Source organism: Fulvivirga sediminis (assembly GCF_016757215.1).
GTDB classification, from domain to species: domain Bacteria; phylum Bacteroidota; class Bacteroidia; order Cytophagales; family Cyclobacteriaceae; genus Fulvivirga; species Fulvivirga sediminis.
This window is the reverse complement of the sequence record NZ_JAESIY010000007.1, coordinates 173,015-230,685: the sequence shown is the minus strand read 5'-3', so window position 1 is coordinate 230,685 and position 57,671 is coordinate 173,015. Positions and strand designations below refer to the sequence as shown.

47 protein-coding genes, 1 tRNA gene and 1 pseudogene (2 of these 49 running past the window's edge) are annotated in these 57,671 nt (G+C 38.6%); 15 read left to right on the top strand and 34 right to left on the bottom strand.

Translation table 11 applies throughout. The features are described from left to right. From JL102_RS14110 to JL102_RS14095, 3 genes are all read right to left on the bottom strand, one after another. Positions 1-276 carry the 5' portion of a restriction endonuclease subunit S gene (locus JL102_RS14110; RefSeq protein ID WP_202245058.1) on the bottom strand. 1,161 nt of this gene lie to the left of the window's left edge, so the window shows 276 of its 1,437 coding nt (coding positions 1-276); it begins with the start codon at positions 274-276; the stop codon falls past the left edge of the window. Then, complete coding sequence (locus JL102_RS24225; RefSeq protein WP_237390593.1) at positions 266-2,509, bottom strand: N-6 DNA methylase; 2,244 nt, start codon at positions 2,507-2,509, stop codon at positions 266-268. Before JL102_RS24225 ends, JL102_RS14110 begins: the two co-directional genes overlap by 11 nt. A gap of 234 nt (positions 2,510-2,743) precedes the next feature. Continuing rightward, on the bottom strand, positions 2,744-3,742 hold the full coding sequence (locus JL102_RS14095; RefSeq protein WP_202245057.1) for a LamG-like jellyroll fold domain-containing protein: 999 nt from the start codon (positions 3,740-3,742) through the stop codon (positions 2,744-2,746). Between the two features lie 233 nt (positions 3,743-3,975). On the opposite strand from JL102_RS14095, the gene JL102_RS14090 reads away from it, so the two are divergent. From JL102_RS14090 to JL102_RS14070, 5 genes are all read left to right on the top strand, one after another. After that, positions 3,976-5,559, top strand: coding sequence for a class I SAM-dependent methyltransferase (locus JL102_RS14090; RefSeq protein ID WP_202245056.1), 1,584 nt, complete (start codon positions 3,976-3,978; stop codon positions 5,557-5,559). Positions 5,560-5,681: 122 nt separating this feature from the next. After that, complete coding sequence (locus tag JL102_RS14085) at positions 5,682-6,998, top strand: LA_2272 family surface repeat-containing protein (RefSeq protein ID WP_202245055.1); 1,317 nt, start codon at positions 5,682-5,684, stop codon at positions 6,996-6,998. A 166-nt stretch (positions 6,999-7,164) separates the two neighbouring features. Continuing rightward, positions 7,165-7,704, top strand: a complete 540-nt coding sequence (locus JL102_RS14080; protein WP_202245054.1) for a hypothetical protein — start codon at positions 7,165-7,167, stop codon at positions 7,702-7,704. A gap of 25 nt (positions 7,705-7,729) precedes the next feature. Next, positions 7,730-10,318, top strand: a complete 2,589-nt coding sequence (locus tag JL102_RS14075; protein ID WP_202245053.1) for a DUF3160 domain-containing protein — start codon at positions 7,730-7,732, stop codon at positions 10,316-10,318. Positions 10,319-10,374: 56 nt separating this feature from the next. Beyond that, a complete protein-coding gene (locus JL102_RS14070) occupies positions 10,375-11,256 on the top strand; it encodes a CapA family protein (RefSeq protein ID WP_202245052.1) in 882 nt (293 codons plus the stop codon). Between the two features lie 277 nt (positions 11,257-11,533). On the opposite strand, the gene JL102_RS14065 is transcribed toward JL102_RS14070, so the two are convergent. After that, positions 11,534-12,637: an NAD(P)-dependent alcohol dehydrogenase gene (locus JL102_RS14065; protein WP_202245051.1), complete on the bottom strand. Its 1,104-nt coding sequence runs from the start codon at positions 12,635-12,637 to the stop codon at positions 11,534-11,536. A gap of 129 nt (positions 12,638-12,766) precedes the next feature. Further along, positions 12,767-13,921, bottom strand: a complete 1,155-nt coding sequence (locus tag JL102_RS14060; protein ID WP_202245050.1) for a DUF1624 domain-containing protein — start codon at positions 13,919-13,921, stop codon at positions 12,767-12,769. 281 nt (positions 13,922-14,202) lie between these two features. Between JL102_RS14060 and JL102_RS14055 the strand changes: the two genes are divergently transcribed. Then, positions 14,203-14,874, top strand: a complete 672-nt coding sequence (locus JL102_RS14055) for a DUF2293 domain-containing protein (protein ID WP_202245049.1) — start codon at positions 14,203-14,205, stop codon at positions 14,872-14,874. A gap of 88 nt (positions 14,875-14,962) precedes the next feature. Here the strand turns inward: JL102_RS14055 and JL102_RS14050 are convergent, their stop codons facing one another. The 4 genes from JL102_RS14050 to JL102_RS14035 form a co-directional block, all read right to left on the bottom strand. Beyond that, the gene (locus JL102_RS14050) at positions 14,963-15,247 is read right to left on the bottom strand and encodes a DUF1456 family protein (RefSeq protein ID WP_202245048.1); all 285 of its coding nucleotides are present in this window, start codon (positions 15,245-15,247) and stop codon (positions 14,963-14,965) included. Positions 15,248-15,318: 71 nt separating this feature from the next. Further along, positions 15,319-15,981, bottom strand: coding sequence for a hypothetical protein (locus JL102_RS14045; protein WP_202245047.1), 663 nt, complete (start codon positions 15,979-15,981; stop codon positions 15,319-15,321). A 132-nt stretch (positions 15,982-16,113) separates the two neighbouring features. Continuing rightward, entirely contained in the window at positions 16,114-17,454 is a 1,341-nt protein-coding gene (locus JL102_RS14040) for a DEAD/DEAH box helicase (protein ID WP_202245046.1), read from the bottom strand. A gap of 224 nt (positions 17,455-17,678) precedes the next feature. Then, the gene (locus JL102_RS14035) at positions 17,679-19,457 is read right to left on the bottom strand and encodes an alpha/beta fold hydrolase (protein ID WP_202245045.1); all 1,779 of its coding nucleotides are present in this window, start codon (positions 19,455-19,457) and stop codon (positions 17,679-17,681) included. Positions 19,458-19,711: 254 nt separating this feature from the next. Between JL102_RS14035 and JL102_RS14030 the strand changes: the two genes are divergently transcribed. Both JL102_RS14030 and JL102_RS14025 read left to right on the top strand, forming a co-directional pair. Further along, positions 19,712-22,219 (top strand): tetratricopeptide repeat protein, encoded by a 2,508-nt coding sequence (locus JL102_RS14030; protein WP_202245044.1) that lies wholly within the window; start codon positions 19,712-19,714, stop codon positions 22,217-22,219. Between the two features lie 5 nt (positions 22,220-22,224). After that, positions 22,225-22,995, top strand: coding sequence for a LytR/AlgR family response regulator transcription factor (locus JL102_RS14025; protein WP_202245043.1), 771 nt, complete (start codon positions 22,225-22,227; stop codon positions 22,993-22,995). Positions 22,996-23,099: 104 nt separating this feature from the next. Here the strand turns inward: JL102_RS14025 and katG are convergent, their stop codons facing one another. Further along, the gene (gene katG, locus JL102_RS14020; RefSeq protein ID WP_262896866.1) at positions 23,100-25,352 is read right to left on the bottom strand and encodes a catalase/peroxidase HPI; all 2,253 of its coding nucleotides are present in this window, start codon (positions 25,350-25,352) and stop codon (positions 23,100-23,102) included. Positions 25,353-25,584: 232 nt separating this feature from the next. On the opposite strand from katG, the gene JL102_RS14015 reads away from it, so the two are divergent. From JL102_RS14015 to JL102_RS13995, 5 genes are all read left to right on the top strand, one after another. Continuing rightward, a complete protein-coding gene (locus JL102_RS14015) occupies positions 25,585-26,739 on the top strand; it encodes a glycosyltransferase family 4 protein (RefSeq protein WP_202245042.1) in 1,155 nt (384 codons plus the stop codon). 224 nt (positions 26,740-26,963) lie between these two features. After that, positions 26,964-28,046 (top strand): hypothetical protein, encoded by a 1,083-nt coding sequence (locus JL102_RS14010; protein WP_202245041.1) that lies wholly within the window; start codon positions 26,964-26,966, stop codon positions 28,044-28,046. 13 nt (positions 28,047-28,059) lie between these two features. Next, positions 28,060-29,166: a glycosyltransferase family 4 protein gene (locus tag JL102_RS14005; protein ID WP_202245040.1), complete on the top strand. Its 1,107-nt coding sequence runs from the start codon at positions 28,060-28,062 to the stop codon at positions 29,164-29,166. Continuing rightward, positions 29,132-29,785 (top strand): hypothetical protein, encoded by a 654-nt coding sequence (locus JL102_RS14000; RefSeq protein ID WP_202245039.1) that lies wholly within the window; start codon positions 29,132-29,134, stop codon positions 29,783-29,785. The genes JL102_RS14005 and JL102_RS14000 overlap by 35 nt, the downstream gene beginning before the upstream one ends. Beyond that, complete coding sequence (locus JL102_RS13995) at positions 29,782-30,600, top strand: hypothetical protein (protein WP_202245038.1); 819 nt, start codon at positions 29,782-29,784, stop codon at positions 30,598-30,600. The genes JL102_RS14000 and JL102_RS13995 overlap by 4 nt, the downstream gene beginning before the upstream one ends. Positions 30,601-30,655: 55 nt before the next feature. On the opposite strand, the gene JL102_RS13990 is transcribed toward JL102_RS13995, so the two are convergent. From JL102_RS13990 to JL102_RS13945, 10 genes are all read right to left on the bottom strand, one after another. After that, positions 30,656-31,342, bottom strand: coding sequence for a type 1 glutamine amidotransferase domain-containing protein (locus JL102_RS13990; protein ID WP_202245037.1), 687 nt, complete (start codon positions 31,340-31,342; stop codon positions 30,656-30,658). Between the two features lie 100 nt (positions 31,343-31,442). Continuing rightward, positions 31,443-32,027 (bottom strand): Crp/Fnr family transcriptional regulator, encoded by a 585-nt coding sequence (locus JL102_RS13985; protein WP_202245036.1) that lies wholly within the window; start codon positions 32,025-32,027, stop codon positions 31,443-31,445. A gap of 290 nt (positions 32,028-32,317) precedes the next feature. Next, the gene (locus JL102_RS13980; RefSeq protein WP_202245035.1) at positions 32,318-33,055 is read right to left on the bottom strand and encodes an NYN domain-containing protein; all 738 of its coding nucleotides are present in this window, start codon (positions 33,053-33,055) and stop codon (positions 32,318-32,320) included. A gap of 147 nt (positions 33,056-33,202) precedes the next feature. Then, positions 33,203-34,222: a transglutaminase domain-containing protein gene (locus JL102_RS13975; RefSeq protein ID WP_202245034.1), complete on the bottom strand. Its 1,020-nt coding sequence runs from the start codon at positions 34,220-34,222 to the stop codon at positions 33,203-33,205. A 3-nt stretch (positions 34,223-34,225) separates the two neighbouring features. Continuing rightward, complete coding sequence (locus JL102_RS13970) at positions 34,226-34,957, bottom strand: carboxypeptidase-like regulatory domain-containing protein (RefSeq protein ID WP_202245033.1); 732 nt, start codon at positions 34,955-34,957, stop codon at positions 34,226-34,228. A gap of 175 nt (positions 34,958-35,132) precedes the next feature. Next, positions 35,133-35,765: a porin family protein gene (locus tag JL102_RS13965; RefSeq protein ID WP_202245032.1), complete on the bottom strand. Its 633-nt coding sequence runs from the start codon at positions 35,763-35,765 to the stop codon at positions 35,133-35,135. A 94-nt stretch (positions 35,766-35,859) separates the two neighbouring features. Continuing rightward, on the bottom strand, positions 35,860-37,836 hold the full coding sequence (locus JL102_RS13960) for a urocanate hydratase (protein ID WP_202245031.1): 1,977 nt from the start codon (positions 37,834-37,836) through the stop codon (positions 35,860-35,862). Continuing rightward, positions 37,833-38,591: a patatin-like phospholipase family protein gene (locus JL102_RS13955; protein WP_202245030.1), complete on the bottom strand. Its 759-nt coding sequence runs from the start codon at positions 38,589-38,591 to the stop codon at positions 37,833-37,835. Before JL102_RS13955 ends, JL102_RS13960 begins: the two co-directional genes overlap by 4 nt. 4 nt (positions 38,592-38,595) lie before the next feature. After that, positions 38,596-39,438: an MBL fold metallo-hydrolase gene (locus tag JL102_RS13950; RefSeq protein WP_202245029.1), complete on the bottom strand. Its 843-nt coding sequence runs from the start codon at positions 39,436-39,438 to the stop codon at positions 38,596-38,598. 78 nt (positions 39,439-39,516) lie between these two features. Beyond that, positions 39,517-40,464 carry an acetyl-CoA carboxylase carboxyltransferase subunit alpha gene (locus JL102_RS13945; RefSeq protein WP_202245028.1) on the bottom strand — a complete coding sequence of 316 codons (948 nt, stop codon included), beginning with the start codon at positions 40,462-40,464 and terminating at the stop codon, positions 39,517-39,519. Between the two features lie 301 nt (positions 40,465-40,765). Between JL102_RS13945 and JL102_RS13940 the strand changes: the two genes are divergently transcribed. Further along, a tRNA-Asp gene (locus JL102_RS13940) sits at positions 40,766-40,839 on the top strand. Between the two features lie 338 nt (positions 40,840-41,177). Continuing rightward, a pseudogene (locus JL102_RS24120) lies at positions 41,178-41,378 on the top strand (phage integrase SAM-like domain-containing protein); the annotation flags it as partial. A 1-nt stretch (position 41,379) separates the two neighbouring features. Here JL102_RS24120 and JL102_RS13930 read toward each other — a convergent pair. From JL102_RS13930 to JL102_RS13865, 14 genes are all read right to left on the bottom strand, one after another. Further along, on the bottom strand, positions 41,380-41,733 hold the full coding sequence (locus JL102_RS13930) for a hypothetical protein (protein ID WP_202245027.1): 354 nt from the start codon (positions 41,731-41,733) through the stop codon (positions 41,380-41,382). Between the two features lie 267 nt (positions 41,734-42,000). Beyond that, positions 42,001-42,207, bottom strand: a complete 207-nt coding sequence (locus JL102_RS23835; RefSeq protein ID WP_202245026.1) for an ATP-grasp domain-containing protein — start codon at positions 42,205-42,207, stop codon at positions 42,001-42,003. Then, a complete protein-coding gene (locus JL102_RS23605) occupies positions 42,192-42,923 on the bottom strand; it encodes an ATP-grasp domain-containing protein (RefSeq protein WP_202245025.1) in 732 nt (243 codons plus the stop codon). Before JL102_RS23605 ends, JL102_RS23835 begins: the two co-directional genes overlap by 16 nt. A 508-nt stretch (positions 42,924-43,431) precedes the next feature. Then, a complete protein-coding gene (locus JL102_RS13915; protein ID WP_202245024.1) occupies positions 43,432-44,352 on the bottom strand; it encodes a helix-turn-helix domain-containing protein in 921 nt (306 codons plus the stop codon). Positions 44,353-44,395: 43 nt separating this feature from the next. Beyond that, positions 44,396-44,596 (bottom strand): tautomerase family protein, encoded by a 201-nt coding sequence (locus tag JL102_RS13910; protein ID WP_202245023.1) that lies wholly within the window; start codon positions 44,594-44,596, stop codon positions 44,396-44,398. 13 nt (positions 44,597-44,609) lie between these two features. Continuing rightward, complete coding sequence (locus JL102_RS13905; protein ID WP_202245022.1) at positions 44,610-45,368, bottom strand: SDR family NAD(P)-dependent oxidoreductase; 759 nt, start codon at positions 45,366-45,368, stop codon at positions 44,610-44,612. A gap of 138 nt (positions 45,369-45,506) precedes the next feature. Continuing rightward, positions 45,507-45,761: a hypothetical protein gene (locus JL102_RS13900; protein ID WP_202245021.1), complete on the bottom strand. Its 255-nt coding sequence runs from the start codon at positions 45,759-45,761 to the stop codon at positions 45,507-45,509. Between the two features lie 291 nt (positions 45,762-46,052). After that, the gene (locus JL102_RS13895) at positions 46,053-48,353 is read right to left on the bottom strand and encodes an amidohydrolase family protein (protein ID WP_202245020.1); all 2,301 of its coding nucleotides are present in this window, start codon (positions 48,351-48,353) and stop codon (positions 46,053-46,055) included. A gap of 739 nt (positions 48,354-49,092) precedes the next feature. Continuing rightward, complete coding sequence (locus JL102_RS13890; RefSeq protein ID WP_202245019.1) at positions 49,093-49,701, bottom strand: DUF4253 domain-containing protein; 609 nt, start codon at positions 49,699-49,701, stop codon at positions 49,093-49,095. Positions 49,702-49,769: 68 nt separating this feature from the next. Then, on the bottom strand, positions 49,770-50,084 hold the full coding sequence (locus tag JL102_RS13885) for a tyrosine-type recombinase/integrase (protein WP_202245018.1): 315 nt from the start codon (positions 50,082-50,084) through the stop codon (positions 49,770-49,772). 438 nt (positions 50,085-50,522) lie between these two features. Continuing rightward, positions 50,523-52,670, bottom strand: coding sequence for an endo-1,4-beta-xylanase (locus JL102_RS13880; RefSeq protein WP_202245017.1), 2,148 nt, complete (start codon positions 52,668-52,670; stop codon positions 50,523-50,525). A 22-nt stretch (positions 52,671-52,692) separates the two neighbouring features. After that, positions 52,693-53,721: a DUF5627 domain-containing protein gene (locus JL102_RS13875; RefSeq protein ID WP_317191641.1), complete on the bottom strand. Its 1,029-nt coding sequence runs from the start codon at positions 53,719-53,721 to the stop codon at positions 52,693-52,695. 30 nt (positions 53,722-53,751) lie between these two features. Then, positions 53,752-55,497: a RagB/SusD family nutrient uptake outer membrane protein gene (locus JL102_RS13870; protein ID WP_202245016.1), complete on the bottom strand. Its 1,746-nt coding sequence runs from the start codon at positions 55,495-55,497 to the stop codon at positions 53,752-53,754. 12 nt (positions 55,498-55,509) lie between these two features. Then, on the bottom strand, positions 55,510-57,671 hold the 3' portion of the coding sequence (locus JL102_RS13865; RefSeq protein ID WP_202245015.1) for a SusC/RagA family TonB-linked outer membrane protein. 862 nt of this gene lie beyond the right edge of the window; only the last 2,162 of its 3,024 coding nucleotides appear in the window; the start codon falls outside the window, past its right edge — the gene reads right to left on this strand; it ends in the stop codon at positions 55,510-55,512.

The following is a 57,671-nucleotide window of genomic DNA, read 5'->3' as shown; positions in this document are numbered from 1 at the left end:
AGTTCTACCGATTGTAGCCTTATGAGTTAGAAGAACATCACCAGATTTAGCAAATCCCTTTCTTAGTGTTTCTGCTTGTAGTTGACTAATGAACTTACAATTGGAATAGTCGACTCTTCTATTTATTAAATCAGATGCCATAATAAAAGGAACTCCTTTTTCAGTGAAGTCCCCACTTTTAGGGTGTATACCTCCATGATTTCCATCTAAAGGTTTTTCTATGATTCCATCTTTTATCAGCTCATCAACTGTAAATTCCTTCCAATCACTCCTCATACCCCAACAACTTTAAATTCTCCTTAATCGCCTGATCCAGTGCTCCAGACTGGTTCATTTGCTTATATAATTGCTGAGTCAGTGCTCCCATCTTTTCTTCGAACGGCACTCCGTCATCTTCCACATCCGCCATACCCACATAGCGTCCGGGAGTCAGCACATAGTCGTTCGCTGCTATTTCTTTGAGGGTGGCGGATTTGCAGTAGCCGGGGATGTCTTTGTAACCACCTCCCCCTTCGGGTACTCCTCCTTTCAAGGAGGAGTATTTTTGGGTGTTGTTCCCTTCAGATCCTTCTCCTTCCAAGGAGGAAAGCTTTGTAGAGTCGTCGGTATTATTTCCCCTCCTTTCCAAGGAGGGGTGGCCGTAGGCCGGGGTGGTTGTTTTATACCAACCAAATTCTTTTTTGACCGCTTCCAAAACATTCTCAGCATGATCAAAAACTTCCTTGTTCTCGAAACGAAGCACTTTGATCCCAACATGCTTTAAAAACAAGTCTCGCTCATGGTCATATTCAGCCTGAATCACATCATTGTGAACTTCACCATCTAGCTCAATAGCCAATCGCTCCGAGGGACAATAAAAATCCAGAATATAATTTTCCACACTATGCTGTCGTCTGAACTTACGACCCTCCAGTTGTTTTTTACTTAGCATAGTCCAAAGAGTAGCCTCTGCAGCAGTGCTATTATTCCTTAGATTTTTTCGGAAGGTTTTGAGGTATGGAAGGTTCATACTTCCTCTTATCTCCCCCTCGTTTTCAAGTAGAGGTGGTTGTAGGTCGGCGTGATTGATTTGGTAACCACTTTCCGCTTCGGGAGTTTGTTTAGAATCACCTCCCCCTTCGGGTACTCCTCCTTCCAAGGAGGAGAGCTTTTTGGGCTTGTTCCCTTCGGATATTTCTTCCGAGGAGGAGAGCTTTTGAGGAGCATTGCGCCAGCTGTGATAAGTCTGGGCTATTTTGGCTAGATCTTCTTCGGTCAGTTCTTTGTGCACCCGGTCTATCATGGTGCCCATTTCCCGGGCATCTATGAATAGCGTTTCTCCTTCTCGGTTACGGTAGCCGTGTTCCTTGTCTTCTTTTTTGGTTTTGGTCATAAACCAAAGGCACACTGGTATCTGTGTAGTATAGAAAAGCTGTCCCGGTAAGGCAATCATACAGTCCACCAGGTCATTTTCGATCATGCTGCGTCTGAGCTCTCCTTCTCCACTAGTATTGGAGCTCATGGAGCCATTGGCCAGCACAAAGCCTGCCGTACCATTTTCAGAAAGCTTAGAAAGCATGTGTATGATCCAGGCATAGTTCGCATTGCCTACAGGAGGCACGTCATAGCCTTTCCATCGCGGATCATCTACCAGTTCATTCTTGCCCCTCCACTCACTTTGGTTAAACGGAGGATTCGCCATAATGTAGTCCGCCTTAAGATCCGGGTGCTGGTCTTTGAAAAACGTATCCGCTGGTACTTCACCCAGATTCGCAGATATGCCACGAATGGCCAGGTTCATTTTGGCTAGCTTATAAGTGGTAGCCGTGTACTCTTGTCCATATACAGAGATGTCTTTCTTGTTTCCGTTGTGGCTCTCCACAAACTTGATGGACTGCACAAACATACCTCCAGATCCACAGCACGGATCATAGATCTTTCCCTTGAAGGGTTCCAGCATTTCGGCAATGAGATTCACCACGCACTTAGGGGTATAGAATTCACCACCGCCTTTACCCTCTACGGCAGCAAAGCGTCCAAGAAAGAACTCATACACCCGACCAACGATATCTTCTTTTTCATCGGCAATGGTATTAATGTTATTGATGGTATCCAGCAAGGCAGAGAGTTTGCTTCCATCCATTCCCAAACGGGAAAAGTAGTTATCAGGAAGTGCTCCTTTCAGTGAAGGATTGTGCTTTTCGACCGTATGCAATGCTGTGTCTATCTTCAGAGAAATATCCTCCTGCTTAGCATGTTGCATGATATATGACCAGCGCGCTTCTTCAGGCAGAAAGAAGATGTTCTTCATGTTATAGAACTCCTTCATGTCCAGGTATTTCTCCTTTCCCTCTTGGATGAGTTCTTCTCTGCGAGCTTCAAACTTATCAGAAGCGAATTTTAAGAAGATCAGTCCCAGTACTACGTGCTTGTACTCTGAAGACTCTACCTTTCCTCTTAGCTTATTTGCGGTATTCCATAGAGACTCCTCAATGGATTGTTCTTTCTTACTACTTGTTTTCTTAGCCATTTATAGTTTATCCTTTCCCTCAAGTATATGAATAAATGCATTTTTAATATTGCACTATACATTATTAATCAGGATCGAATATAAGTAAATCCTTAAAAACAGCCTTGAGGAATGTTAAGAAAATGAAAGCTGCTGGTGGTAAAGAATTGGGATTCAGGGGGCTCTATTGGATAATTAATGTTTGAGTATAGGTTCAGGCCTTACAGACGGCTGCACAAGTTTTGTGAGGTGCTCCTATTTTGAATTATATAATGAATCCACTTCATACTGATTGATAGCACGGTTAAATATTCTTAAATCATCTAATATACCATCAAAATTTCTATCGGAATAACCTATGGTAACCCTTGGGTTGGTGGAATATAAAGCCAAACTACCGTAACTCAATTCTCTTGAATTAGCCAAATTACCGTTAATGTATATAGAGGCTATAGCTCCCTCATTTCGGTATGTACAGACTAAGTGTACCCATTCATTGAAGATAAAAGTGGTGCCAAATGAATTAAACTGATGCCCTATTGACATGTAAACCCCTGTATTGCTAAGGCCTATTACGAAGCCATTATCGTAAAGACGTCTATCATCATTATAAACTTGTGAACTTATTATGTGCCTATTAAATCTATATTTATCAATGAGAGAATCAATCTTTAACCAGCAGGAAAAAGATAGAGATTCAAGATTATTCATTTCTTCACATTTTTCGAAAAAGACACTTGTGTACTTTTTACTAAAGTCAACGGCAGAGTATCGATTGCCAAACCGATTATCGACGAGCTTAGGATAATACCAGTCTGCGTTAACTAATAAGCCATGATTTCCGGTTTCATCTCGAAAGCTATTATCAATTTTGTAATGGGCAATCATGCCACTAAGCGGTTGAAGAACATTTATATAACGTTTTTTAATTATTACATCACTTAACTCGCCTCTGGCGGCAACCAATTTTACTGTATACCTATCTGTTTTAGTGTATGTTACTTTCGGGTTTTCTTCTTTAGATGAAGATGGTGAGCCTCCCTCGAAAATCCACTTCAATAGCTGTGGTACCCCTCTACTGTTGTTTGTAAACTGTATAGTATCATTGGTAACTGTAATGGAATCGCTTACTAAAAAACTGGCAGTAACAGGTAATGGAACAGGAGAGTCTTTTTTTTTGCAACCGCTAATAAGAAAAAAGATAATAATTGCGAGAAACTGATTGGGTGAAATTAACTTATTGCCACTAAACATTTTGAGAATTTATTGAAATAATGATCCTTATAGTTTATAAACTGCTGATTGGCTATTTTTTGTCATCTAAAGTTTAATTCATATCATAATACGAAAGAACTTAATTTGTTTCAATACCCAACCTTAGGCATTTCCCTCCTACCCATCTCAATTGCCCATAATCAAACATTAAACCCTCCCCAACCACACAAAATCCCGAGGAATTCAATTACTTAGTGGTCTAATTATTAGTTATGTATTTATTATTTCCGGGGCGTCATCATTTAATGACGAGTTTTCAGTTTAGTTATCTTCAGAATCTTATTGAGAGAGGCCTGTACCAGGCTCAGGATGTTGAGGGTGAGATTATAGACCAGCGGCATACTATTGAGGGAGTCGTTTTTGCCGTTACTTCGGCTAATCATAGTGGTACTAAGCGTAACCCTATTCCTTTTTATTTGCGGGCCATGATGATTCAGGAGTTTTGTAAGGAGCTGAAGGTGCCCTGCTATGTATATGGTATTGATGATGTGGGGCATGTGCCTAATTTTGCGGCGTATACGGTGAAGCAAATCAGACATCAGAGTGATTTGAGCTTAGATCTCAATCCTAATAACACCTATGTAATCTGCTCTACTGCGGTCCTTAATATGTATCAGGAGTTGGGCTACAAGGTGCTGCCGGCAGAGCTGAAAGATGCCCAAAAACAGGTGTTTGAAACGGAGCTGCCCTGGGATATGGTAGAGCAAATAGCAGCTTCACCACAATGGCAGCATGATGACAGTATTACGCTTAAAATCCACGCTTCTACCCAGCAAATATGGCAAACCTACGGCCTGGCTGAGAAGGTGAAAAACATTCTTTCAGACCCCATTATTGGTGAAGATGGTGATATCACTTCCTCCAGAGATTACAATACCTATGTGCGGCAGATGGATGAAATCGCGGAAATTCAGTTCAAGGAAACCAGTCCATATATTTTGCCTGGCCGTATTGGAGACATTGGCTGTGCAGTAGGCTCATGGATTAAGCAGGCCAGTGATGACTCTAAGCTTCGGGAATCTGATTTCTATGGTATTGAGGTAGCGCGGCAGCTGTTTGATATCTGTAATCAGCGCAAGCATAATGGGGAGTTTAGTAACCCTAATGTGTTCTTTGCTCAGAAGAATGCCGTAACATCATTGGTATTTGAAAAGAATGCAATGAATACTATTCACACCTCATCTCTTACCCATGAAATAGAATCTTATGGTAGTCGTAATGATTTGTTGAGCTTCATTCAAAACCGCTATGACGAACTGGTGTCTGGCGGCGTGTGGATCAATAGAGATGTTATCGGTCCGGAAAATGGCGATCAAGAAGTCTACATGCTACTTACTGAGGAGGATGGCTCCAATGATGCCTTTGATCAGCAATTTGCGGATAGCAAGGCACTTTCCGCTCATCTTAAAGGCCTTTCTACTTATAGTAGGTTTCTGCGCTTCGCTCAGGATTTTAGAAAAGCAGAAAAAGAGACTGTTGACTACAACATCAAAGAAATTGATAATCAAAAGTACATTGTATTAAAGCTTCGTGATGCTGCTGAGTATACGCTAACTAAGGATTACACAGATAACTGGTATAGCGAAATGCACGAGCGCTTTTGCTTCTGGAGTTTTACAGATTGGGAAGCTGAGCTCAAAAAGGCTGGTTTCCAACTGGCTAAAAACTCTCATGCCTACAACAACCCATGGATCACCAAAAACAGGTTTGATGATAAGGTAAAGCTATTTACTCCTGATATGCAAGAACTGCCTTACCCTCCTACTAATGCCTTGCTGATAGCGAGGAAGGTGTAGTATGTCTCAAGTGGTGTAGAAAATACGATTTTGGCGGTTTGGTTACTATTTCATGTTATATAATTTAAATATTAAACCAATATTTATAATTTAATGCATTTACAATCAACCGCCAACCGTTTTTGAAGCATTCATTAGCATTCACCCTATTCTTACTTGTTTTTCATGTTACTAAGGCCCAATTGGTTCCGTTGGATATCAATCTGGTACCTGGTTTAGGTACTGCCGGTTTAAATCATGATGAACGGCGAAATGTTATAGCTATCAATCTCTTTTCTGGTTACAGTGACCGTACCCTCCTACTGCAGCTGAGTGGTATTAATGGAAATAACAGAACCTTATCTCGCGGTTTACATATAGCAGGCATTGCCAATATTACTGGTGCTAATTTAGCTTCTATAGATAAAGATTATAAAGAGAGCTTATTGGGCACAGTACATATGCAAGGAATACAGATCGGTGGACTGGTGAATCTGGTTCGTGGGGATGTCTCGGGCGCACAAATATCTTCTGTATTCAATATGAGTGAAAAAGAAATGGTGGGTATACAGTTAGCAGGTTTGGCCAATTATGTAGGTAGCTTCTCATTAGGAGCACAGATCGGTGCTTTAGCTAATAAAACACAGCTAGGCCTGAGTGGTTTGCAACTTACTTTGGGTAAAAATACGGTAGGTGCAGAAATGTCTGGTTTACAAGTAGGGCTTTTTAACGAAGCCTACAATATTGAAGGTAAAAACAGTACGGTAAAAGACCGATCAGGTGTACAACTTGGTATGATCAATAAAGCGACTAAGCTATTTGGCTTCCAAATCGGCCTTTTTAATATAGCGCAGCAGTCAGGAGGAACGCAAATTGGCCTTATCAATCTATATAAACCGAATCCTATCAAAGGCAATACATTATATGGCACTGCTATAGGATTGATTAATATAGGCGATTTTGTAAGCCTTTCTGCCTATGCCGATGAAATGTTTCGACTTAACTATGAAATATCTACCGGTAATATGAAAAATGGAAAGGCAATCAGGGTAAAATGGAACAAGTATGTTGTCAATGCCCTATCCTATTCTCATGATCCTGGTATAAACCATTCTTACGGAATTGGCTATAGCCTAAAAAAGCTTTATTTCAACAGATCTAATACTCCAAATATGACTGAAACTAAGTTTTTTGGGTACGCCTTTGATTTTAAAATGATCAAAAAAGATGAAATAGAAATAAAGGATATGAAGGTTTTGGTTTCAGGCTTTAACATAATCTTAGGCCATAGAGTTATTCCTAAGCTGTCAGGCGTTAGTGCCTTTCTCTCTGTAGGCCAAAAAATAGCCTGGGGTCGTAACTACGAACCTGAAAACCCGCTCTTCATAACCGATGCTACCCTGTTCAACAAGAAGATCAAAACCTGGACGGGCGTGTCTTTGGGATTGATGTTGCATTAAGATAGTTCTTGATATGGCACCCTTATTATGTGATTATATTAATTAATAATTAGTTTAATAATATATTATTTGTTTTTAAATAATATATTTGAACATCTATTTTAATTAAAGGCCTTGTTAGGCTGAGATAGAATTTTTTAGGGTACTTTTTTAAGTGGCTTATTATATGCTACAATATTTTTTATTTTCAGTCATAGCATGTGGCTTTTTCACTTCATGCACATCTCATAGCGAGTATAGCACAGCTATTATAAATGACAGCACCCAGGTAAAGCTTGTTAAGGGCGAGGTAAACACGCTGATATGCTCTGTATCAGATTCTATTACTAGCTCATGGCCTGTGCGTTTCCCTGTGTATCAATTTCAGTATGGAGATTTTGATCAAAATGGAAGCATAGACCTAGCGGTGGGTGTTTATAAGGCTACCAGGTATGATTCGGTAAAGAGTAATCGTTTATTCCTCTTTCAGGTACGAAATAATAGTATCATCCCATTGTGGTTGGGTTCTTCAGTGGGTTATCCTATTGAAGATTTTAGAGCCGTAAAAGTTTCTGATAATCAGAGTATTGTTCGTGTTCTTTGTAAGGATAAAAATGACAAATACTTGGTCGCAGATTATGAGTGGTATGGCTTCGGCCTGTCTTTGTCTAAGTATTTATGCAGGCAAGTTTCGTTGCAGGCAGCTAAGAAATTCCTTAATGATTAACCCTTTTTCATTCAAATTTTTTACAATGATTTTTTCCAGGCATTTTTTCAGAGAATTAATTCTTCTTTTGGCGATAACTTCTACTTTGTTATCAGCTTGTAGCACTAGTGATAATAAGAAGGATCAAAAGAAAAGTACTAATAACACCTCAAAGGAATTTCCTGAATATACTCCCTATATTAATGGAGAACCTTCTTCTAGTAGTACATATGATGAGGATCAAACGGAAGAAGATAAGTATTATCAATACGAACATGAAGCAGGTAAGTATCATCAATACGAATTTGAAAGTTCATGGGATCCAACTCCATATAATGAATTGCGAGAGGGTTTACCTCCTTTTGATTTCGATCAGGATATTTCAGATAAGTCAGCTTTTGAGTTACGAATTCTGAGAAACAGTATTCCGGCCAGGTATGGTTATTTGTTTATGAAATCAGACATTCGAGGCTATTTTGAAAAGTATCGCTGGTACAGGTTGCTTATGGAAGCTCGGTGGTATGGAGACTGTGAGTACAGTGGTATGCAACCTGCACCCCCTATTGAATATACTTCTGAAGAACTCGCCTTTATGGATAAAGTTAGTAAACTGGAGGCTAAAAGGAATAGTGAGAATTACATTCTTACCAATGGTCAGAAGCGTGCCAACACTAAAAATATTATTAATGCCTGGCAATACAGGAACCTACCAGAAGAACTCATGGAAAGGTTAGGTAAGCATGGCTTTGCCATAGTGCCTAATAATAATGTGCAGTTATTCCACGTATATGAAAGTAACGACTATAGCCAAACGCAGAATTTCGTTACTACCGATTTGTATCTACAGCTGTTTCATATGCAGTTTTCTTTTATGTTGCGTCAGCTAGAAGAAGAAAAGTTTATTCCGATCCTTAATGAAATGTTACAGGGGTTTTTAGGAGAAGTCAATAATCAGCAGGCTATGGTTATGGATGAGGAGGTTAAAAATGCACTCTTTTATAATGGGGCTTCTTACGCTATACCGCTGACCTTATTAGATAGCGGTATTACTCATGTGCCTGAAACTTATAGAAGTCAAGTACAGAAGGAATTAGATAAAATTGAAACTTCTCAGGCCGACCTGTCATCGATATTAGATGCTCACAAAAAATACGAATTTCCTTATGACCAGTTCAAACCCAGAGGACACTACACTCGAACGGAACCACTGAAGAGGTATTTTAGAGCTATGCAGTGGCTGCAGCTAGCTCCTTACTGTTTGGAAAAAGAATCTGATTTAAAAAAGGCGATTGTAGCAGCTTATATATTGAATAATGGTAAAGGTAAATCAGGGAAATCATTGCTATCTCTATATGAAGCTATTTTAACACCTACTACTTTTTTAGTTGGCAAGCCAGATAACCTATCACTTTTAGATATATGCCATATTCTGAAAGCAAAGAATTATACCAAAATAGAAGAGGCTGTATCTTCTGAAGCTATGAGTGAAATACTCCGTGAAATGAGAACACTAGCCAAGGAAAAGAATATTATTAAGCCTAAGGTTGAACTGACTTGTCCTGATAAAATCAACTTTATGCCTGCTCGTTTTGTGTTAGATAATGAAATTCTCCAAGAGATGATTGATGTAAAAAGAAGGCCATATCCTAAAGGACTAGATGTAATGGCTGCTTTTGGAAGTAAGGCTGCTGAGAATATACTTCTGGATGAGCTGGGAGAACAAGAAAACTGGTCGGAATACATTCCTAATTTATCCGAAATGCAGAGAAAATATGGCCAATTTGAAAATTGGGATGAAAGTGTTTACGCTAAATGGATTGAAGGTCTAAGTGAGATGCTTGACCCTGATGAAAGGTATCCTTATTTTATGCAACTACCTCAATGGCAAAAAAAGAACCTGAACACAGCCTTAGCTTCATGGGCAGAACTCAAGCACGATGCTATTTTATATACTGAGCAGATAATGGCTGCAGAGTGCGGTGGTGGCGGTGATTGTGCTCCCCCGCCAAGTCCATACGTGGTAGGCTATGTAGAGCCGAATGTGAAATACTGGCAATCAGCTATTGACTTACTTAATCTTACCAGAAATCTACTGCAAAAGCATGATCTTTTAGATAACAGAATGGATCAGCAGCTCAGTAGTTTAAAAGAGACCAGTACCTTTTTACTCACAGTAAGTAACAAAGAGCTAAAAGGTGAGAAATTATCGGATCAGGAATATAGAACCATTGAACTTATTGGGAGTTCGGTTGATGACGCCACTCGTTCTATTTTAGAGATTAATGAATGGAGCGAAGTATCTGGTCCAGACAAGGAAATAGGTATTGTGGCAGATATCTATACTAATAACCAAGGTGAAGAAGCAGGGATCCTTCATGAGGCTGTCGGGTATGCTAATGATATTTACGTACTGGTAGAAATAGAAGGCCATCTGTATATAACTAAAGGAGCTACTTTTAGCTATTATGAATTTCCTATGCCTTTAGATAAACGACTTACTGACGATGAGTGGCAAGAAATGCTTCGTAAGAATAAAGTGTACCCCACCCCAGACTGGATGGATGAGATTATACTTGATTTAAATGATGATATAAGGCCGGAAACAGTAGAATATATTTATAGTTCGGGATGTTAAATAAGCTTTCTATTCTATGCGTATTGCTCTTGTTTGGATGCCAAAAGCAAGGCAGTATGCAAATTGTTTTTGGAGGTGACGTGATGTTAGACCGGGGCATCCGGTCTATTATAGAAAGAGAAGGACTGACCAGTTTAATGGATAGTATAAGTCCAGTATTTACTGAAGTGGATTATGGTATAGTCAATTTGGAATGCCCCATAGGCACAGAACCCACTCCATTAGTAAAGAAATATGTGTTTTTAGGAAGCCCGGAAGTGCTACCCGAGTTGTCTGAGGTAGGCATTACTCATGGTATTATGGCCAATAATCATAGTTATGATCATGGTCGTAAGGCTATGACCAAAACCGCCGAGCATCTTATTCATAGCGGAATAACCACTGTGGGGTATGGCTCCAACCAAGGTGATGCTTGTGCCCCCACAATCCTTAAAAAAGGCCATATTGAAGTGGCCTTATTCTCTTCAGTAATCTTAGGGCTAGAGGCCTGGATGTATTTAGAAAATGAACCAGGCATGTGCCAAGCTACTATCAATGATATTGAAAATAGTGTTAAGCAATTTAAGGCAAGCAACGCCAATAGCCTGGTAATAGTGTCTTTACATTGGGGAATAGAGTACCATCATAACCCCACCTCTATACAAAGAAGGCAAGCCAGAGCCCTGATCAAAGCTGGTGCTGATGCTATCATAGGACATCACCCACACGTGGCACAAAGTATAGAATACATTGAAGGTAAACCTGTATTTTACAGTTTAGGCAATCTCATTTTTGACAATAAGAACCCAGTTACTCATGATGGTATTTTGGTGAAACTTGATATCGATGAAGCATTACAATTAAAGGCCAGTATCATCCCCTACCAGACAGACAACTGTAAACCTCTTATAATGAGAGGCAAACAAAAAGCTGACTTCATCAGCCAGCTTTATAAGTAAGAGATAAAATTGAATATAATCATAAGTGTCTGATTATTATTAGTTATTGGCTTGATTGCTATTATCAGCTTGAAGCATCTCTTCTGTTTAAAATACCATCGAATCACTTTGTAAAAAGAGTAATAATGGCGTTTTTAATTTTACCAGCGAAATATTTATTATCTAAATAGTAATAGCGTTAATAAATATGAGCTCAACTGTGTACGTATATCAGTGCTATAAAATAACAAAAGCAGCCTTTTGAGCTGCTTTATGTTTATGCCGGATGAAATTCTAATTAAGAAGGCATTTTAATAATAGCCTTAATAGTAGAGCCTTTTTCAGTATCTTCTACTGCTTTATTGAATTCTTTAAAATCATAATATTTGACCAATTTATCAAAAGGAAATAAACCGGCTTTGTATAACTTAATTAAATTGGGAATGTAAACATCAGGATTACTATCCCCTTCATTTACAAAAGAAATACTTTTTCCGCTTTGAATAGCGGTAGCATCCAATTCTAATTTATCAGCTGCCACCAAAACTATGGCCATGTGTCCTTTTATCTTTAAAGCGCTCATTGCATCACTAATCACGTTGTTTCTTCCTGTCGTATCCAGTCCGTACTTGAGTCCTTTGGGAGCTATTTCTGAAAGAACATAATCAGAAATCTTTTGATCTTTGCTATTGATGGTGTGTGTAGCTCCGAGCTCTTTGGCTAGCTCTAGTCTACTATCATGTATATCTGCTGCGACAATAGTGGTGCAACCAGCTAGTTTGGCAGCCATGATAGCGCTAAGACCTACGGCGCCTACCCCTGCTACTACTATGCTATCTCCCGGGCGTGCTTTTAGAAAGTTAAGTACGGTACCACTACCTGTTTGAAATCCACATCCTAATGGCCCCAGTAGTTCTAAGGGTATATCTTTATCTACTTTTACTACATTATTTTCCTTTACTAAGGAGTAGTTAGCAAAAGAAGATTGTCCAAAAAAGCCTGATCCCATTTCTTTGCCATCATGGTTGTGATATGGACATGTACCTTCATGCTGATGACCGCCAAAGTTGAGCTCCATAAAATTAAGACAATATGAAGGATGTCCTTCCACACAGTTTTCGCATTCACCACAGCTCGCAGGTGCCATCACTACATGATCTCCTGTGCTTACTTTGGTTACGGCGCTACCAATCTTCTCTACTATTCCTGATCCTTCATGCCCAAATACTGCTGGCTTAAGAAAAGGAAAAAAATCATCACGCATGATAAGGTCTGTATGGCAAATGCCAGTAGCTACTACCTTTACTAAAATGTCATTAGGACCAAGATCCTGATCTATCTTAATATCTTCAATGTTAAACTTGCCTCCGGTCTCATTAATAACTGCTGCTTTTGTATTCATAGTTCTAACATTATTTTTGATTTAAACTAATTTGATAACCAAAATGTATTAAATCGGTTTGAGAAATAATGTTAAATAAGGTTGTTTTTTGTGAAAAAAGCGTCCTTTTGCTCTTGCCTTATAAAAAAACTAAAAATACTTAATTAATCGAGAAGAGCTTTGTTTTTTGAAGGCAGCAAACTTATGAGTAGGGTAATATAGTAATGCGAATAAGGCAAAGGCTATTAGCCACACCTGCCAAACATAATCTACTCCAAAAGTATCTCCCTGATTATTGCCGTAAGCGGCTACACAAATCTTATAAATAAGCAGTAAAACATATAAATGGAAGATATAAAAGAACATGGGAGCAGATCCATAGGTCTTTAATATTTGGCCTAACCATGCTTTCGGGTTTATTTTCTCGAATAAGAAAAGTAAAAACATGCTGATACCTATAGTAAGAAGTATAAAGTCAAGTGAAGGCGGATACTTGGTATAATTGAAAAAATCCATGATGGTGAGTAATGAATTATCGTGCTTAACCCATGCCTCTGTTTCTCCATATATATTAAAACTTCTTAGCACTACCAGTGCTAGTAAACTTAATGATCCTATAGTGATGAGGTACCTATGTCTCTTTTGAGCCTCTAAAGTATACTGATATAACTTGCCTGCAAAATAGCCCAAGGAAATAACGCCTATCCATGGTAGTACAGGGTAGGAAACTTTAATTTTTAATGCTCCATCAGCTATTAAATATCCCCTGTCGTGCAGAACTGTCCATAAAGCATAACCATTTTCTCCTGGTTCAAAATTGATATAAGATAATGCGTTATGGCCAAAAACAATAGCAAAGCCTAATACACCTATGCACCATCTTGGTAGCTTGCTGATTAAAGACAGAGCGATCATGCTGAGTCCAATGGCCCATATCACTTGTAAAAACAAAGTTTGGTATACTCCGTACCAAGATAGGTTGATGACTGTTACCTCTAGCAATATGAGAAAAAGGCCTCTTTTTAATAAAAATGAAGATGCTGATCTCGGCTCTCTATTGGCTGGGTGAGAATAAAGCCAGGCAGACAGACCGGTAAGAAAGACGAATATAGGCGCGCAGAAATGCGCTGAAGAACGAGTGAAAAATAAGCTAGGCTCCGTGGCATTTAAATCCATAGGATCTAATACCGGGTGGTGAATAAAGATTCTTTCGCGAACATGATCTACCAGCATAAGCATCATAACCAATCCCCTCAACATATCTATAGATGTTATTCTTCCCGGCTTTTTTAACTCTCTCTCCATTTTTGTTGTCTAAGATATCCGCTAATCATTAGATGTTAGCCCTACTAAAATAAGCTGCAAAACTACTTTAATTTTAAGCAAATGCAATTAGCAGGTGTTTGAAAAGGCGATGAGGTTATAATGAAAACGATCTGTTAGGTTATGGAATAAGCGGGCACGGTGCAGTTTTTCACAGTCTTTACCGTCAAGGATCTCATTAAGGTATGATTGATAAGGACGATCTATTTAATTACATGATAATTTTCATCTACCTTTGCCGACTTTAAAAATAAATAAGCTCTATGTCTAATTCCCGCATCATGAGCCCCGGTAAAAATGGGCAATTAATCAATGAATTTGGTTTATCTGAAAAGCCACCTCAAGGATGGACTTTTCTACCCGCCGGTGATGCTGCCGTTACCAGAAAAGTAACTGCTGCGGGTGATTTTTGGAGGGTTCAAGTGAAGAAAGGACGGCGTATGCAATCTTTAGGCATCTGGGCGCCTGCAGAGAATATTTCTGGTGCAAAGAAGGCCGTGGCTGATATGCGCTCCGCTCCCGATTATGAGAAGAAAAAGGCTAGTGCAGCGAAGTCAAGAGATAAGAAGCAGGAGGCTTATAAATTAGAATTTGAGGAGGCTGTAAGACAACATTTGAGCTTTCATAGTAAATACAAGGCCCTTGAAGTGAAAATGGCCAAGCTAGTTACCGAACATGCCATTCCTGTAGGCAGTGGTACAGTAGCACGTACCGCCATGATTCCCATTGAAGAAAGAGCTGGCAAGGCGGTTATAGCATGGATGAGGCACAAAACAACAGGTTATGATAATATGAAAATTGCCCGAATTAAAGGAGAAAGACGAGCGGTAAGGAAAAAGCTAGCTCAAGGATCTGTGAAGGTTTTGAACTCCTATCGCAGAGGTGATGATGTAGTGGAGGGGTGTATGTTATACCGTGCTCTAAGCAAGGCATAACTTGTTAATTCACAGTTTTTTGAATTTATGTATTCAAAAACTTATTCTCTTTTCTAAATAAAGAGAAATATCTTGATTTCCTTATAAGTTATTTGTTTTCAGGTGGTTCTGTTTTCTTTTTCGTGATTACACTCTTCTTAATCTCTTTTTTAGGCCTCTCCCCTCTTAAATGAATGATGAGACCATCAAGAAAATTTCTTAAGATCTGATCTCCAGCTTCTACAAATTTAGGGTGATCTTCACTTCTAAACATATCTCCCAATGCCCCTTTTGTGATGGTAAAATCTACCTTTTCCAGTATTTCGATGATTTGTTCATCTCTCAGTTTGTGAGCTACTCTTAGTTTTTTAAGTATATCGTTATTAGTAAGCATGGGTATGTTTGAATTGAAATGCTAAGTTATGATTTTCACGGGTATTACGTAGCAATACTTGCAACGAACGTTTAATTGAAGGTAGTGAATAACTCATCAGACCCTTCATTATAAAAAAGTGTAGGTGCCATAAGCTTTTTAATAGCGGCATCTAGATTAGTGTAATTAGATTGAGGAATGTGAAGAGGAATCTTATATAGTCGCTCATCTTTTTTATCAAAAGGACAAGGTTCTTTGGAGTTAAACAAATAAGGTATCAGAGTGGAATTGCAATTAAGAGCAATTCTATCAAATTCATAATCTTCAAATAGATCTGTTAGCGTGATATTAATATTTTCGAAAAACTCTGTAGTGGCAGCTAATCGCACCCTTGAACCAGCTCTGGATTTCCCCTTTTTGTTTAAGTATTTAATCTGACTAAAGCCTTGCTTTTTTCTGGTCATATAGGCTGAAAATGTGGTGTGATAATCATTTTCCTTTCCTTCCATAATGCATATGGCGGCGTAGCCAGACTCTATGCTCAAATAAAGTACGGTGGCTGATTCTTCTATAATTTGAAGTTGTTCATTTATAACCAGATGCAATGGTAGGCGAACGAATCCAATTTTATCAAAATGATCATCCTGCAGCTCAATGAGGTGCTTCTTGAAATCGTATTCATAGTGAGGGAAACTATCTTTTACTCGAAGCACTATTTCCTCAAAAGGAATGTGATATAAATTGCTAGCATTCATGATTGGCAAAGTAGTGTGATTTTCCAGAGGAGAGCAAATAAGATTGCTCCGCGTTATACGTATTCAAAATTTTAAAATATCAACGGATTTTGCCTTTTTAACTAAAAAAACCAATAAAGAAGAGATAGCCCCCTACCTCTTCTTTTTATTTTGATTCTTATCACCTCTGGTTTTAGGTTTCTTGTATTTAGCGGCTATTTTGGCTTTATAGGAGCTTCCGGAGTTGACTTTCATGTTTTTCTGCTTCTTTTCGGCGTCCTTTTCCTTAGGCTTTACTTTAGTATGTTTACCATAACTACCTTGTTTTTCTTTGGGACGCTCTTCTGGGATTAGCTCATGATTAATAGTTACTTCTTCAGGAAATTCCAATGCAGGGATGGTCAAATCCATTAGATTTTCAATGGCCTCTTTTTGTTTGTCTTCCAGGTCAGTATATAGTAGTATGGCCTCCCCTTTTTCTGATGCTCTGCCGGTTCTGCCAATCCGGTGCATATAGTTTTCAGGGTATTTAGGGGTGTCCATATTAATGACGTGACTCACTTTCTGGAAGTCTAAACCACGAGCTATCACATCCGTAGCTACTAGCACACGAAGAGCTCCGCTTTCAAATTCTTCTACGGTTCGCAGTCGATGGTTTTGTGTTTTGTTAGAATGGATTATTCCTATGCCAGTCCCTATCTCTTCCTCCAATTTTTGTTGTAGTAGATCTGCCAGCTTCTTGCTTGATATAAAAACCAATACCTTGTTATAAACTGATTTATCTTGTAGCAAATGAGCTAACAGGTTGATTTTAGTATTAAAGTTTAAAACGCGGTAGCAATACTGTGATATGTTTTCCAGAGGAGTACCACTTACCGCTACTGTTAATTGCTCAGGTAAATAAAAGAAATCTTGTATCAGCTCATCTACTTCATCAGTCATGGTAGCCGAAAACATGATGTTTTGTCTTTTGGAAGGAAGTAATTCAAACAAACGGTTAATTTGAGTTCTAAATCCCATATCCAGCATTACATCTACTTCATCAATAACCAGCTTTTTAGTTTCTTTCATACTGACGGCTCGGGCCAATATGAGATCATGCAATCGACCCGGAGTAGCCACAAGCACATCCTGTCCTTCAGCTAAAGCTTCTTTCTGTAATCTGATATTAGACTCTCCAAATATGCCTAATGTTCTAATGGTGACATAAGTAGTAAGACTTTCGATGGCAGCTACCACTTGAGTTACCAATTCGCGAGTAGGTACTAGTATTAACAATCTTGGGTTAGGACTTTTAGAGAACTTTAAATCCTGAAGCAATGGCAGTAGGTATGCCAATGTTTTCCCTGTTCCTGTCTGAGAAATACCAATAACATCTTTTCCTGCGGCAATTACTGGAAAAGCTTTTTCCTGGATCTCTGTAGCTTCAGTAAAACCTAATTCATCAATAGCATTGCGCAACTGATTATTGATTTTAAATTGATCAAAATTCATGATATTCTCTTTTTGGCAAACTACAAAGCTAAAGATTTTGGCGGTTTAATGGATGATATATAGCTTAAGGATTATTCCAATTAAAACTTATCTCCACTTTCTTAGCCCAAAAATGCCGGTGCCGGTATTATTAATCTCATTGTTTATGGTCTTCAGATCCTTTGAATATGAATGGCGTTGATTCTAGTATTAGTACGATAAGGTTAAAAAAGTTAAAAAATAGCCTACTGCTTTAATTTGGTAGCACCTTGTAAATCTGATGGAGACATTCCAAATTCCTTTTTAAAGCATTTTGAAAAATAAGAGGGATTGGAGAAGCCAGTTTTATAAGCTATTTCAGCAATATTATATTTTTTTAATAACATTAACTCTTTGGCTCTGTACAATCTCACAGAACATATCAGTTGATTGGGAGACTTATTAGTAATGGCTTTCAACTTTCTTTGTAATTGTCTTTCACTAATACAAACTTCACGACAGAGCATTTCTAATCCGAACTGTTCATTGTTTAAGTTAGTATCTATACTCTGGAGAACATTTTCAAGCAATGATTCATTTTGAAGGGTAGTCTTATTCGTTTCGGTATATGTAGTGCCAGAAGCCACATGATCAATAATAATATACAAAGGATGAGTGTGACCTGCTAATTGTATAATATTTACAGAGGGAGTGAAACTAAGGCCAGCGCCAGAAAGTAAGAATTTTACTGACTGAGTAATCAGGATTTGGTTAGGTAATGCCTCTTTCAGCATTGCCTTAATGAAAGTTTGTGTATCATCAGCGATAAAATTGGTCTGATTTACAGCGGTCTCTTTTATGAAAATGCCAATAGCCAGCTTTGTGTTCAGTAGCTTTGTAGCCTCAGACATATCAATACTACAGTGGGCGGCTTTACTGGGTCCCTCAAAGAGTGCTACCAATGTGTCATTGTTGTGTTCTATTATTTTACCTCGATACTGTTCTACCAGCTTTCTTATTGTCAGCTTAGTTTCTGGCTTTGACTCTTCAGTAGAAATAATTCTGGCGGCCACTATTGTGAATAGCCTTTCTTGGTAGGTTTCTATCTGATTTATGCTGGTAACAAAGGAAGTCATTTCATTGAGAATTTCCTCGGTGTTGCCAGCCCAAAAAAGATGATCTTCTCCTTCGAATTCTACAAACTTTGAATCTTGAATACGCTCTGCAATAAATCTTCCTTCTTCTATTTTTACGTCAATATCATTGGTGCGTTGCATCAGTAATGTGGGTACTTTGATGCTTCCTAAAATATCTATAATGTCTACTTCCGTATTCATTTTGGTTAATACCATGGCAGCACTGGGGCTGGCTCCTGAACGGAAATAGCTAGCTAACCAATCCATAAAGTTTTTATCCTCAGCTTTAGATGGAGCTAAAGATTCCAAATACATACCTGTGCTACCCCAGCTTTTTTCTATCATATCATAAACTCGCTGCCTTTCTTGATCTGTGGGTGCCCAAGGATATTCAGGAGCATATCTGCGCTTAGCAAAAACACCAAAAGTGATTAAAGCAATGGTTCTGTGAGGATATGTGGCTGCAAACAATGCTGAAACAGAACCTCCTTCAGAATGCCCAAATAGCACAGCTTTTTCAGAATTTATGGCATCCATTACAGCTCTGATATCATCCATTCGTTCTTCCAGAGTAGATAGTTCCACTACTCTATCAGAAAGTCCGGTTCCGCGCTTATCAAACAGAATGACTCTAAATATTTTGCCTAACTCAGAAAAAAAATCAACCAGTTCCGGGCATGACCACATACAATCTATGTTAGATACCCATCCGGGTATATACACCAAGTCAATAGATCCGGATCCGATTACTTGATAGGCTATGTTAATACGGCCACTTTTGGTATATTGGGTTACCGGCTTGGTTGGATAAGAGTGTTTCTTTGTCAGGTATTCACTATCTATTAATTGAGAATATTTGATAGTGTTCTGCAAATGGCTTTTATCAATTGTATCAAAGTACTCTGTCATTTCCTTATATAAATTTCTATTAGACTGGCAGAGCTAATGTAGTGAGGATATTAGCGTAGAGGAAGGAGAATTATGCTGAAGCTGATACTTTGGTGTCTGAAGTCTCCATATACGGACTGAATTAACTCATGTTAGAGTACTTTAGAACCATACATTTTTCGGTGAAACTTTAGAAAAACACCTTTGCTTAGTTAAATTTGAAAGGTATTGCCTTAATATTTTGTGATCATTTTTTTTAACATTCTGTAAATCAAATGAGAGGACTCCTTTTCGTATTCCTTTTCTTTTGTACCATCAAAATTTATGGGCAATCGGAAATAGATTCCATTCAAGAGTTATTGAGTCAAGATACCTTATCTCCTTCTCATCATATTGAATTATTGAATAATATTTCGGAACACTACCTGGGAAATGATAACAATAAATTCACTTTTTATAATCAACAATCTATTGCACTTGCCACAGATGAAGGTGACCTACTTGGGCTGGTGAATGCAAAGCTGTTGCTTACTAAATATTATCAGAAATCAGGTGATATTGAAAGGGCAATGCAAATATGTGATGAGCTCTTACAAAAATCCACAGATAAGCAGTTTACATTAGGCGTAATACTCTCGCATAATAAAAAGGGAGATCTATTTAATAAAGTAGGGAGCTATGATCAGGCATTGAGTGTGCTAAACAAGGCACTTGCATTGGCTGAAGAAATTAGAGACTCTACCATTATGGCTTCTATTTTTAATAACAAAGGAGTTAGCTTTTATCATTCTAGCCGAATAGATTCCGCTATATTTTATTATGAATTAGGCTTGAACCAACGAAGGCAGAATGCTGATTCTCTAGGTATGGCTGCCGGCATGATCAATATTGGTGGTGTTTATTATACTCAAGGGAATTATCAACTGGCCAGAAGTTATTTTAGCACAGCTGCCGCTATATCAAAAAGAATTAATAACAAGTCCTACCATGCCGCAGCATTGAACAACCTGGGGCTAGCGGACTGGCGGCTAGGTGATTATGATGATGCGATTGAAGCTTTTCATCTCTCCTACGAACTCTCTGCCGAGATGAATAATAAGAGAACTATGGCTTTCTGCCTGGCTAATCTGGGCATTATAGCCCATGAAAAAGCTGATTACCCAGAATCTCTTGAATATTATTTACGGGCTGTGGCTATTAGGTCAGAGCTTAATGACTCGACAGGCCTGGGTACTAGTTATTATAATTTGGGTTTGCTTTTTAAAGATTGGAGAGATGATTCCACAGCCTACAATTACTATCAAAAATCTCTAGTCATCAGAGAAGCTATTGGTGATGTTGATGGTCAAGCTTCTGTCTATAATTCTATTGGTGAGCTATACAGTGAAGCTAAGGAGTATGACAAGGCTAAGGCGGCCTATCAAAATGCCTTATCAAAAAATTTAAATATTGGCAATAAAGGGAAAATGATAAGCACCTTTATAAATATGAGTAAGCTCTATCTCACTACGGGAAATCTTGATTCTGCCAAAGTAATCATAGACGAAGCCATGCTATTAGCTCGTGAAATAAAGTCATTATATATGAAGGCAGAGCTGGAAGGCAAATTAGGTTCATATTATTATAAAAAAGGTTTGTATAGAGAATCTAAGAAGCATTTACTTAAAAGCTTGCAATATGCGAATGAAAATAACCTTAAAGATCTGGAAAATAATGGTCGGCTCTTACTTTCTCAGGTCTACTCAGCACTTGGAGATCATAAGAGCGCTTATAAAGAACTGATTACTCATTTAGCTCTGAAAGATAGTATTTCTAATCAGGATGTTATTAGAAAAACTAGTCGAATAGAGGCGAAATATGCTTTTCAAAAGGAAAAGGATTCGCTTGCTTTTGTAAGGCAAAGGGAGCAGCTTGCTTATGAAACAGAGTTATCTCAGGAAAAAATAAAAAAACAATGGATGATTCTGGTGTTGATCTTATCAGTGCTGGTGTTAGGGTTAATGGCGTATTTACTTTATAACAGGCAGAAGAAAAACAAGTTGTTGTACAGGCAGAAAGAGGTGCTGGATGAGGCTTTAGCCGTAAATAGTAAGTATTTTTCTATTATTTCTCATGATTTAAGAGGGTTTTTGCTTGAATATATAAGCATCTCTGGCTTGCTGCTTCATTTTGCCAGACATGGAAAAATAGAGAAAATTGAAGATCTCGGGATAAATATGAAAAGGTCTTCGCAGAATACACTTCATTTGCTTGATAATCTACTGCATTGGTCAATAGATAAAGAGTTTAGCCTATCAAAGTACAAAACCGTCATCAATGTTAATAACCTAATAATAGAGCTAATTGAACTCTTCAAAGGTACAGCTGATAGTAAAAATATATTGCTTCATTTTGAAACACAGCCTGATCTTTTCATAAAAGGCACTGAAAATGGAGTTAAAACTATTTTTAGGAACATTATCTATAATGCTATCAAATTTACTAAGCAGGGTAATAATATTTTTATTAACAGTTATACCGCTGATAATAAGATAGTGATTGAAGTGAGAGACGAAGGTATAGGGATGAGTGAAGATCAATTAAAGAAAATTAATGAGTTTGATGCCGCACCGTTAAGGGGTACACAAAATGAGAGAGGCGTTGGTCTTGGAATGCGATTGATCAGAGAGTTTGCTAATAGAAACAACGGTGAATTGTTAATTCAGAGCCAGGTTGGAGTTGGAACAACAATAAAGGTTACCTTTATACAAGAAATGCCAGAAGGAACACCTAAATCTATATAATTGGAATGAATTCACTAAGAGTAATCATAGTTGAAGATAAGGAGGAAGACCTCAAACATTTGGAAAATGTAATGCAAGAGTGTCACCTGGCAGACTTTCAGGTGACAAAAGTTCTTGGATCATTGAAAGATGCTATTGCTTACTTAAAAAGTATCCCACAAGTAGATCTTATTTTCATGGACATTCAACTGCCTGATGGTAATAGTTTTGAAATTTTTAATCAGGTGGAGTTTGACTTGCCTATTATCTTTACCTCATCTTATGATCATTATGTGCTGCAGGCTATTAAACTGAATGGGCTCGATTATTTGGTAAAGCCAATTGAGAGGTCTGATTTTGATGATGCTATCCGCAATTTTCAAAAACTACAAAGTAAATCTAAAACCTATGAACTGGAAGAGATCAAGGCCATTGTAAAAAGCTTCTCTCCAAAAACTTATAAATCCAGCTTTTTAGTTAATTATAAACAAAAAATGCTCTTGCTTGATGTTAGTGAAGTGGCCTATTGCTACGTGAGAGAAAAGGGCACCTTTTTAGTATCTCACGAAGGTCAGGAGTATTTGGTGGACTACTATCTGGATCAACTCGAAGAAGAGCTGGATCCTGCCAGATTTTATAGAGTAAATAGGCAGTACTTAATGGCTCGGAAAGCTATCAAGGAAATTGAAAATTACTTCAATGGCCGACTGGTGGTTAAAGTAGATCCCCCTACCGATGATCAAATTATAATGAGTAAAAAGAAAGTAGCTCATTTTAAAAAATGGGCTGATTCATGATGTTAATGTTACCATGCTGCCATTAGCTCAACTTTATTAACTTGAGTAAACTAAAAAAGCACCCTTTTACAGGTGCTTTTGTCTATAAATTTATGAATACTTGTTTACTTAAGATCAAACCGGTCTGCGTTCATTACCTTATGCCATGCTTTTACAAAGTCTTTAACAAATTTCTCATTAGAATCAGCGCAAGCATAAGCTTCGGCTACGGCTCTTAATTCAGAATTAGATCCGAATATAAGATCTATTCTACTTCCTGTCCATTTCACTTCACCAGTAGTCCTGTCTTTACCTTCAAATTCTAATTCAGATTCAGAAGTTTTAGACCATGTGTTTTTCATGTTGAGGAGGTTCACAAAGAAATCATTTGTGAGTTGCCCTGGCTTATCTGTAAATATGCCTGTATTTGAGCCGTCATAATTGGCTCCTAGAGCTCTCATCCCTCCTACTAGTACTGTCATTTGAGGCGCCGTAAGTCCAAGTAATTGCGCCTTGTCTACTAGCATTTCCTCTGCAGAAGTGGAAATATGATCCTGGCTTCTGAAGTAATTTCTGAAACCATCGGCATTTGGCTCTAATATGGCAAATGCTTCTACATCAGTTTGCTCTTGTGTAGCATCTGTTCTTCCAGGAGAGAAGGGTACCTTTACATCATGACCTGCGGCTTTTGCTGCTTTTTCTATAGCAGCAGCACCTCCAAGAACAATTAAATCGGCCATTGAGATCTTTTTACCTCCACTTTGTGCTGAGTTAAATTCCCCCTGAATGGCTTCGTATTTTTGTAGAACTTTAGCCAGTTGCTGAGGGTTGTTTACTTCCCAATCTTTTTGCGGTGCAAGCCTGATACGAGCGCCATTGGCACCCCCTCGTTTATCAGAATTTCTGAAGGTAAAGGCAGAGGCCCAGGCAGTAGTAACTAACTCGGATACCGTAAGGCCAGAGTCTAAGATTTTTGATTTTAATTGAGAGACATCATTGTCATCAATCAGAGGATGATCTACAGCAGGAACAGGGTCTTGCCATAATAATTCCTCTTCAGGTACCTCAGGCCCCAGGTATCTGGAAAGTGGCCCCATATCTCTGTGAGTAAGTTTAAACCAGGCTCTTGAAAAAGCATCAGCAAACTCCTCAGGGTTCTCATAATAATGTCTTGAAATTTTCTCATAGGCCGGATCTTCTTTCAGCGCAAGATCGGTGGTGAGCATAAATGGAGCATGCTTTACGTTAGGATCATGAGCATCAGGCACTGTACCAGCCCCTGCCCCATTTTTAGGTTTCCACTGGTGAGCCCCAGCCGGGCTTTTAGTTAATTCCCACTCAAAACCAAATAAGTTTTCAAAGAAGTTATTGCTCCATTGAGTAGGTGTTGTAGTCCAGGCTCCTTCCAAACCACTGGTTATGGTGGAGGCAGCATTACCTGAGCCAAAAGAGTTTTTCCACCCTAGGCCCTGCTCTTCTATACTGGCTCCTGCAGGTTCATGCCCCACGTATTCTCCAGGGTCTGCGGCACCATGTGTTTTTCCAAAAGTATGCCCACCTGCTATCAGAGCTACAGTTTCTTCATCATTCATAGCCATACGACCAAAAGTTTCGCGAATATGCTCCGCCGCAGCTAAAGGATCAGGATTACCGTTAGGGCCCTCTGGGTTAACGTAGATCAGTCCCATATGTGAGGCGGCTAATGGGTTTTCCAGACTGCCATCTTCATATCTTTTATCATTACCCATCCATTCGGTCTCTGCACCCCAGTATATATCATCTTCTGGTTCCCATACATCTTCTCGCCCACCTGCAAAGCCAAAAGTAGGTAGCCCCATAGACTCAATCGCACAATTGCCGGCTAATATCATGAGATCTGCCCAGGAAATTTTGTTGCCATATTTTTGTTTAATCGGCCATAAAAGCAAACGGGCTTTGTCCAAATTGGCATTGTCAGGCCAGCTATTCAATGGCGCAAAGCGCTGACTGCCAGAAGAAGCACCACCACGTCCATCAGCAATTCTGTAAGTTCCTGCACTATGCCAGGCCATACGAATGAAAAATGGTCCATAATGTCCATAGTCAGCAGGCCACCACTCTTGTGAATCGGTCATTAATTGAAATAAATCGTCCTTCACAGCTTTGAGATCTAGGCTTTTAAAGGCCTCCGCGTAATCAAAATCTTCATCCATGGGGTTTGATATGGGGGAGTTTTGATGTAGTATTTTTAAGTTGAGTTGGTTTGGCCACCAATCACGATTAGTAGTGCCTGATCCAGCGCTATTATGCAGTGACCCATTCATAAATGGGCACCTACTGGTGTCATTGGTGTCCCAGACATTGCCATTAGAACCATTTTTATTTTCGTAGCTATCCATAAACTTATTTTTAGTGTTGATAAATATTTTAATTAAAAAAATTCAGTTCATTTAATACTGTTAAATTACTCATTTATCTACCTGCAAGCCAGTATTCTTAATTTAAAAAACCTATGCTGATATAGAGTAAAATTATATGCATTGAATGGTCCAATGAAAGCATATTATGCGGCAAGGCATATTTAAAGCACTACTTTAACCTTCCATAATTTTCTTCTACTTTTGCGCTGTTATGCAAACAGGAAGCAATGCCATCTTCGCCACTTTTGATCCGTACCCTTCTTATAAGGGTTCGGCTATTCATATTGAAAAAGTAACAGAGCTCATGGCTTCTAAGTTTTTGAAAACTTTAGTAGTGACCCTTAAGCAGCATACGGATAAGCCTTTGGCTCCGGGCTTGCATCATATTGAGTTTGATCAGGACGAGTCTAATTACTTGAAAAGGGCGCAGGCATATTCGAAATGGCTTGATGATCTGTTGGAATCAGAGCATCAACTTGAAGTAGGTCACTTCCGAGATATTTGGAGCGGTATTCCTATTTTAAAAAGACCTCATATTACCAGTATCTTTGAAGTGAATGGATTGCCCAGCATAGAGCTGGCCAGTCGCTACCCTTACATTGGAGAAAGCACCATAGAGAAAATTAAACTCTTGGAAGGTGAATGTCTTCATAAATGTCAATTGATCATATGCCCTTCAGAGACTATTAAGAACCATCTTATCAAGAGAAGGGTATTAGCTAACAAAATTCATGTTGTGTCTAACGGTGCTGATATACCCGTGGCAATGGATAGGCCAACGGATTTACCTCCTGAATATATAGTGTACTTTGGTGCTTTGCAGCCCTGGCAAGGTGTGGATGTACTACTCAAAGCCATGCAGTATTTGCAGGATAAGCCATCATTAAAACTGGTAATATGCTCTTCTCACAAACCGAAATTTGCCAGACCTTTTATAAAGCTGGCAGAAAAACTATTAGTAAGTGATCAGATTGTGTGGAAGTATCAACTGCATAAAGATCAGCTTCATCAAATAATACAGCATGCCATATGTAGTGTTGCTCCCCTCACAGAATGCAGTCGTAATCTGGAGCAAGGCTGCTCCCCATTAAAGATATTTGAAAGCATGGCCTGTAAAACACCTGTGGTTGCAAGTGACCTGCCTGTGGTGAGAGAAATCCTTCAGGCTGATAAAGAAGTGAAACTATGTAGGCCAGGGAGACCGGCGGATTTGGCTCGATGCATCAGGTTAATGGTTGATTATCCAGAGCTGAGAACTGAGTTAAGTGAGAATGCTTTTGCTAAAATTATTAGTAAGTATAATTGGAATTCCATAAATCGCAGTCTGTCAATGATTTACGATAATATTTTTAAACTCGTTTTTTAATGTAAAAACGGCATAAGGCTTTTCTAATTGTAAATCTAAAAGGTTTTTATGTGGTAAGTTACGAGCGCATATGTAATTGGGTATGACTAATTTTTAGAGTGCTCTAAAGTCATATTCAGCCGTTTTGTCATGCTAATATATCTACAGTATTTTTGTTTTTTTGAAGCCACTGATCATTAAGCTTTTCCGTAAAACCTATCTTGGTAAAATGATTTTTTTTTAATTTGGCAGCTCAAAGAAAAGACAGAACAGTGGCAGAATCGAAATACGAAGCAAAGTATAAAAACCTCTCTCCTGCTCAGCAGGCATTTGTAAATGAAAAGAAAGTGAGTGCGACTATGAAAATAGACAAATGGCTCTCCCTTCTAACTAAAATATCCAAGTTTGACAAGCGCAATGATCAAAGGATAAATAGACTTTTCACTTTATCTATTATTTTTTACGTTGTTACTTTCTTATCCATATTTTCATTAGCATTCTTCGGAGGATCAGCGGCTTATTTGATTTTTGGTTTTGCCGGGATAGCCACTGCACTTCTCATATATAAAAATAAGTTGCAGCAGAATGATGTTAATGATTACTTAAGGTTATTCTTTATTCCAGTTTTGAATGTACTTAAATCTAAAGCAGGTGGTGAGGCTAAATTATCTGCCAATTTAGACTTTAGGAATCCACGAAAAGCATTAAAACCAGTAATAGGTAAAGTTAGAGGGAGAGATATGAAAATGTACTCTCCAAAGTATGCTATTGCTAAATTAGTGATGCAAGATGGTGCTACGTTGGAGTTCGTAATAGCTGATGATATTAAAGACTTTAGTTGGCGTAAACGGTCTGCTAGTGGTAAAACCAAATATAAGTCCAAAACGAAGTTTGTTCATTATTGCTTCATTAAATTAACGCTACCAAAAAGCGAATACCGATTAAAGCATTCACCTCTTGCTGGGATCACCATAACAGAGCACAATGGAGATTATTTGGCGAAATCAAAAATCAAAATTAAAAAAGTAGGTCAGGGTCATGTGTTGAATGTGAAGGAGTTTTTGGAAACTATGCAAGCTATTTATGGTCAGTTTGAGCCTTTGCATCCGGTGTCTGAGCCAGAGCCTAATCAGGAGTCTTCTAAAAGTAGAGCCACTGCTGGTAATGTAAATGGTCAGGATGATTATGATGATAGTTTTGCTATGATGGCGGTTCCATACCTGTGGTACCATAGTAGTTTTGATGACTACGATTATGATAGCTTCGAGTATACAGACTCAGGTGATTATGCTATGGATGATGATGCGGTAACAGCTTTTGATAGTTAAAAAACGAACGGTTATGAATAGTAGGTGTCTTTGGCTTACTGATAACTATCCTCCACAGCGTGGAGGGATGGCTCAGTCTTGCGATAGGATAGTCAATGGATTAAGACAAGCCGGAGTGGAGATCGATATTATCCATTTTACCAGTAAGGAGGGTAAATCTAAAAAGCATCAACAGCAAAACGGCAGCTATACCTCTATCCCCTTTTCCAATAGCGAGGCTCACGTACTTAATATCGCTTGGAATTATATCAAAAAGATGCCAAAATTTGACTTCATTGTATGTTTTGGGGGATATATTTCTATGACAGGAGCGCCTGTTTTTAGCAAGTGGCTAGACACGCGCCTGGTCACATTGATAAGGGGAAATGACTTAGATGCTGGTATATTCACTCCAAGAAAAAGGGGTATTCTTGAAGATGCTTTGCGTCAGTCTGAGCTGGTGTGTACCGTTAGTAGTGACAAGGCTGATAAAATCAGTAAATGGTTGAGTCACCCTAATGCGAAATTTGTAGCTAATGGAATAGATATGAATGAATGGTTGCCTACGCATAGCGAAAGGCAATTTGCGGCAGATTGGAGAGCTCAAAATGTCTCTGGCGATAAAACTGTTTTAGGGATATTTGGTCAGTTAAAAGCTAAAAAAGGCCTTGATTTCTTTTTGGATTCTCTGAAACGCACGAGCTGGAGAGATACTGCTCATCTGCTTCTGATTGGTGAAACTGAGGAGCATCTTATAGATTTATTGGAGAGTGCAGAGTTGACTTATTCGATACTTCCCTTTCATGATAGGTACGAGTTAATGAAATATTACCTTTGCTGCGATGCCATGGTAATCCCTTCGTTTTATGATGGAATGCCTAATGTGCTACTTGAAGCTGGAGCGTTGGGTATACCTGTTCTAGGCTCTCGTGTGGATGGAATGGCTGATGTGATTACCAATCATCAGGATGGTTTTCTATTCGAGCCTGGCAATGAAGATGACTGTAAAAAGACCTTATACCAGTTTTTTAACTTGACCAGAGAAAGGCAAAAAGAGCTGGGAGCCAATTTGAAAAGGACTATAGAAACTCAATATACAATAGATCATGAAATCGATAATTATAAAAAGCATTTACTTTAGCCTTGTAATTTTATTCATAGCAGGCTGTGGAGGTTCCAATAATTCTGAAAAGTCGGAGCATACATCGGTGGAAGTTCCCTCTACTCCGATTGACGTACCAGCTTCTTCAGTACAGTCATATTATATCGATAGTCAGGAAAATATATCTATGGCTACCATAAATATTGATGAATCCGATATTACTCTCCATGTAGGAGATCAAACATTGCTCGGTGAGCTCAAAAGAAGCGACAAGAGGAAGTATTACAATCAAGCTGACCAACATCATTACTCTGTAAAATATAAAGGCTTAGAGGGCTTCAAATTAAGAAATGCGAATGAGGAGATTTTATGGAAGATTAAAATCAAAGATGGTAAGATAAGTATTGCCAATAATGAGGAAATGAATAATGCTTTTGATATCAGGCTGTATGATGATAAGCGTGTAAAGCTGAAAAAAGGTGATGAGGAAATAGCTGCAATTCGTTTTGATGCTGATAATGAGTTCTTGAAAGTGGGACAACAGTATTTCTTGAGGAACTTTCGTCATTCTATGGCTTCAGGCGTGCTGTTGATTCCAGGAATGAATGAAGTAGAAAAATTCGTCATATGTGCTGAAATTCTTAATATGAAGAAATGATAGCTTTTTATGGATTTGGAGGTGGCTTTGGTCACCTCAACCGAATAAGAGCTTTTATTAAATCTCAGAAGATTAACGGACCTTATTTGATCTTAACAAATAACCGTGCCGCACTCAACTTTTTTTCTAAAGAAATTATAGTAAGTCCACCTGATCATATACTATTCACCAAGACTCAAATGCGAGAATGGATAAGCTCCATCATCGTTAAAAAAAACATTACCACTTTCTATATCGATACCTTTCCTTCAGGTATTCTTGGTGAGCTTAATCCAGAGCTATTTCAAGGCGTTACTTTGAATCTTTTATGTAGAAGATTGAAGTGGAAGGCCTATAAAAATTTGATAGAACAGCCACTGCATTATACTTCCTGTTTTGTGTTTGAGTATTTGGAAAATGATCACTATCAATACCTGATAAATCAAGTTGAAGAAGTTAAAATAATTGAATCTTTACTTGAGTTAATTAATATCAATCCATTATCTATGAATGGTTTATGTGATCATGTGTTTTGGATAATTGTTCATACTTCTCATTTGGAGGAGGTTCAAGTATTAATTGATCATGCTAAAGATTTGGCAATGTTGGAGCGGGTGAATCCTGAGATTATTGTGCTAACTGATCAGCTTATTGAAGATGATACCATAACATTACTTAGGGATGAAAATCCAAGAGATTACTATCATGCTGCCAATCGCATTTTTACCGCAGCAGGTTTTAATACCTGGTATGAATTGGCGCCTTATAGGTCTAAGCATATAGCTATCCCTTTTCCTCGAAAATTTGATGATCAGTTTTGGCGATCCAAGCAATAAAAAAGGCAACCAACATAACATTGGTTGCCTTTTGGTTTTAAACTCAATTTTTAACTTAATTCAACTTATTCCAAAGTAATTCAGCTACCTTCTCTGAAGATGCAGGGTTTTGTCCTGTGATCAACAGGCCGTCTTCCACCGCATAAGGAGCCCAGTCTTCACTTTTAGAGTAAATACCTCCGTTCGCTTTAAGCATATCTTCTACTAAGAAAGGAACAACGTTAGTTAGTTGTACGCCTTCCTCTTCTCCGTTTGTAAAGCCAGTAACCTTCTTGCCTTGTACAAGAGGTGTTAAATCTGCCTTTTTAGCTAGTCTAAGAACTCCTGGAGCATGGCAAACAGTAGCTACAGGTTTATCATGGTTATAAAACGATTCTATAAGACTGATAGAATGCAAGTCTTTAGCTAAATCCCACAGAGGTCCGTGTCCGCCAGGATAGAAAACAGCATCGTAATCCGCGGCATCTACCTCAGCCAGCTTAATGGTGTTAGCAAGTAATTCTTGCGTTTCTTTGTCTTGATTGAAGCGCTCTGTGTCTGGTGTTTGAAAATCAGGAGAAGCACTTTTGGGATCAATCGGAGGCTGTCCTCCCTTAGGTGAAGCTAGTGTAATATCAGCGCCTCTATCCTTTAAGTAATAGAATGGAGCGGCAAACTCTTCAATCCAAAAACCTGTTTTCTCTCCAGTATCACCTAGTTCATCATGACTAGTTAATACAAATAATATTTTTATTGTATTCATAATAATGTTCTTTATTTCTACCTAATTTTTTCTTTTAAAAGAATTATGAGTACAAAGCTACAGCAGGGCAGTTTTCTAAAAATTGATCTATGATAAGAAACTAATTCTTGGTGATTTCCTTGCGTATCCTGCTTAAGCTTTCGGTGGTAATGCCTAGGTAAGAGGCAATATGATAGTTTTTAACGCTTTTTTCTATTTCCGGATAGGTGTGTATGAAATTTTCATATCTCTGCTTAGCAGAGAGTGCCAGGTTTCCTAGTATTCTTTTCTGAAAGCTGGCAAAAGCTCTCTCCATCTTCCTTCTGAAAAAACCTTCCAACTTTGGAATTTGACGGTATAGTTCATCCATGGAAGTTTTAGATACTTCAAGTACTACAGCATCTTGTACGCATTCAATATTTAAGGTGGCCTTGTCTTCGCTAAAAAAGGCGGTGTAATCGCTTATCCACCAATCGGTAATAGCAAACTGTAAAGTGTGCTGCTTGCCGGCATCATCAATGAAATAAGTCCTCAGGCAGCCTTTGGAGATGAAGTACTGGCAAGCGACTGTGTGGCCAGCTCTAAAAAGATGATCGCCTCTATTCAATTCCTTTTTACGAAACCTGTCCAGAAGTAAATCTTCTTCTTCAGTGGAAAGACATATGTCTTGGAAGGTGCTTAGAATAGTAGCCTTTGCTTCATCCATATCACTGCGTCTAATTCATGGTGTCATTTGATTAACTGAGATTATTAACGGATTTAATAAGTTATTGTTTGAGTTTTCTTTCCCTAAAATTCACTTGAGTTTAGCGTTCATAACTTTCTATTATATAGGTGTTTATGGGTTTTATTGAGTTGTTGAAATTATTGAAATAGTCCATGTTATAGAGAAAATCTATGAGGCCTTTTAGTCATAAAAAAAGCTCAAACCATCAGGTTTGAGCTTTAAAAAGAAGGTCTAATAATCTTAGTTGCTAATGAGCCTAATAAGCTATTTTATTTATTTCTTAAATAGATATGTTTGATGTTTTTCTCTCCACTTTCTCTTTCATCTATTTCGAATTTTCCTATTTTTTTAATCAATGGATATAACTTGGAAAAGCCGTAGTTCCTGGGATCGAAATCTGTTCTCTTTTTAATCAGGTGATTGCCTAGCGCTCCAAGAAAGGCCCAGCCATTGTCATCTGAAACTTCCTCTATGCTATCTGCAATGAGCTTGATTAATGACTTATCTATTTTGTTGAGTGATTGATCTTTTGGTTGCTTACTTTTGACCACTGACTTTTCATCAGATTCTTTCTCTTTTTTAAGGATCTCCAGATAAACAAACTTATCGCAGGCAGTGATAAAAGGCTGTGGAGTTTTCTTTTCACCCAGTCCCATCACGAACATGCCTGCTTCTCTTAGTCGGGTGGCTAGTCTGGTAAAATCACTATCACTTGAAACTATACAAAAGCCAGTCACTTTTTTGGAGTATAGCAAATCCATAGCATCAATGATTAAAGCGCTATCACTGGAGTTTTTACCGGTGGTATAGCTATATTGCTGAATGGGTGTGATGGCATTTTCCAAAAGTACATTTTTCCATCCGGCTACTGTTGGCTTAGTCCAGTCAGCATAAATACGTTTAATAGTAGGATTTCCATATTTAGCGATCTCCCCTAGCATTTCCTTCACATGAGCGTAAGGCACATTATCCGCATCTATAAGTACCGCCAATTTATCATCTTTCATTATAAACCTTTTAAAGTAAGCTTTGAATTATTATTGCTTTAACAACAATGAATTTACTGGCAAGTTATGATTATCAAATCGAATACACATCCATTTTGGCGGTTTTTCACCTTTTATTATCTTCATAAGCAGCTTATTAACCTTTCGCTAGCCCTTCTTTGTTACCTTAAATCGGTATGAAGCAAGATACTCCCCGTTATAAAGTATATGTAAAACATGAGTGCCTCTGCCTGCGAAGTGGCCTGATAATTTTATGTTATCATCACTTTCAGCAATCACCTCAGGTTTAAATAGTTTCACATTTCCATTTTGCACTGATTGGCACATGATGTATTCTTTATTTACTGTTTTGGGAGACTTTACTTTTAAGGTAATTTCAAAAGGTGCATCTTGAATGAGTTGGTTATCAAACTGTGAAGGGCTATCGGGAATGATCTTCATATTAAAGGCATCTTTATATAACAAGGGCCCTTTAATGAAATCATCAAAGGAAGGCTTATTCTTTAATAGTAGCCAGGTAGTATCGAGCGGGTAATGATTTTTCGAAAACAGATCTGGAGAGGTCAGGAAGTAACCTTCACTAAAGCTAGCCTTAAAAGAGTACTGTGTCATGTTCACTACCCCGCTAGACCAAGTAGCATCACATAAATACCAACTATTATTGATCATAACAGCATTCCATGAGTGGTTAGGAACTATGGTTTCGGAATTTGAGATGGCCGTTTTTCCATAGCCATTCACTACTTTGGAGGTGATTCCGGCATGATAAGAGAGTTCTTTTATAAGATAAGCATAGCCCGTGCAGATCGTGCTATGATTTTTCCTCATTTTCTGGAACACGGCCTTTACAAAACTTTCATTCCACTCCCTTAATTTATCAGGTTTATCTCTAAAGCGACGCCTTTTGTTTTCATTGAGTTGAAACAAATGGATGTCATTTTTAATATTTAAGCACACCCATTTGTATATAGCTCTAAATTTCTGCTCATCATCTTTTAAAGAAGATGTGAGCAAAAGAGACAGTGCTCTGGTATCATCCAAAGAATGTTTGGGATATAAGGCAGCAATGCTATCTGCCTTATGATACTTTTCACGGTCTCTTTCTGGAATTTGCGCCTTTCCTGCAAAGGTGAAGCACCACACTATGAACAGTAAAAGGTATCTCATTCCTTAAAATATAGCTTTCAACTTATTCCATACTTTAGCTATGCCGGAGGGTTCTTCATATACATGGTCAAATGTTATTTCTCCAAGCATCTCCATGGCCTCCATATTTAGGCTAATTTCAACTTGGTCACTTACCTGACTTGGGACATTGTAAGCAACTGATTCATAGCCTATAAAGGAGAAGATCAATACGTCGCCTTGATCTAGTGGCTGTGGAAATTCGAAGTATCCATTAATGTCTGTAGCTGTGCCGATCTCAGTTCCTTGTAAGACTATGTTCACGCCTGGCATCACTTCGCCTTCCTGGTCTTTTACAACTCCCTTAACCACCTGCTTTTCTAAAGAAATGGCTATGACATCATTCATTTCAGGTCGAACAATGGTAGTTTTCGTATTTATCTGTTCGTTAACAAATGGAGCCTGAGCCATAGCCACACTAGCTGACAATAATACTGTTAAGCTCACTGCTGCTGCCTTCATGTAAGAGTAAACTCCTGTTTTTGGAAATTTAGGGGTAAAAGGGGTATTCAGTTGTGGAGTCTTAAGTCTGCCACAGACCCTTTTATTGGATGTGAGTGAAGTGAAGTAATTTTTAATATCATCTTCTGTCATTTGAGTAAAATCAATTACTTCCATTTGGCATTGGTCGCAAAAACCTCCTCTTTCAGTGGGTGTAAATTCTGACCAGTTTTGGCTGCAAGGTTGGGCTACGGAAAGTTTGAGTTGTTTTTTCATAATATTAAATGTTTTATGAAAGGATGCAGCGGTCGAACTTATTCCATAAGCTAATCGAATTTTTTTTGATGTTTATTTCGGTTTTATTTTTAAGCAATTAAAAGTCAGTGCTTTATAAAATAAAAAAATCCTATGGAGGGGGCTCACAGGATTAATGATATTATCTTTTTTAGACTTATTGTCCGAAGGAGTAGGCAATAGAGAGGTTAAAAACTTTATTAAATGATGTTGATTTTGATCCGTCATAATTAGAGGCATCTTTAAATAAGTTATGAAAGCCTCTAGAGAAGCTGGTCCTGATCGCCAATGGCTGTAAGTTATAACCAGCCCCTATTTGAAATCCAAAGTCCGTTCTCCTTACCCCTTTGTCCTCCGGAACATATCTTGGTAGATACATTCCATTTATATTTAGACGATCCATGCCTTCAGCCCCCTGTTTAAAATGCTTGTTTAACAAAACAGCTCCATATAAACCCGCAAAAAATTCTAATTTATTCAATTTTAAAACAGCATTAACAGGAATCTCACAATTCTCAGAAATAGCTCTGTCATTTTTTTCTCCGCCAAAGTCATATTCGGTACCTTTTCCTGAATAGAAAATGCCGGGTCTAATTGAAAATGATTGAGATAGTTCAAAATCTGCATACACCCCTACTTTTGGTGCTAATCTCATTTTTTGATCAGCAAAAGGGTCATAGTTGTTAAATACAAATTTCGATAGGTTAAATCCCGCTTGCACACCAATTTCAACTTGTGCTTCGCTAGAAAAGAAAATGAATAATAATAAGACAGTAAACAGTCTTCTCATAATGTCAGGTTTAAAAATTATAAACGCGACAAAATTATTGATTTAAATTTAAGAAAGTAGCAGTTGCAGTACCTGCGCTCAAAATAAAACAACCTTAAAGCAGTGAATCTTCTACTATCTCCGGAAGTGTTATTTTTAAATTAGGGTTGAGATACATGGCCCTTTTAGCCGCGAAAACAGCTTCTTTATTTCTGGCCCAGCTTCTTCTAGCTATTCCGTTATTTACATCATAAAAAAGCATATTTTCTAATCTTCTTTGAGCCTCTTCTGTTCCATCCAAGAGCAACCCGAAGCCTCCATTGATCACCTCTCCCCAGCCTACTCCGCCTCCGTTGTGTATTGAAACCCATGTAGCACCTCTAAAGGCATCGCCGATCACATTTTGTATGGCCATATCAGCTGTAAACTGAGAGCCATCATAAATATTGGATGTTTCACGGTAAGGACTGTCTGTGCCAGACACATCGTGATGATCTCTGCCCAAAACTATTGGCCCAATCTTTCCGTCTTTCACCGCATTATTAAAAGCGGTAGCTATTTTTATTCTTCCTTCGGCATCGGCGTATAATATTCTGGCTTGCGAGCCTACCACCAGCTTATTTTCAGCAGCACCTTTTATCCACTGTATGTTGTCTGTCATTTGTTGCTGAATTTCCTGAGGAGCAGATTTTCTCATTTCATCTAGTACTTCAGAAGCTAGCCTGTCAGTGGCAGCTAAGTCTTCTGGTTTACCTGATGTACACACCCAGCGGAAAGGGCCAAATCCATAATCAAAGCACATAGGCCCCATGATGTCTTGCACGTAAGAAGGATATTTAAACTCCTGTTCGTTTTTCATTATATCAGCCCCTGCTCTGGCGGCCTCTAACAAAAAGGCGTTTCCATAATCAAAGAAGTAAGTACCTTTAGCCGTATGCTTATTGATAGCTGCTACTTGTCGTCTTAGTGACTCTTGTACTTTAAGTTTAAATAAGTCAGGATTTTCTGACATTAATTGATTAGCCTCATCAAAAGACAGCCCAACGGGGTAATATCCTCCAGCATAAGGATTATGTAAAGAGGTTTGGTCAGACCCAAGTTCTATATGTATACCGGCTTCATTAAAAGCTTCCCATAAATCTACCACATTACCATGATACGCAATAGATACTATTTCTTTACCTTGCTTAGCTTTTTGAACTCTCTCTATCAAACTTTGAATGTCAGCTATTTTTTCATCTACCCAACCTTGACTATGACGGGTGTTTATTGCCTTTTCATTTACTTCTGCTACTACAGATATGCAGCCCGCAATATTACCAGCCTTCGGTTGGGCTCCACTCATACCGCCAAGACCGGCCGATACAAACAGTTTGCCTGAAAGGCTCTCTTCAGCTATTTTTCTGCCTGCGTTTAAAATTGTAATGGTTGTACCATGCACAATTCCCTGAGGACCAATGTACATATAAGATCCTGCAGTCATTTGTCCGTATTGTGTTACTCCCAGTGCATTATATTTTTCCCAATCATCAGGTTGTGAATAATTAGGGATCATCATGCCATTAGTAACTACTACACGAGGTGCTTCTTTAGAAGAGGGAAACAGACCCATGGGGTGTCCTGAGTACATATGTAAAGTCTGCTCGTCAGTCATGGTAGCCAGGTATTGCATGGTTAATAGATACTGTGCCCAATTTTGAAAGACAGCTCCATTGCCACCATAAGTGATTAGCTCATGAGGGTGCTGAGCTACGTGAGGGTTCAGGTTATTCTGAATCATAAGCATGATGGCACCGGCTTGCTTTGATATAAAAGGATATTCATTTAATGGGCGGGCATACATTTCATAATCAGGGCGGAAACGGTACATATATATTCGACCATACTTTTCTAGCTCTTCCTTAAATTCTGATAGGAGCTCTTGGTGATGTTCTGGCTTGAAGTATCGCAAGGCATTTTTTAAGGCGAGCTTTTTCTCCTCTACTGATAGAATATTCTTTCTCTTGGGGGCGTGATTAACCTGCGCGTCATAAACTTTTGGACGTGGCAATTCTAAAGGTATGCCTGATAAGATTTGTTCTTTAAAATTCATTCTTTCAGCTTGGTTTTTATTTTCTTGATCTTTTCTTTGGCCTGCTCATAACCTATTTTATATATAGCGTCTAGGTTAGTTAAATCCATCACTTTATAGGTCTCTAATCCTTTTGGTTCTATGAAGTAATCACAAGCACTTCTTCTGCTATAGGCATTGCAGGTAATGGCTAGCATTAATGCACGTTCCATTACCAGCTTGGCATTTTTAGCATCAAAATCATGGTCAATGGGGTTACAATGAGAGCCAATGATAATATCGCATTGCCCTTCTAATGGCTCTACTGGCAGGTTATTTAATATGCCACCATCTATGTATAGCTTTTCGTTGTGCAGCACAGGATCAAACAACACTGGAATACATGAAGAGGCGCATATCGCGCTTAATAAAGGGCCTTTATTAAAATATTCGGTTTTTCCTGTATTTACATTTGTAGCTGCAATATATAAAGGCTTTTTGAGGTGTTTAAAGTCATCTTTCAGATGCAATTCAAGGAATTTACGAATAACACCCATTTTTAAAATTCCCGTCCAGCTAAGTGCGGGTTGTAGTAATTTCAATGTTTTAATGCTACGCACTATTTCTAATATGCGTTCCACCTGATAGCCATAAGTGTACATAGCGCCAATGATGGCACCGGCGCTACTTCCACTTATGATATCTATATTGATTTCAGCCTCTTCCAGGGCTTTAATTACACCAAGGTGAGCTATTCCTCTGGCTCCACCTCCTGACAGAACAAGGCCTACTTTCATTATATTATAGAATCTCGTTTAAAGAAAATGTTTTATCTAATCTCACTCCCTTTTCGGTATGTTTCACAGTGCAACATTCATTAATAGGGTCGTGCTCCATAAAAATAATATATTCCTTATCAGCAGCCTCATTTAAAAAGGCTTCTTTTTCAGTTAAAGTTAACAATGGTCTGGTGTCATAGCCCATAACGTAAGGCAGAGGAATATGCCCTATAGATGGCAATAAGTCAGCTGCAAAAACTATGGTTTTACCTTTGTAATTGATTTTTGGTATCATTTGCTTGTCGGTATGTCCGTCAGCTGTAAGTACTTCAAACTGCGGGAACTGAGAGGTGTTGTTGAGATCTACGAAGTCAAGATGGCCGCTCTCTTCCATAGGCATAAGATTTTCTTTGAGGAAGGAAGCCTTTTCTCTTGCATTTGGCTTGGTGGCCCACTCCCAGTGGTCTTTGTTAGTCCAGTATTTGGCGTTAGGAAATACTAATTCCGGTTTACCTCCACTGTTATACTTCACACCGCCACCGCAGTGATCAAAATGTAAGTGAGTTAAAAACATATCTGTGATATCGCTATGATTAAAGCCTGCAGCTTTTAAGGAGGAGTCAAGACTGGCGTCGCCATTTAAATAATAATGGCTGAAGAACTTAGCATCTTGCTTGTCTCCAATTCCATTATCAATGAGTATAAGTCTATCCCCATCTTCAATGAGTAAGCATCTCATCGCCCAGTTACAAAGATTGTTTTCATCAGCAGGATTAGTTCTTTGCCATAAGGTTTTAGGCACTACACCAAACATGGCGCCACCATCGAGCTTAAAAAAACCGGTATTTATTATATGAAGTTTCATAGTATTAAAAATTTATAAAAAACAAAAGCCACAGATCTTAGAGACCTGTGGCTTTAAATTTATCGAATTTTTAATACTTTATTCGCTTACTACGCCCATACTGCAGAACTTATCTATTCGTTTCGAAATTCTATCTTCAACGGATAATTCAGATAGTTCTTTGTTGTGTTGTAAGATTACTTTTTTCACTTCTTTAGCCATGGATCGCATGTCTATATGAGCTCCACCTAAGGGCTCATTGATAATGCCGTCTATTAATTTCAGGTCAAGCATATCATATGAGCTTACACGCATAGCTTCAGCAGCTGTTTCTTTATAATCCCAACTTCTCCAAAGTATAGTAGAGCAGTTTTCAGGTGATATTACAGAATACCAGGTATTTTCCAGCATTAACACTCTATCTCCAATGCCAATACCTAGAGCTCCACCAGAAGCCCCCTCGCCTATTACGATGCAAATTACAGGCACCTTAAGCATAAACATTTCTTTAAGGTTTCTGGCAATAGCTTCTCCTTGTCCTCTTTCCTCAGCTTCTAAGCCAGGAAATGCTCCAGGAGTATCTATGAAGGTAACTATAGGCTTGTTGAACTTTTCGGCTAATTTCATTAATCTTAGGGCTTTTCTATAGCCTTCAGGGTTAGCCATTCCGAAGTTTCTTAATTGTCTTTGCTTGGTGTTGCGGCCTTTTTGCTGGCCAATAAACATAAAGGTCTGCTTGTTTACGGAACCAAAGCCTCCTACTATAGCCTTGTCATCTTTTACGGTTCTATCACCATGTAATTCCACAAAGTCATCGGCTATTTCGTAGATATAATCAAGAGTATAGGGCCGATCAGGATGACGCGACAGCTGTACTCTTTGCCAGCGAGTTAAATTACTGAATGTCTCTTTTTTAAGACTCTTTATTTTCGTTTCCAGAGACTTTACGGCATCACTTACGTCAACATCGCTCTCAAGAGCAATTTTTTTCATACCCTCCAATTTAGCCTCAAGTTCTGCGATAGGTTTTTCGAAATCTAACAGCATAATTATTTTAATTAAGGCACAAAAATATAACGGAAAAGCTCAAATACAAGACAATCCCGGTGCTTTTTGGAATATACTTATATAAAAGCCTTTTGGTCGTGTTTCTCTGCCTCAAATTTATTTCACCTTTTAATCATTTGATATTCAGATGATTAAATATTGTTTTTATTTTTTATTGAAAAAAAATCATGGCAAGTGTTGCATATAATGATAGGTAACTATACATTTGCAACACCTTAAACGAAAGGGACAGAGCAAAAGAGAAAGTTAACTCTTTTTTTCTGAAAACAAAAATTAAAATGGTCTGGTAGTTCAGCTGGTTAGAATGCCTGCCTGTCACGCAGGAGGTCGCGGGTTCGAGTCCCGTCCAGACCGCAAGACGAGAGTCTAATAAAGCTAAAGCCGCTTAAATTGTATGATTTAAGCGGCTTTTTGCTTTTTAAGCTACCATCGAAACACATTCCTTTTCATCTGGTTCGGTTAACAATTCGGTTAACAGTTTTTTCATTTATTTTTGTTAACCGAATTAGCTATAATTAACTGTATATCAATTAATTATAGCTGTTAAAATTTGCGGTCTAAATGGACATATTTGATTGTTCACTACAACATTTTAAACGCGATGAAAAGACCTCAAGCATTCTCAATTCTTATTTGGCAAATAAATTTTGATTACACGTTCAACTTAATTTGGCTGTTAACTCAATTATCAATTTGCTGTCAATTTTGAACAATACCTGCGCAATAACGATAAACTGAGCTCAAACGCAGCCATGAAATATATTAGAATGCTTAAGAAAGTGCTCAATGATGCTGTACCTAGAGACTGGATTAAGAGCAACCCCCTCTCCTCTTTTAAATGCCATTTTAAATGGCCTAAGAGAGAAGTTCTTTTACTAGGCAAAGTTTATTAATTTACTCCAAGAGTTCCACTTTTTCAGACTTTCTCAGACGGTCCTTCACGTTAAATTCTCCCTTTAGGTGCTCTAGGACAATTACTGTATCAGATACCTCCAAAATAATGTAGCGAGCAAAACTGGTTTTATCATATTGTTTGATTTCCTTTCTATCAGGACCATAGGCAACCATGTCAGGTTGGAGCTCTATCTGTATTGATAACGTGTCATTTTGTATTCTCCAGTCTGTCATCAGTAATGACATATAAGGAGCCATTCCTACTTTGTTATTAAAGTTAATTACTGGTCCATAGACACCTGTTCGATCTTCATGAAATTCCATATACATGCCGTGCATTTGTCTATTATTCATAGGTTTTATCCAGCTTCCAACCAGATTTTTTTCATTCTCATGAAGTGGTGATGGGCTTTTTGTGCAAGATACTAGTACAAGTAAATAAAAGAAGGAAAGGTACTTCATAAATTCTCATTGCCACTATCGGTTGGTTATCAGCCGATTAAAAGTTGTTTAAATTGTAAGGTTGTTTTGTTGGATGCCTATCTGTCCAAAGGTAATGACGCCCAATTGTATGATAAGAGCCGTATGAATCGAGAGGTTCACGTACGGTTCTGTGAGAGGCTAAGGGGTGAGATTCCCCTTTACCCTACTCGACTGTAGTGTGTTTTGCTTCAAATTATGATAGAATTCTTCCTTATCAGCATTGTCAGGTAGACCAGCCACTTGTCCATCACCTAACTCCATTATTATCCAATCCCCATTAGTTTTTTTTGCTACATCCATGGTAAAGAAATTGCTTTTAATGCTCAGAGCTATTTCATTAAGCACCTTAAGGTCTGGAACCAAGTCGCCATAATCGCCCTCGTCCAGTAGTCAAAGGTTTGCACCAGCTTTCCATTGGCAAAATACATTCTAAATTCTTTTGTAAGAGGCATCCCGCTTTGTGAATGAGTTGTCAGAAACTCAAGTTCTTCAAACTTGCGAAAAACCAATCCCTCGTTCAAGGCATCGCCCCGCAAATCCAAAAACCTTTCAACTACGGCTTGAACACAGTCCTTATTTGACGCATCCGGTATAAAACAAGCTTCCTGCCAATGATGCTTTTCTGATTTGACGAAGTCCTTAACTATTATAGGTTGATTGCCGAACTGCTCCTTTAATTTTACTATTGCCTGATCATCCAGTTTATTAAACCAATAAGACTTTGGAGTCAAGGACTCAATTATTGAATATGATTCAGGTAAATAGTGACAGTGCTTGTACTCTTCAGGTGAGTTAATTAACTTGATATTCTTATTCAAAAGCTCGTCATAAAAGCTTTGATATTCACTAGGTGTCATCATCCAGCCCCGGTAAATGGCTGATTCTACCTCATCAGCTGGTGGAACGTTACGTAATGATTTTACAATATTGCCGTCAATGAGTTGCTCAAAACTGAATAGCGAAAAACCAAATCCTGCATTTATAGCCGCATCTTTTTCTTCATGGTAGTCAGGTTCAATAATTTTATCATCAATGACACTGTCGCAATATATTATTCGCACAACTTAAGTTCTATTTTAATACTCTAGTAGAGTTCTATAGCTCTAATTTTCTATAAATATAGTGAAATATAACCTTCTACCCCCTTCATTAAACCGTACATGAAGTTTCCCATCGCACGGCTTACTGATGACATTCTTTATTCAGCTTTCGAGAGGGTCTTCATCCGCTGCTATTGATCCAAATCCAACAAGCCATAAATTTTACACAGAGCTGAGGAAATCCTATACCTAAAATCCAATAAAACGGACTTTAAAAAACGAAATTTTAACTCATCGGTATTTCTCTAGAGGCTTTATATGCTTCAAGCCAGCCTCTGATCCAAAGCTACAGCCCTTAATCTCAATAAGTAGGGCTTCAATATCATATCTCAATAATGACTAATCCCCATAGATAGTGCCACGGTTCTTTCAACACTGTCTTCATGTTGGGCTCGATGGGCCACACGAAGATTTAGTTATTAGGCACAGGATTTTTTTGTTCCGTCATTTATCTCTGTCCGATTAAGTTCTAATTAAAGCTCGCCCTAAATTCTAAAGGTGATAGATTCGTCTTTGTCTTAAACAATTTATTGAATGACTGTACGTGTTCAAAACCTAATTCATATGCGATTTCACTTACGGTTAGTTTTGTGGTAGAAAGTTTTTCTTTCGCTGTTTCAATGAGTTTTTGGTGTATGTGCTGTCTAGTGTTCAATCCTGTAATTGATTTAAGAAGTCCACTTAAATAGTTAGGTGAAACATTCAAAGCTCCAGCTAAATATTTAACAGTTGGCAAGCCTTTGTTTATTAAATCATCACTTTTGAAGTAATCATTGAGCGATTCTTCTAATTGCCCCAAAATCTGATGATTGCTTCTCTTTCGTGTAATAAACTGCCGATTGTAAAATCGTTCAGCATAGTTGAGTAAGGTTTCTATGTGAGAAATAATTATTTTTTGGCTATATCCGTCAATATTGGCATTTATCTCATTATTGATATTTTGAAAAATTGAATCAATGATTTGTTCTTCTTTTTCCGATAAGAACAAGGCCTCACTAATCGCATAATTGAAAAACTCATAGTCTTTGATCATTTTTGATAATGAAGTGTTCAAAATAAAATCTTTGTGTATAAACAAAAGCCATCCACTACGGTTGCTGTTGGTCATTTCGTTTTCAACAACAATATTCAGAACTTGATTTGGTGCAAGAAAGGACATTAATCCTTCATCAAAATCGTACTCCTGTTGGCCATACATCATTTTGACATCCAAGTCTTTTTTCATTGCTATGGAATAGAAATTATGTAACCAATTGACATTGTTGTCTTCGGGTGAATCTGTTATTTGAGAATAATCCACTAAGCTAATAAGTGGGTGCTTGGGTTTCTCCAAGCACCTTAACTTGTGATATTCTGAAATGGTATTTACTTTCTTGATTTGATTTGCCATTGTTCTTTCAACTAAAGTAAATATCTGAAATAGTGTTTTTAAGTTATTTGATAAGTTTCTTTTTGATTTCCGTTACCGTTTGCCCACCAACAGTATAGTTGTCGTCTCCAACAATATCAATAATAATGTGTATAAACTCTTTCGGAACTTGTGTAGCTAATTGAACACTTTTTACAATGTTGTTAATCAATTCATTTTTTGCTTCTTCATTTAATGAAGCAGTTGTAATTTTTATAGAAGGCATAGTTTTTTTTATTTTAAAGATTTGCTCCACCAGAAATTTCAATACGTTGTCCGTTTACCCACTTTGCATCATCGGTACAAAGGAAGGCTACTACACCTCCAATATCGTGAGGAAGTCCAACACGTCCAAGAGCAGTATGTGAAGCAAGCTCTGCATTCATTTCTTTGTTATCTCTTACTGCACCACCCATAATATCGGTTTCAATTGCACCTGGGGCAATAATATTTGAACGAATGCCTCTTTTACCCAACTCTTGTGCTTGATATTTGGTCAATGTTTCCATCGCACCTTTCATAGCTGCGTAAGTTGAAAACCCTGGTGTTGAGAAACGAGCCAATCCTGAAGAAACATTAACAATGCCTCCATTTTCGTTGATTTTTCCAAGTAATTTTTGAGTAAGGAAAAATGGTCCTTTGAAGTGAACATTTAGTAAATCATCAAATTGTTCTACACTTGCATCTGAATAAGGAATGTAATAAATGAAACCGCCATTATTGATAAGGTAGTCTATTTTGTCTGTTCCAAAAGTTGAGTTTAATGAACTTGTTAGTGAGTTGACGAAAGCATCAAAAGTTGATACAAGAGCTACGTCCAACTCTAAAGCAATGGCTTTTTGTCCATTGGCTTCAATTTCTAAAATCACTTCATTGGCAGCTTCTTCATTGGAATGATACGTAATTACTACATCCAATCCTTTTTTTGCAAGGTTGATAGCCATATCTCTGCCGAGTCCTCTGCTACCACCTGTTACTAATGCGATTTTGTTTGACATTTTTTATTGTTTCTAAATTTAAAAATTATTAACAATGCAAATGTCAGTAGTCAATCGCTAGCAGGTTTATCCAAATCTATTGTTGTTTTAGCCGAAACGAGGTTTTATCTTATGCCTAACGCCTACACATTATATTAATTATGATACATTTACTATTCCCAATTCTTCATTAGTCAACTGGAATTTATCAATTTGTTTTCTAATCCGCTTTACTAAACCCCATTTTCTTTTCTGATGCAGATACAAATAGCCTTCTGGGTTTTCATAGGGTGTCCCCTTTACAACCATATTCCAAATGATCACAGCCAGCTTCCTTGCCGCAGCACTCACTGCTGAGACTCTGCCTTTTCTGAAATTGATCCGGTGAAAGAAATCCCCAACTGGTCGTAGCATCCGCTGCAATCCATATATTGCTTGAGCGCCCGCTCAAATTCCTTTCTTTAAGCACGAACTTGTATTCATGAAATACTGCCAGTGAATTGTAGCCTCAGCAGTCCACTTATCTTATTCCGAGCAAATGCTCTTGCAAATAATAGTTCGTAGGACCGCTTCCCTTAACCTACGACCAGTGGGATGATTTTTCATTCTGTTGCTATTTTTATTTATATACTAGTAATATAATCATTATCTAATTAATAAACATTAAAATACTTAACTAAACGACATTGGAGGCGCACCGTGAGCTTATGGCTCACCGCCGTCTACACGATTACCTGCTGTTTTTCCTTTATAATTCTCTAATATGTCTGTGTTTACCCAGTATATATCTTGGTTGCTCGTATAAAAAAGATATTTTCCGTCTGCAGATACAAAAGGGCATAATTCGTGTTCCTCTGTGTTAATTGATGCCCCCATATTTACAGCCTCCGACCAATTTTCTTCTTTATCTTTAAAGCTGATGTACAAATCACCCTTGCCAAGTCCATTTTTACGAATAGAGCAGAATATCATATAGGATTCATCGGGTGCAATAAACACATCGGCTTCGTATCTGTCAGTATTTATAGTTTCAGGCAGTATTTCAGGTTTTAGAAATTGTCCTTTTTTATATTCAGAACGGTAGATGTCAAAGGCATGATGAGGTGCGTTTTTTGATTTGTCTTTTGATGCAAAATATAGCGTGCCATTATCCGCAAAAGAAACATAGTACTCATCAAGTCCACTGTTTATGCGTAGTCCTAAATTTTTAGGGCTAGACCATTCTGCTTTTATACTTTCTCTTTCTATGTACCAAATGTCTATGTCTTCTTTCTTCTTCTTTCCATCAAGCGACCGATTTGATATAAAGTATAATCTTTTTTGGTCGGGTGAAAACATTGGGTCATTGTAGCTGATAGAGTCGGATTCAAAAAGCCTCATTTGAGGTGACCAAACACCATCAATTAAATTGGTAAAATGGATTTCCATAATCCCACTGTTATCTACGCCAAAGTAGAACTCTGTACCATCTTTGGAAAGCGTACAACCAAATTCATATCTGTCAGGTCTTGATATGATATTTGGGGCAAACAATTCGGGTTCATTTAATGGTGCTTTTTGACCAAAATAGGTCATTAAATTGTCGGTTTGCGACCCCACATTTCCAATTATCGAATTAACCAGTTTGTTTGGGTCATAACCTATTCCATTTTTGAGTACCATTTCTATTGCTCGGATAACTTTCGGGTCGTTTTCCAAATTTCCATCAAGGATAACAAGATTTGCTATTTTACCTTTCTCAACTGTACCAATGTCCGTTCGTTCCAAAAGTTTTGCCCCATTGGATGTCATTACCTGTATAGCTTCTTCGGGTTTAAATCCAGCTTCTATGAACAATTCATAATTCTTTTGGTCGCCAAAGCCGGGCATATTGTGAAGACCGGGGTCAAGTCCGGCTACTAAAAGTCCGCCTTGTCTGAAAAATTGAAGTTCGTATGCCATTGATTTTCTTAACCATTCTTTTTTGAAATACCAATCTTCACCTTGTTCTTTCTTACGTATTTTTCGTTGATCGTACGCTTTCCGATGATATGGTGCCATCACATCCAAATCCCTTACATCCGCTTCCACATTTGCTTGAGCTTCAAAAATGGCAAGCGTTGAACCAAGAGCCACTCCATTTTTTATGAATTTTTGTTGAACCCTCTTAACCTCTTCGCTTTCTACGGCAAGGTTTGTCCTAAAATTGGTATTACCAGAGCAAATACCAATTTCTCGTTCTATTGCGTGGTCGTAATTGTGAATAAAGCCGTGTTCTATGGCATCAATTCCCATTTCGGTTGCCTCGGAATAGGTTGTCGCACAAAGATGCCCAGTTACCTTTAGGTTGTTTTTATGTGCTTCGTCAACAATGACTTGTAAGTCTGACGGTCTAGTATTTCGATACACTTTCAACCATTTTACTCCTTTATCTGCCCAATATCGAATGGTATCCCTTACCATCTTTTCATCAGTAAATCTTATGAAATTCGATTTTCCATCAGGTCCTGTGAAATAAGGCCCTGAATTAATGATTTCTGGACCAGGTTGTTCTCCATTGGCAATGGATTTGGCAATTGCCAATTCTTCATATGGATTTCCAGTACCACAAGTTTGAATGGTAGTTACTCCAGATGCCAAATATAATTTTGGCGATGTGGCGAGCATTGCCGAACCCGGGATTCTCATATGATTGTGCATCCCGATGATTCCTGGAATAATAGTTTTTCCAGCTACATTTATTTTATAAAAATCATCTGGTATTTGAACTTTATCAGTATTTTCAATTTCTAAAATTGTTCCATTTTGAATTAGGATAGTTTGTGATTCTCTGACTAGGTTGCCTGTTCCGTCATATACATTAGCATTGAATAGTGCTATTTTTGACGTGTCGAGGGCAACATAGTTTTTGGTGTAGTACGATAAGTTTATTCTTGAATCCTTAAAATATTTTGTTTGTTCCTGCCCACAACTTTGTAGCAAAATAAAAAATATGAGGATTATGATTTTATGTATTCTGATGTTCATTTTGTTAAAATAGCAGGTAACGCCTAGCTATGATGAGTGGGTATTAGAAAGCACTAACCTCTTGTTTCGCACATAGCCACGCCTTGATTTAAATTTAAAATTTGAGGCGGACTTTCCAATCCCCACAAAATATCCTGACCGATAACACCCCATTCATTCACAGCATATGTGGTACGCCTTGAATGGTGAATATAGCTCAAGAAAATGAGTGTTCCAAAGGGTTAGAGTCCCGTAAGCGCCGGGGTCGTGCCCGGGAGCCAAGCAAGTGGCAAGGTTGTCATCGGTGACGATGAAACTGAAGTAAGCCAGACTTCGGTGTTTGTACTGAAGAATATGAACTACATACAGAGGCTATGAGGCCGGATGAGGTAACCACATCTGCCGAAGTCCAGCACTCTTTATAGGGATAGTACCGAAGTAGTAAATGCAGCAGGGATAGACACAAGGATATTCACCTTACCGAGAGGACGGAGTGTAAATAAAATGTCCTGTGGACATTTTTAGTGACGGGCCAGCCTGTCCGGGTACAGAATGGGTGGCAGGGCAGTAGCTCAAAGCCCCATCCTGAGAACTACTATCACCATATCACGACTAAGAAAGGTTATAAAAGCATGCTGGATTATTACCTAAAGCTTCAACCAGAGATTCAATGAACCGCCGTATACCAGACCGGTACGTACGGTGGTGTGAGGCGCGCCGTGAGCTTATGGCTCACGGCCATCTGATTGTACATGTTTTTTTAGTCCCACCAGAAGTAAACTATTCTATGATATTGGATTCCTGATTCCAAACGCCATTTATTTCTTTTAGCTTTTTCCTCGTCTTCTTCAGGTTGTAAATCAGGGCAAAACGCGATTAGTTCGTCCACAAAACCTCCTAATTCAGTCGGAGTTTGCTCTAGCCTTATCATGCACCAATCACTGCCTGCTCCCGCTACGAAAAGTCCATACATTTTATCCCATTCTTGAAATTTGGCAATAAGGTCATCAGGGAAAAGACCATAGTTAGCGCCGTCAGAAGAGTAATATCTTATGATATCGTATTGATCAGAGGTCCTTAAAATGGCAATTGTGTTTGGGGCTTGATTCCCCTTGAAAGATGAAAAATAGACTTGATAGCCTTTAGGTGTAAGTATTGATTTAAGTTCCTCCAAAGCATTATTAGATTTAAATGGATGAACTTGAAATTCTATTCCTTCAATATTTAGGTTAGGAAATAGATCTTGTTTTATAATCTTCTGTGTCTTAGAGATTTCACTGAATTTGTACTTGCTTATTAGTTGTTCTATGTTACTCTCTAATAAATCTAAATTTTTTAGTAGGTCAGTTTCTGTAGAGGTATATTCCATGCTTTTAAAAGTATTATGCCCAACATAGTAATATATGCAATTGCATATATTCGCAATATATCTTTTCCCTAATCTAGCAAATTTTTAATATTTTTTATGCTTTTCAAGGCTACGTGAGTATAAATCTCGGTGGTACGAGAAGAAGAATGACCTAATAACGTTTGAATATATCGTAAATCCACCCCTTCCTCTAGCAGGTGGGTGGCAAAACTATGTCTGAGTATATGAGGTGTGACTTTTTTGTTAAGCTTAGCCCATACCGCTGCTCTGTGCACAATACTCCTAACGCTTGAAGCGCTATACTTCATCCCCGGAGCTACTTCAAAAATATATTTTTCTGGCTTAAATGGCCTGAAATAATTCCTTACTGTAAAAGTGCTCATCAGTACAAAATATCACAATCAGAAGAATCACCATTCTACAGAAAAATTGATAAGCAACTGAAGCTGAACAGAAAACTGTTAAAATCTTATAATAGGGCTGGAAAATCAATCATAAGAGAAAGCGCGCTACTTGCTGAAAGCTTTAATCCCAAGATTTGCACACATTATTATTGGAGAGCGCAAAATAAAAATCTCTACTTTTTCTGTTATGAATATGGTTTTATGAAAAAAGATGAAAACGGGAAAAATAAATACATTTTAATACAATGGCAGGACTATATGTAGTAGGTGTTTTTACATAGGTTAAAGAATGAACATTTTCTCATGACCAGTTCATTATATCGATACCAGTATTATGTAAGTACCTTAAATAAGGTATAGGCTGTATCAACCATGATTTTTATATTTTGACACAGCCTGTACTTTCATTTCGTTTATTTATTTTATTTCTTTCAAGCCGTTGGCTACTCCTACATATGCGGGCTTGCGCACTAACTGTTGTGTCCACAAGCTTTGGCTTTCACCAGGAAGCCATGAGGCGTCTTCTGCGCTATCTGTAATGCCCCAAACTGTAATGCCATAGCGCTGGTTTGCTTGTATATGTTGATTATACATGTCTACCACATAATTATACATATCTGCCTGCTGTTGTAGTAGCTCCCACGAGGGGTTTGGAGTGCCCAGCCTTATGTCTAGCTCAGAGACTTTAATCATTTTACCAGTACCGGCCAGTAGTTTAAACATTTCAGCAATATTAGTTTTATCTGTATCTAGGCTTATATGCATTTGGGTACCAATGCCATCTACTTTAACTCCCTGTTTTTCAATATATTTCACATATTCAATTAACCCCTTACACTTGTCAAGGTTATACTCTAAGTTGTAATCATTAATAAAAAGAAGGTCGCTGTCATTACCATATTTACGAGCTAGAGTAAAAGCTTCTACTGCATAATCTTTACCCAGATAATCTTGCCAATAGAAATGATCAGCGGGTAGCTCCTTCCCTATTCCTGATTTTAGTTCATACGGATTACCATCATCCATAGGCTCATTTACCACATCCCAAGCGTGGGTATTACTTTTAGAGGCTGTCATGATACCTTCTATCCAGTTGTTGAGCTGCTGGCTAAGAATTTCTTTTTTCTCTTCTGGTGTTTTTTCTACAGTGGTAGTGTTACCACCGTTAGATGTGGCTGGCTTTAAAACGAAGTCATCAAAATAGACTGTTCCATCAAACTCACCATAGCTAATTATAAGTCGCTCTCTTGTGTCTGAAGTAGCGATAGTTTCCAGCTCCACCTTCTTCCATTCTGTAGATACTTGCACTTGTCCAAAGCTGTTGGAGCTGTAGTCAGAACTTTGTATTTCAGGCCTAACAGTACCTGATACTTCTCCTTTTACCCAAAAGCTCAATTTGTAGCTCTGCCCGTTGGTTAAGTTTTCATCAAATGGATAAGAGGTTTGAACATCCCAATAATTAGAGGATAATGCAGAGGTGGTTACGTAAAATGCCCGACCTGCTCCACCTACACCTTGTCCTGTGGCGGTAAAACCGGTTTCCTTCAAATTGCTGCCCCAACCGCCCCAAGCATTTCCGGCTTCAAAGTCGCCGTTGGCAATTAAATTAGATATTTCTGCCTCTCCTTGGGTATCATATACATATAAATTATTGATATCAATATAATAGGTAACATCAGGTTGGTAGCCCAAATCAAACTTAACATGGAAGGTGCTTCCGTTGAAATCATTCACTTTAAACTTTATTCGTTGCCAGGAGATATTTGTGGTAAAGGACTCACTGATTACGCCATTTTCTTTCCAGTCTATTTGTGGTTTATTGTTGGACAACCCGTCAAATGAGATGCGTCCCTCTCCCTCTTTATCGGATTTTATATACATGATTACTTCATAGGTGTGTCCTTCCTCCACCACAATTTCCGGTGAAACGAGCTGCAAGTCTTCAGCCGCTGAAGCACTTGCATTGGCCTGTAGGCTAATGGCTTTTGTGTCTGATCCCATACCCATGCCTTCTAAAACCTCCACTCCTTGCCCTGAGTTGGTAATTTGCCAGCCATCAAAGCTGCCGCTATACAGTCCGGAAATATCTAAAGCATTTGGAAAAGATGGCGCTGTAACTATCAGTGGCGAGATAAGGGTATTTAAATATCCTGCGTTTTGGTTAGCATGCCAACAAAGGGTATGTCCATATATAGAAAGGTTATTGGCTGAGGATAATTCTACCAGTTTTTTTACATTCGTCATATCCATGCGGCCATCATCTTGCACTATCGCTCCATGCTTCATACCATAGCCAATAGTAATTTCATCAAAATTATTATTCACTAAGCGGTATATTACTCCCTGATCATTATATTCTGCTAAGGTTATGCCTGCGCCCAGCTTAAAACTGGCATTGCCTTCTTTGTTTACATAGTCTTTTAAAGGTTCATAGGCATCGATCTCTTCTTGCTGGGCTATGCTTGCAGGTTTATCTACCTCAAACTCCAGTGGATCACTATCTGCACAGGCTACGCAAGCAGATAAAAGTGAGACATATATGATATTTTTATATTTCAACTTCATTGCGATCTGTTGTGTGGTTAAATTATTGAATTACAGGTGTATATGTTTCAAAAGTCACCCCTCTATCTCTGAGTACTAAGGTGTCAGTACTTGTCACCTGCATATCATTGAAGTCTATTTCATAATTCAGGTAAAGCGCATCTCTATCTTTCTCACCCCAACTGTTTTTCTCGCCATCTTTTACAAACTTACCCTTGCCTGAAGCTGAAAAGGTAGAGGAATTAGTACTTACGTTGCAGTTGCCCTCTTCATCAAAAGATAAGAGCAAATCAATATTTACATTCTCGCCCAGATTGTTTTTGAAAGTTAGTGGTAATCGCGTCTGGTTAAGAGTGGTGGTGGTGAGCTTCTTTACTTCATCATACTCCACATATTCTTTATGTCTTATTACCGTCTCTGTTTCTTCATTATCTCTAGCTATTATATCCTTGCCCCTTCTTAGGTAGAATCCATGCCAAGGGTTAACATATTTTACCGCATATAAAATATAATCTTTAGGCTGCACGCTCCAATCAGTAGCCACTGTTCGCTCTGGTTTTTCTACTATTGATACCCCAGACAAAATAGTGTCTGCCTGCAGCACGTTGGTCATTACTATCGGTATCACATAATTATTGGTAAGCGCCTTAGGATCAGCGAAAAATGCATCAGTAAGCTGCACCTCCACCCCACCTGTAAGTTGGCCTTTAGGTATAATGATATGATCAGCAGCTAGCTCATAGTAAGCGGCTGGCATGGGGATCACTTCATCACCATCTTCCACAAATAAAAGGTTGTTGCACAGAGAATTATCTACTTCTATATCTATAGTTACCTCACTGTTATTGTCATAAACCCCACCCGTAGTAGCCATGATCTTACACTTATGTTCATTATCCAGAGAGGTGTCGAAAATATCTTCGCCCAAGGTGATGGTTCTCACCGGGTATTGGTAGGCAAAGTATATGCTTTGATAATCATAATCAGGAAATTCCCATTCATCATTATCACAAGAAGACGCACCGGCCAAGAGCACGAGAAGGAATATTTTTATTAAGTTATTTTTCATCATTTCTGTATTTAAATCAGATAACATCATCAATTACCATCCACTGTTTTGCTTTAGAGCATCAAATTTTAGAATTTCACTATAGGGCACTGGTCCATAGTGCATATAGTCCTGATATACACGGTCTTCCACTTCAATCAATTTATGATTTCCCTGCTCTATTCTCACCCCGTCAGCGGTTTCAGAGAGGTTGAGGTTCCAGCGTCTTAAATCCCAGAATCTAAAGCCCTCGAAGCAAAGCTCCAGTCGTCTTTCATTACGGATAAGTTCTCGCATGGCGCCCTGATCTCCTTTGATGGATTCCAGGTAATTATCGGGGTCACTGATGCCGGCCCTTTGTCTAATGGCGGCAATTACATCATAGGCAGAGAAGCCATAGTCACCCGCACCCATAGGCCCCCAAGCCTCATTGGCGGCCTCTGCATAAGCCAGGTAAATCTCTGTATATCTTATTCTGGCTTTGTAATGTTTTTGCGTATTGGTAGTGGTAGGGTTAAGGTTTACATCTTGCCGAAGCAGTTTGCGCAAATAATAGCCAGTTCTGGTAGAGGTCTCCACCCTGTTAAGAGCGTCATTAGTATTTCCATCTGCAGCAGTGGTAATGGTAGTACTCCCAGGTCCGGCAGTGCTACCGTTCACCAAAACATATTGTGTTAATCTGGGATCTCTGCCAGCGTAAGGATCAGAGGCATTATACCCACTGGAAGCATTGTTAATAGGATATCCGTTAGCCATAGGAAAAGCATTTACCAGATTTTGAGTGGGGTTTAGCCTGCCATTGCCATAGAGTGTAGGAGGAAAATGCTCTTGTTCTAAATCGTTATTCTCTGCTACGTCGCTCCGCCATAGTATTTCCGGAGGATTAACTCCTGAAGCAAGGTCATTAATTTGGTCGGTATTAGTATACCATGTATGGCCGTTAGGGGCTATTCCTCCCACTCCGTTGTTCAAAGCGAGCACTTCACCGGCATAGTTAGCCGCTTCTCTCCAGGTAGTGCTGTTGCCAGCGCTATAGGCAGGGCTTGCTGCCAGCAAGGCAGCCTGCGCCCTAATGGCTTTGGCTATACGTCCTGTCATACGTAGGCGTGCATACTCTCCGAAAACACGGTTATAATTATCCAAATTGCCATATTGAGAGGGAATGTCTGCGATATCTTTTACCTCTTCATAATCTAAAGGCAGTAATTCTTCTGCTTTGTTCAGATCGCTGTAGATCTGCTGCATACAAGCTTCAAAACTGTTTCTGTTCTTGTTGAAATCAGAGTAAGGTGTCTCCGCTTCCAAGATGATGGGGACGCCCAATAATTCACCATTGGTGGCCCAACCGGCGTGTGACTGCAGCAAGTAATACATAAACATGGCTCTTAGTCCGTAGGCTTCTCCCTTGAGGCGGTTTTTAAACATTTCACTCACCTCTTCATTTTCGGCCCAAGCCACCTTATCAGCCTCTCCCAGAAAAATATTCATATACTGAATGCCCGCTTTGGCATTAGCCCATTGGCTAAGAGGATCAAAGTTAGCAGCCCATTGGCCCGTGGCCACTCTTCTATAGTCACTGGAAACATCATTGCTCACGGCATCATCCGTAGCTACATCATTAAATGACCAAGAATTGGTAGGAATTCTTGTATAGCCATTGAGCAATATGCCTTGTGCATATTCAGATTCTGCATACATATCGGTTAAGTCCCGATTGTTTTGTATGGCAGGTTCAAACATGTCGTCACAGCTAAAAAAAACGAACATGATCAATATATAGGTTAGTAGTTGCTTATTCATATCGTAGTTTTTTTAGAATGAGGCTTTAATACCTAAATTGTAAAAACGATTCTGCGGTGCTTCCCCGATATTCATTTCTAAAATCTCACGCTCAGGCGCTATGGTAAGCAGGTTAGCCCCGCTTACATAAATTGTTAATTCTCGGAACGTAGATTTACCAAAAATGGTAGTTGGTAGTGCGTATGACAGCTGCACCTTGGCGAGGTCAAATCGGTTGGTGCTGTAAAGCCAGAAATCAGAAGGCCTAAAATTATTCTCACTATTGGCGGTGGTTAGCCTGGGAAAAGTAGCGCTGTCTTTGGTGTCTTCTGTCCATCGGCCTCGTACTATTTCAGAATACTTGTCATCTCCATCTACCCAGAAATAGGAGTTGTTTTTCATGGCTTTGGCGCCGAATCTTCCTGTGCCTAAAGCAAAAAGGGTAAGGTTTTTCCAGCGGGCAGAGATATGAAGGCCCAGGTTAAAGGGTGAACCGGACCACCCGGCCTTACCCAGGTAAACTTCATCTTTGGCATCAATGAGGCCATCTCCGTTTTGATCTACGTATTTGATATCTCCAGGCGAAACCTGCCCAAAAATAGACTCAGGAGAATTAGCTATATCTTGATCATCAGTATAAAAACCGTTGCTTTCCAAACCAAAGATGGCATCTAAAGGTTTACCCTCTCTGTTTTGATAATCATCTTCATATAATTCGGCTCGTTTGGTGGCTTTGCTGTTATAATACATGCCAGCCACTCCAAATGTAAGGTACACCTGGTCTATATTTTGGTTTACCTGTAGGTTGAAATCAAAGCCCACTCTTCTGTCATCGTTATAATTAACATAGGGCAAGAATGAGGAGTTTGGCCAACTATTGACGAAGTAATTAGGATTGAAAGCCGCAGGTTGAATAACATTGCCTGTGATCTCACTCACAAAAAAGGTTCCGTTAAACTGGATCAGGTTTTTAAATAAAGACATCTCTAGACCTAAATTAACCTCCTCTCTTCTGGCAAAAGTGAGATCAGGATTTTCATACCTTCTTGAGTCCGTAGAACGATTAAGGGCTCCGTCTCTCCAACTGTACCAGTTACCATCTGCCTGGGTATATAAAGTACTGTACAGGTAGTATCCATCAATATCCAGATCTGTATGAAGAATACCTCCTGAAACAGAGAGCTTTAAATGATCAATGAAATCAACGTCATCCATAAAGTCTTCTTCACTGATGAGCCAGCCTAAAGTAGCTGCAGGAGAGAAAGCCTTTCTTTTACCTTCTGGTAGTTTGGCTGAATGGATGAGGGCTCCATTGAAATCAATAAAATACTTCTTTCTAAAATCGTACCCCAAGTGCAGGCCCAGATTTACATTGCTGGTTTTATGATATTGCTCAGATTCCGTCTGTTGAAAACCAGCTGCAATAAGATTGGCAGAAACATTATGCGAGCCTTCAATACTTTTTAGGTAGTTAAACTGACCGGAGAAGGCTATGGTTTGGCTATACCAGCTATCACTAATGTTTTGCACACCTGATTTTGAGTCATCTCCATGTTTAATCAATCTGGAGATTTGATCATAGCCAGCATAATCATTCCAAACCGGTTCATATACTGCATAGTTATAGTTATATGACTGATTATAAGAGGTTTGGTAGTCTACTCCAAAGTTGGTGTCGAAGCTAAGACCTTCTAAGAGATTGCGTAGATCAGTTTTGACATAAGTGTTAAACTGAAACTGTCTGCTGTTATACTTATTGTACCCTGCAGCGTAGGTGCCAGCAAAGGCATTGGTTTGATCTAATTGAGATCCGCCGAGTAAATACTTGCCATCTATAACATGGTTGCTATTGGCCACCTGTTGCAAAGTGATCTCATCAGTAGTTTCTATCATGCTGATGGGGATGAGTGGGGCAAAACGATTGGGCCTCATAGTGGCTGCGCTGCTCCAGTAATCAGCATTAGCCGATCTGCCGTTATAGTAAATAGCCGATGCACCTATACCGCAGGTAATGTAGTCACTAAGGTTGATGTCTACATTAGCCCTTAGATTAAACCTTTGCGTTTGATTATCAGTGGCTTCTCCGAAATTAAGTAATGAACCGGCGGTCCAGAAGCCTACATTCGTGTAATAACGGGCTAGGTCATTACCTCCAGAAATCTCCAACGTAGCATCATGTCGGTTATAGCTTTTCT

Bases quoted from the DNA above. Each gene is read 5' to 3' on its own strand.
- JL102_RS14070 (WP_202245052.1), top strand. From the start codon at position 10,375: ATGCAAATTGTTTTTGGAGGTGACGTGATGTTAGACCGGGGCATCCGG.
- JL102_RS14040 (WP_202245046.1), bottom strand. From the start codon at position 17,454: ATGAATTTTGATCAATTTAAAATCAATAATCAGTTGCGCAATGCTATT.
- JL102_RS14045 (WP_202245047.1), bottom strand. From the start codon at position 15,981: ATGAATGCTAGCAATTTATATCACATTCCTTTTGAGGAAATAGTGCTT.
- JL102_RS13975 (WP_202245034.1), bottom strand. From the start codon at position 34,222: ATGAGATACCTTTTACTGTTCATAGTGTGGTGCTTCACCTTTGCAGGA.
- JL102_RS13985 (WP_202245036.1), bottom strand. From the start codon at position 32,027: ATGGATGAAGCAAAGGCTACTATTCTAAGCACCTTCCAAGACATATGT.
- JL102_RS13900 (WP_202245021.1), bottom strand. From the start codon at position 45,761: ATGCTACGACCAGTTGGGGATTTCTTTCACCGGATCAATTTCAGAAAA.
- JL102_RS13955 (WP_202245030.1), bottom strand. From the start codon at position 38,591: ATGAAAGTAGGCCTTGTTCTGTCAGGAGGTGGAGCCAGAGGAATAGCT.
- JL102_RS14000 (WP_202245039.1), top strand. From the start codon at position 29,132: ATGAAATCGATAATTATAAAAAGCATTTACTTTAGCCTTGTAATTTTA.
- JL102_RS13970 (WP_202245033.1), bottom strand. From the start codon at position 34,957: ATGAAAAAACAACTCAAACTTTCCGTAGCCCAACCTTGCAGCCAAAAC.
- JL102_RS14065 (WP_202245051.1), bottom strand. From the start codon at position 12,637: ATGAATACAAAAGCAGCAGTTATTAATGAGACCGGAGGCAAGTTTAAC.
- JL102_RS13880 (WP_202245017.1), bottom strand. From the start codon at position 52,670: ATGAAGTTGAAATATAAAAATATCATATATGTCTCACTTTTATCTGCT.
- JL102_RS14005 (WP_202245040.1), top strand. From the start codon at position 28,060: ATGAATAGTAGGTGTCTTTGGCTTACTGATAACTATCCTCCACAGCGT.
- JL102_RS14080 (WP_202245054.1), top strand. From the start codon at position 7,165: ATGCTACAATATTTTTTATTTTCAGTCATAGCATGTGGCTTTTTCACT.
- katG (WP_262896866.1), bottom strand. From the start codon at position 25,352: ATGGATAGCTACGAAAATAAAAATGGTTCTAATGGCAATGTCTGGGAC.
- JL102_RS13980 (WP_202245035.1), bottom strand. From the start codon at position 33,055: ATGAAAGATGATAAATTGGCGGTACTTATAGATGCGGATAATGTGCCT.
- JL102_RS13950 (WP_202245029.1), bottom strand. From the start codon at position 39,438: ATGAAACTTCATATAATAAATACCGGTTTTTTTAAGCTCGATGGTGGC.
- JL102_RS14055 (WP_202245049.1), top strand. From the start codon at position 14,203: ATGTCTAATTCCCGCATCATGAGCCCCGGTAAAAATGGGCAATTAATC.
- JL102_RS13960 (WP_202245031.1), bottom strand. From the start codon at position 37,836: ATGAATTTTAAAGAACAAATCTTATCAGGCATACCTTTAGAATTGCCA.
- JL102_RS14075 (WP_202245053.1), top strand. From the start codon at position 7,730: ATGATTTTTTCCAGGCATTTTTTCAGAGAATTAATTCTTCTTTTGGCG.
- JL102_RS13990 (WP_202245037.1), bottom strand. From the start codon at position 31,342: ATGAATACAATAAAAATATTATTTGTATTAACTAGTCATGATGAACTA.
- JL102_RS13965 (WP_202245032.1), bottom strand. From the start codon at position 35,765: ATGAGAAGACTGTTTACTGTCTTATTATTATTCATTTTCTTTTCTAGC.
- JL102_RS13895 (WP_202245020.1), bottom strand. From the start codon at position 48,353: ATGAACATCAGAATACATAAAATCATAATCCTCATATTTTTTATTTTG.
- JL102_RS13945 (WP_202245028.1), bottom strand. From the start codon at position 40,464: ATGCTGTTAGATTTCGAAAAACCTATCGCAGAACTTGAGGCTAAATTG.
- JL102_RS13870 (WP_202245016.1), bottom strand. From the start codon at position 55,497: ATGAATAAGCAACTACTAACCTATATATTGATCATGTTCGTTTTTTTT.
- JL102_RS13915 (WP_202245024.1), bottom strand. From the start codon at position 44,352: ATGGCAAATCAAATCAAGAAAGTAAATACCATTTCAGAATATCACAAG.
- JL102_RS13890 (WP_202245019.1), bottom strand. From the start codon at position 49,701: ATGGAATATACCTCTACAGAAACTGACCTACTAAAAAATTTAGATTTA.
- JL102_RS13875 (WP_317191641.1), bottom strand. From the start codon at position 53,721: ATGATGAAAAATAACTTAATAAAAATATTCCTTCTCGTGCTCTTGGCC.
- JL102_RS14025 (WP_202245043.1), top strand. From the start codon at position 22,225: ATGAATTCACTAAGAGTAATCATAGTTGAAGATAAGGAGGAAGACCTC.
- JL102_RS14050 (WP_202245048.1), bottom strand. From the start codon at position 15,247: ATGCTTACTAATAACGATATACTTAAAAAACTAAGAGTAGCTCACAAA.
- JL102_RS14030 (WP_202245044.1), top strand. From the start codon at position 19,712: ATGAGAGGACTCCTTTTCGTATTCCTTTTCTTTTGTACCATCAAAATT.
- JL102_RS13995 (WP_202245038.1), top strand. From the start codon at position 29,782: ATGATAGCTTTTTATGGATTTGGAGGTGGCTTTGGTCACCTCAACCGA.
- JL102_RS13930 (WP_202245027.1), bottom strand. From the start codon at position 41,733: ATGAATAATAGACAAATGCACGGCATGTATATGGAATTTCATGAAGAT.
- JL102_RS14015 (WP_202245042.1), top strand. From the start codon at position 25,585: ATGCAAACAGGAAGCAATGCCATCTTCGCCACTTTTGATCCGTACCCT.
- JL102_RS24225 (WP_237390593.1), bottom strand. From the start codon at position 2,509: ATGGCTAAGAAAACAAGTAGTAAGAAAGAACAATCCATTGAGGAGTCT.
- JL102_RS13885 (WP_202245018.1), bottom strand. From the start codon at position 50,084: ATGAGCACTTTTACAGTAAGGAATTATTTCAGGCCATTTAAGCCAGAA.
- JL102_RS13910 (WP_202245023.1), bottom strand. From the start codon at position 44,596: ATGCCTTCTATAAAAATTACAACTGCTTCATTAAATGAAGAAGCAAAA.
- JL102_RS14095 (WP_202245057.1), bottom strand. From the start codon at position 3,742: ATGTTTAGTGGCAATAAGTTAATTTCACCCAATCAGTTTCTCGCAATT.
- JL102_RS14060 (WP_202245050.1), bottom strand. From the start codon at position 13,921: ATGGAGAGAGAGTTAAAAAAGCCGGGAAGAATAACATCTATAGATATG.
- JL102_RS13905 (WP_202245022.1), bottom strand. From the start codon at position 45,368: ATGTCAAACAAAATCGCATTAGTAACAGGTGGTAGCAGAGGACTCGGC.
- JL102_RS14035 (WP_202245045.1), bottom strand. From the start codon at position 19,457: ATGACAGAGTACTTTGATACAATTGATAAAAGCCATTTGCAGAACACT.
- JL102_RS14090 (WP_202245056.1), top strand. From the start codon at position 3,976: ATGTATTTATTATTTCCGGGGCGTCATCATTTAATGACGAGTTTTCAG.